This is a genomic window from Caballeronia sp. LZ028 (assembly GCF_031451415.1).
Classification (GTDB): domain Bacteria; phylum Pseudomonadota; class Gammaproteobacteria; order Burkholderiales; family Burkholderiaceae; genus Caballeronia; species Caballeronia zhejiangensis.
In genome coordinates this window covers 1-57671 of the sequence record NZ_JARUXN010000006.1, presented here as the reverse complement: position 1 = coordinate 57671, position 57671 = coordinate 1, and the positions used below count along the sequence as shown (strand labels likewise).

Below are 57671 nucleotides of genomic sequence, written 5' to 3'. Positions count from 1 at the left end.
CGACAACGTGATCGGCTCCAACGCGGGCCTCAAGCGCGCGGTCGATGCAGCGAAAAAGGCGGCGCGCGGCGCGTCGAACGTGTTGTTGTCCGGCGAAAGCGGCGTCGGCAAGGAAGTGTTCGCGCAGGCGATCCACAATGCGAGCGCGCGCGCCGCGCTGCCGTTCATCGCGATCAATTGCGCGGCGCTGCCCCATGCGCTGATCGAAAGCGAGCTCTTCGGCCACGCGCCCGGCAGCTTTACCGGGGCGGCGCGGGAAGGCCGTCCGGGCAAGTTCGAATCGGCGGACGGCGGCACGGTGTTCCTCGACGAAATCTCGGAGTTGCCCATCGACGTGCAGGCGAAACTCTTGCGCGTGCTGCAGGAGCGCGAAGTCACGCGCATCGGCGACACGCGCGGCATTCCCGTCGACGTGCGCATCATCTGCGCGAGCAATCGCGATCTCGCTTCGATGGTGCTCGCGAAGACGTTTCGCGAGGATCTGTACTATCGCTGCAATGTCATCGAGATTATGATCGCGCCGCTGCGCGAGCGTCGCGAGGACATTCGCGCGATGGCCGCGTTCTTCCTCGATCGATATTGCGCGCGCATGCACAAGCCGAGGCCCGAAATCGCGGAGCGGGCACTGCGGCAACTCGAAGCGCATGACTGGCCGGGCAATGTGCGCGAAATCGAGAATCTCGTCGAGAAGATCGTCAACTTCAACGAAGGCGAGCCTGTCGCGGATGTATCGGCGTTTTTGGGCGGCGCATCGGTTTCGCCGGCGCGCGATGGGTCGGCCGAGCATCATGGCGAGCCGGTGTCGCTGAAGGAGGCGGAGCGCCTCGCCATCGAAAGTGCGTTGAAGGCGTGCCACCTCAATGTGACGCATTGCGCGAAGCTCCTGCAAGTGTCGAAGCCCGCGCTCTACGCAAAGATGAAGCGGCACGGCATTCGCGTCGAACGGTCGATTCGTCAACTGGGTTGAGCGAGCGGGCTTTTCACGGCAATCAAATGGTGCGCTGCGATTGCCCCTCTGCCAGATCGGCGGCGAAGTCGCGATAGGCGTGCAGGGGACGGCCCAAAATGCCGACAAGGCGCTCGGCATCGCCGAGTTCGGGCACCATCCCGTCGCTGACGTAACGCTCGGCCATCAGGCGCATCTCGTACGCCATCCACTTTGGCATGAAGCTCGCCAGATTCTGCTCGAAGCCAGTCGGGTCGTCGCCACCGTAGCCAACGGGACGACCGAGCACGTCGGTCCAGATGGCGGCGAGTTGGGGGCCGGTCAGCGTGTCAGGCCCGACAAGGTTGATGACCTCCAGTGGAAGGTGAGCGGCCGCCTCGTCCCGACGGATCAGTTCGAGGGCCGCGACCTCCGCAATGTCGCGGGTGTTCACCATTGCGACGCCCTTCGTTCCGATAGGCATCGGGTAGACGCCGTGCTCGATGACCACGTCCTTGATCATCAGTTCGTTATCCATGAAGTACGCGGGCCGCAGGATAGTGGCGCTGAAGCCCATCGCCTCGATCATATGCTCCGCACCGGACTTGACGGCGAAATGCGGCACATTGACGAAGCGCTCTGCGTGCATCACCGACAGATACACGACGCGTTCGACGCCGGACTTGCGGGCGATATTCAGCGCGATCAGCGCCTGCGTGAATTCATCGCCCGAGACCGCGTTGAGCAAGAACAATGTGCGCACGCCGGCGAACGCGCGGCGAAGTGAGTCGATGTCGAGCATTTCGCCCTGCACGACACTCACGGCGCTGGGAAAGTCGGCCTTCGACGGATCCCGCACGAGTACGCGCACGTCGGCATTGCGACGCACGAGCTGGTCGACGACCTGGCGGCCGACACGGCCGGTGGCGCCGGTAACGAGAATAGTCATGGTGTTGCTCCTTGGGCGTGGTTGGGATGGCTCAAAGGTACGTGATCCAAATCTGGTCCGGAAGATGCTATAAAGAGACGACGTGTCTCACCAATGGAACGCTGGAATAGCACGAATGGATCTTCTTGCACTTGCTGATTTCAACCTCGTCGCTCGTTACGGAAGCTTCGGCGAGGCGGCTCGCGCCGCGGGTCGTCCGAAGGCGACGCTTTCGCGAAGGGTGAGCGAACTCGAAAGCGACCTTCAAATCCGGCTTCTCGAACGGGGACCGCGAGGCGTAAAGCTCACGCAGGAAGGACTGGCACTCTATGAGCGCACCGGTGCGCTTCTCGCCGAGCTCAGCGCCAGTGCCGCAGCGATAGCATCGAGCAGCGAGCAGCCTCGCGGCCGCTTGCGAATCAGCGCACCCGCGCTTTTCTCGCAAATCGCCATGGGAAAACTGGTCGCCTCGTTCGCGCTGAAGTGGCCGGAGGTTCGATTGGAAGTCACGACGGAAGATCGCCCGGTCGACATGATCGAAGAAGGTTATGACCTGGTTATACGGGTCAACCCGGCTCCCGACGAGAATCTGGTTGGACGGATCATCCTGCACGACCGGCTCGTCGTCGTGGCGAAGCCCGGACTGGAGCCGCCCGAGGGAAAAGCGCGCGTGCCGGCAGTCATCCGTGGAGCGGCCGATCAAACGTCGTTCTGGGATGTCACCGGCGCCGAGGGGAGAAAGCGCATATTCGTCGAGCCATTCGCCACACTGTCATCGCTCGTCATGGTGCGCGACACGGTCCGGCTTGGCGTTGGGATCGCGTGCCTGCCGCTGTCGCTCGTCAGCCGCGATATCGCCGCCGGTCGACTTTCACAGTGGGGCGAGCTGGACGGGTCCGACATCGCGCTGTGGGCGCTTTACCCTTCAAGGCGCTTTCTGAGCGCGCGCGTGTCCGCTTTCCTGAACCACCTCAAAGCATCGTTTCCCTCCGGCGCTCCGGAGGAATTGGCGGCGTTGATCGACGGGTAGGAGCGTCAGCCGATGCGCTGATACGAGGGTCTCGCCGTTGCGTTCGTCTTCGAGCCGGCCGCAACAAGCTGCGCTGCGGTGAATCGCGCTCGGACGCTTCGCCCTCAAGCCTTTGCCCACGCTGCCGATAACAAACGCATGGTGGCGTCAGCGACGCAAGTGGATGATTATCGGTGCCGGACGACGGCGCGGCAGGATAGGAGTATGTCGGGGTTGCCCAACACATCGCGGGAGATTACGGAAGGCGCAACGATCGGCGTGGCTATCGTGGGCCGCGATGCGCGCGGCGGTCTGATCGTCAGGACCTGCAACGACGCGTTCATGCGCATGACGGACGCCTCGCGAGCGGACACGCCCGCGCTTCCCCTCGCGGTCGATGCCATGATGCCGGCCGAGGCGCATCCGATCCTCATCGAAAAGTTGAAGGCGTGCTTCGACGGCCAGACGCACACGCATCGATTCATCGACGGCGCGCGTTCGTGGCGTCTCACGCTCGAACCGCTCAGGGGGCCGGGCGCGCTCGAAGCCGTGCACGAAGTCATGATTTCGTGCATCGACGATACGTCGAAGAGGCCGCTCACGCGCGAAGTCGAATTCGACGCGTCGCGCTTTCGCGCGGTCGTGGACTCGGCGTACGACGCGATCGTGAGCATCGACGAGCGGCACGAGATCACGCTGTTCAATCGGGCCGCCGAGAATCTGTTCGGCTATACATCGGCAGAAGCGCTCGGGAGGCGCATCGAGATGTTGCTGCCGGAGCGCGCGCGTGCGCATCACGCGGACAACGTGCGGCAGTTCGCGAATTCGCCGATGACGAACCTGCGCGCGATGACCGCGCCGCGCATGGACGAAAGCAACAGCGTTTTCGGGCGGCATCGCGACGGCACCATCATTCCGGTGGAAATCGCCATCTCCAAGATCGACGTGGGCGGCATGGTCGAGTTCACCGCGGTCATTCGCGACATCACCGAGCGCGCGCGGCTCATGGAACTGCTGAAGCAACAGGCCGTCACCGATGCGCTCACCGGTCTGCCGAACCGACGCGAGTTCATCGACTTCGTCGAAAAGCTGCTCGCGACCGACGAGATCCTGTCCGTCTTCATTCTCGACATCGATTTCTTCAAGGCGATCAACGATAACTACGGCCACGATATCGGCGATGAAGTGCTGCGCGTGCTCGCGAATGTCGGAAAGTCGATCCCGCTCGAATCCATGCTGTTCGCGCGCTGGGGCGGCGAGGAGTTCGTCGCGGCGCTGCCGGGCGCGGACGCGAGTGCCGCGCCGCGGATCGCGGACGCCTTGCGCCAGCGTCTGGAGCGGCAGGATGTCGAGCATGTCTGGCGCGTCAAGGCGATTCCTTTCACCGTGAGCATCGGCGTGGTGACACGCGAGCCCGGCGAGCGCGACGTGGATGCGCTCATGCGCCGCGCGGACCGGGCGTTGTATCACGCGAAGGCGGCGGGGCGTAACCGTGTAGAGGTCAGATGAACGCGGGCAGAAGCCCGGCCTGCACGAAGCGCGGGACCGCGCTCAATCCGTGAACAACGCCTTGCGGATGATCGCGTGCACGCCCCAGTTGCCATCGACGACTTGCGTGACGCCGAAGTCCACAGCCACCGACATCAGCGAGATGGCTTCGTCTTCGGTGAGTCCCTTGGTGGACATCAGAAACCGCCGCGTCTTGATGAAGGCATCGCGCATGGCCTGATCCAGCGTGGACTTCTGATAGACCTCGCTTTGCGCGCTGGTGCCGAACTCGGCCAGATAGTCGGGATGGCTGAAGCCGTGCAGCACCCATTCATCGGCGGTTTCGACGAGCGGATACGTGAGGTCCGCGAACGACTGCGAGGCAAGCGTGTGCTTCTTGTGCAGGATCAGTTCGAAGTCGCCGGTGAGCGAGCATTCGATGGCCGTGCCGCACAACTCGGAATCGCCCTGCGACGCGTGCGGGTCGCCGATCGACAAGAGCGCCCCGGCCACGCCGACCGGCAGAAACACGCTCGCACCCGGACCGACGCGCCAGTTGTCGAGATTGCCGCCGAAGGCCGAAGGCGGAATCGAATCGATCAGACCGTTCTGCTGCGGCGCCACGCCGATCACGCCGAAGTGCGGTCGCACGGGAATGGTCACGTTCTTCAGCACGTCGTGATTCTCGACGACGCTCGCGTGATCCACCGGCACGCCCGGATAATCGATGATCGGATGCAGCACGCCGAAAGGATCGCGCTGCGGCGTCCAGCGGTAGTTGTAGACGGCGCGCGCATAGGCGCTGTCGTCGCGCGCTTCGTCCGTGTGGATCTCGTAGATGGTCACGACTTCGCGCGGCTTCGGTTCGGTGAGCAGTTCGCGATAATGAAAGCCCCACCACGCCGCGACGTTGCTGCCGAACGCGCGGCCGTGGAACTTCGGGTTCCTGCAGCGGCGAGGATGAATATCGACGATGCGCACTTCCAGGACATCGCCCGGTTCCGCGCCTGTCACCGCAATCGGCCCGGTGCAGATATGCACGCCGAAGCCTTCGCCCGCGCCGCGTCCATAGATGGAGGCGTTCATCGGGCCCGCGCCGCGACGGTCCACGTTCTTGCGTTCGGCTGTCCAGTGGAACACGCTCTCCGCGCCGGGATCGCCCGCGATCATGCGGTCCCAGTCATCCGACGCATGCTGCGTGAGCGCTTCGACCGTCACCGTATCGCCGCTCGCGACTTCGAGCACGGGCTTGAGATCGTGGCTGAAATAGCCCCAGTGCACCGTGTTCGCCGTTGCGCGCAGCAAATGATGCCGCGGCCTGCCGCCCGTCCGCGCGGGCCGCGCTTGCACGGCATCGCTTTCGTCGCGCGCGGCGACGAGCGTGTCGCCCGTCTCTTCACTGCGCGCCTGCGCGATCAGACTCGCGGCGTTCACCGGCAGCCCGCGCGATAGCGAATGCACGAGATGGCGCGCGAGTTCCAGGTTCGCTTCGTGCCGGAACGTGCGCGGCGATGCGCCATAACGCTCGCGGAACACGCGGCTGAAGTGCGCCGGATCGTTGAAGCCCCAGCGAAAGCAGATGTCGGATATGGAGACTTTCTCCGAGAGCGGATCGGCCAGTTCCGCGCGGCAGCGTTCGAGGCGGCGCGAGCGCACATACGTCGAGAAACTCTGTCCGGCGAGTTCGAACAGCTTCTGCACGTAACGCGGCGACACGCGTTCGTCTTTGGCGAGCGAGGCCACGCTCAGGGTCGAATCGGCGAGATGCGTTTCGATGAAGCGGCACAGTCGCGCGAACAACGCCGACTGCGGCGGCGTCAGCCCGTTGAACGAACCTTTGCGTTCCTGTCCGGCGAGACAGGCCACGAGCATTTCGGCGAGCGCGAGTTCGGTGGGACGCAACTCCTCCGCGCTCAGCGTTTCGAGGCTTTCCACGACCGAACGCAGAAAGCCCGAGAAGATGTGGCCGATGCCCGTCGCGCCCGGCAACAAGGCCACGCGCAGCGAGAGCGGCGAAATGAGACGCGCGTTGATGGCGCTCCTGGGCGCCCGCACGATGAACGCGCGAAAGCGTCCCGCGAAAACCAGCGATGCGCTCTGGCCCGGCGCGGCATAGACCATGTCATGCGGGCTCACGCGCTCGCGCAGACCATCGGCGACGAGCGTGGCGTCGCCATCGATCAGCAGCACGAGCATGAGACTGTCCGCGTGATCCGCGCTCATCTGCAGCGTCTGCGCGGCCGAGGCGATGGTCGTGAACTCGATCCCGCCCGCCGATACGCGCGATGTCAGCGTGCCGTGCAAACCGCGTTCGCCGCCTTCGATCTTGCCGCGCCATCCGAGACGTGCGAGCGCCGCGTTCCATTCATGCCGGCGCTCGAACTCGGGATACGACTCGGTAGTGAAGCGCGACAGATTCAACGAAAACTCCACGATAGGCGAAGCAGCAAGCGCTTTTCAAAAGCAACCTTCGCGCCATCGCGATGCTTACGGCGGCGGGTGCATCGCGTATCGAAGACAGTGCATACATGCGCCATCGCGGCGCACGCCTGCACTTGCGCGCATCACGCGACGCGCGGCCTCATGCGTTCTTGGACGAGCGTGCACGCCAATACCAGCAGTTGTGCGCAGCCAGTCAAGTTCGCGGGATTTCGGTCGCCTACGCTCTGGGCATCGCAAGTCAATCGTCATCAGCCGTCAGGAGCGTATCGATGCAAAGGAATCTCATGGGCCGTTTATCTCGCGCAGGACTTGGCGCGCTGTGCGCGGTGTTGTTCGCCTTCGCGGGACAGGCGCACGCCGCCGCGCCCGCCGAATGCAGCGCGTTGCAGGCGAAGTACCCGCAGTTCAAGGGCAAGACACTCACCAATGCGATCAATCCGCATACGCCGGGCTATGAAGCGCTCGACCCGAACGATCCGAGCAAGTACATCGGCTTCGATATCGATCTGGGCGAGTTGATCGCGCAATGCCTCGGCTTCACGATGGCCTACAAGCCCGTGACCTTCGCCGCGCTGCTCACGACCTTGCAGAGCGGTCAGGCCGATATCGTCATCTCCGATATCTACGCGACCGAGGAGCGCGCCAAGGCCGCCGACTTCATCACGTACTCGAAGGTGTTCGACGGCGTACTCGTCGCCAAGGGCAATCCGAAGAAGATCACCGGCATCAACACGTCGATGTGCGGTACGACCGCCGCCGAAAACACGGGCTATGTGGAAGTGCCGCTGATTCAGGCACTGGCGCCGCAATGCAAGGCGGCCGGCAAGCCCGAAGCCACCGTGCAGCTCTACGACAACAACGCCAACTGCATCCAGGCCATTCTCGCGGGCCGCGCGGATACGTACATCAACGACGTGAACACGGTCGACCAGGCGGTGAAGGCGTATCCGGACAAGCTGGAGAAAGCGACCGCCGTGACCTTGCCGTACTTCGTGGGCATCGGCGTGCCGAAGGACAAGCCCGATTTCCGCGATGCCGTGATGGCCGCGCTCGTCGCCATTCAGAAGAGCGGCGCGCAGTCCGAACTGCTGAAGAAGTGGGGCCTCGGCGTCGAGAATCTCGCGACGCCGCAACTTGTCGTTGCCAAGTAAGCGCGGAAGCATCGGCATATGGACCTGTTCCTTCACTATCTCGGCCTGCCTTATCTGCTCGACGGCATCCGCTTCACGATCACCGTCACCTTGCTCGGACTCGCGGGCGGGCTCGTGCTGGGACTCGTCCTTGCCGCCATGCAACTGAGCCGAATCGGACCGCTCGCGGCCATCGCGCGCGGCTATACGGTGATTTTTCGCGGCACGCCGCTGATTCTGCAACTCGTGTTCGCCTACGACGCCCTGCCGCATATCGGCATCAAGCTGAGCGCCATCGGCGCGGCGGGCCTCGCGCTCGCCGCGAACGAAGCGCCGTTCATCGCGGAGATATTCCGCTCGGGCGTGCTCGGCGTGGATCGCGGACAGACGCTCGCGGGGCAGGCGCTCGGCATGACGCCTTCCGTGCTGATGCGCCGGATCATCGCGCCGCAGGCCCTTCGCTCGATGATTCCCGCGCTCGGCAACGAAACCGTCAGCGCGTTGAAGAACTCTTCGCTGGCTTCGGTCATCTCGGTGGGCGAGCTGACCTTGCGCAGCACGCAGCTTGCTTCGTCGACGTTCGACTTCTTTTCGATCTTCTTTGCGTCGGGTCTCTTGTATTTGTGTCTGACGGGCGCGATCGCCGCCATTCAGCTGATGATCGAACGCGCGCTCGATCTGGACCGCGCCAGCTCGCGCGGCGGCTTCTGGGGACGACGCCGGAGCACGCCCGTATCGACGAAGCCCGCAGGCCCGACCGATCTGCCGCCGGTCTTCGTCCCGGCTCGCGTGACACCCGGCGACCGCGCACGCCGCTACGACGCGCTGTCTCGCAACGGCACCGCCGTGCAGATCAATGGCGTACACAAGCGCTACGGCGAGCAGCCGGTGCTCAATGGCTTCGATCTCGACATCCGCTCGGGCGAAGTCGTCGCGTTGCTCGGACCGAGCGGCTCGGGCAAGAGCACGCTGCTTCGCTGCATCAATCATCTGGAACAGTGGGAACAAGGCGAGATACGCGTGGGCGGACGGCGCCTGGGCTTTCGCGATGACGGGCGGCGCATGAATCCGCGCGAGCTTGCGAAGGAGCGCGCGAGTCTCGGCGTCGCCATGGTGTTCCAGCAGTTCAATCTTTTCGGCCATCTGACGGCGCGCGAGAACATTGCATTGCCGCTCGTCTGGGTGCACGGCGCGACGCTCGCCGATGCCAACCGACGCGCGGATGCCCTGCTCGAACGCGTAGGCCTCGCGCATCGCGCCGATGCGTTGCCGCGTCATCTGTCGGGCGGCCAGCAACAACGCGTGGCGATTGCGCGTGCGCTCGCGCCGAATCCGCGCGTGCTGCTGCTCGACGAGCCGACTTCCGCGCTCGATCCGGAACTCGCGGGCGAAGTGCTCGAAGTGATCCGCCGCCTCGCGCTCGACGATGGCCTGACGATGATCATTTCGACGCATCAGTTGCGCTTCGCCGATGAAGTGGCCGACCGCGTCGTGTTCCTGAGCGGCGGCAGCGTCGTGGAGGACGGACCCGCGCATCAGGTCTTGACGCGGCCGCATCATCCGTTGACGGCGCGCTTTCTCAACGTGATGGGCGCGGGCAGCACGCTTGAAACCGTGCACTGAATCGCATCGATAACACAGCCACTCGCCGAGGACGAATCAATGAAGCATTACACGCTGCCCGTTTCATCATCCACCGTGCATTGGGGATACTTCAGCAAACGGGTAGAACCGCGCCTCACGCTCAAGTCGGGCGACCGCGCCACCATCGAAACGCTGACGCATCACGCGAACGACGACCACGAGCGCATGATCGCGGGCGATCCGGGCGCGCAGAGCGTGTTCGAATGGACGCGCGAGCACAAGGCCGTTTCGCGGCGCGGCGCGGGTCCGACCGAAGGACCGTTCCGCCTCGGCGCTGGCGAAGGCGTGGGCGTGCATCTGCTCACCGGTCCGGTGGCAATCGAAGGCGCCGAACCCGGGGACGTGCTCGAAGTGCGCATCCTCGACGTCAGGCCGCGGCCGAGTTGCAGCGCGTGTCATGCAGGCAAGTGCTTCGGCTCGAACGTGGCCGCGTCGTGGGGCTTTCAGTATCACGATCTGATCGAGGAGCCGAAGCCGCGCGAAGTGGTGACCATCTTCGAACTCGATACTTCCGGCGAGCCGTATGCGCGCGCGGTCTACAACTATGTGTGGACGCCGCAGACCGACCCGGATGGCATCGTGCACGCGACGATCGATTATCCCGGCGTGCAGGTGGATCACCGGCTCGTGACGAAGCGCGAAAACATCTTGCCGGATATCCGCGTGCCGGCGCGACTGCATTTCGGCACCATGGGCGTCGCGCCCGCCGAAGCGGACTATGTCAGTTCGATTCCGCCGAGCTACACGGGCGGCAACATCGACGACTGGCGCATCGGCCGGGGCGCGACCATGTATTACCCGGTCGCGGTCGAAGGCGCGCTTTTCTCGGTGGGCGACCCGCATGCCGCGCAGGGCGACAGCGAACTGGGCGGCACCGCTATCGAAACATCGTTGACGGGGGACTTCGAATTCATCCTGCACAAGAAAGCGGATCTCGAAGGCACGCTCCTCGAAGGGCTCACGCATCCGCTGCTCGAAACGGATCAGCAATGGTCGGTGTACGGCTTCACGTTCCCCAACTATCTGGCCGAACTCGGGACGAACGCGCAAGTGGAAGTGGCGCAGCATGCGAGCCTCGACAAAGCCATGCGCGATGCCTTTCGCAAGCTGCGCCGCTTGCTGATGACGGTGCACGGCTTGAGCGAAGACGAAGCCATTGCGCTGATGTCGGTAGCGGCGGACTTCGGCGTGACGCAGGTGGTCGACGCGAATTGGGGCGTACACGGTTCGATCCGCAAGGAAGTGTTCAAGAACTACAAGAAGCGTTGATCGACGCGATTCAAGACCTCGTTATCTCCCCTGTCAATCCGGCGCGCACGCGCGCATCGCTTGCATGACTGAAGCGAGCGGCCTGTCCATCCATCCATAACGTTCACGAAACCCTCGCCAAGGGAATGCCGGGTCGCGTCCGTTCGTATCGGCGGGCGAGAAGAGGGCATCGCCTGCACTTCGGCGATGCGCGTCGCGCACCAATGTGTTTCGTCGCCTTACGTGCGTTTTTGTCCGTCCGTGTCGCTTCGGAACAGAACGGACATGCGCTCATGCACGCCGCGCCAAGTATCGCCCGATGGCGGCCAAGCGCGGGAAATCGGAACGGAAGCCGCTAAAGGGTAGGCGTTCCTAATCGACGCACGCGAAGGATAACCCTCATGCGACCCGCCAAAGTGCCTGCCACTGTCATTACCGGTTTCCTTGGAGCCGGCAAGACCACGCTCGTGAATCACCTGCTCGAATCCACGCGGCCGATGCAGATCGGCATCGTCGTGAACGAATTCGGCGAAGTCGGTATCGACGGGCAGTTGATCGTCGCCGATGAACGCGCCGTGATCGAGATCAACAACGGCTGCGTCTGCTGCACGGTCCGCACCGATCTCGTCGCCAGCGTGCGCGACATGTTGATGCGCTTCGGCGATCGCCTCGCGCGTCTCATCATCGAAACGTCGGGCCTCGCCGATCCCGCGCCGGTGCTGCAGACCTTTCTCGCCGATCCCGACGTGCGCGAGCGCGTGGAACTGGAATCGGTCGTCGCCGTGGTCGATGCAATGCACGCGCAGTCCCAGCTACATGACGACATCGCGCGGGAGCAAGTGGTGTTCGCGGACCGCATCGTCATCAACAAGACCGATCTCGTTTCGACCGATGCCGTCGATGCGCTCGTCGCCGGGATTCGCCGGCTCAATCCCACTGCACGCATCGAGTACGCGCAGCGTTCGAGGATCGACGCCCATGCGCTTTTCGGCACGCGGAGCTTTTCGGTCGACAACCTGCTCGCCATCGAGCCGAATCTGCTCGACGAAGACGGCCACGATCACGAACACGACGACAGCATTGCATCATGCGCGATCGTGGTGCCCGGCGGCATCGATGCGACGCGTTTCAACCGCTGGATCAATCAGATCGTGCAAACGCAAGGCACACAACTTCTGCGCATGAAAGGCGTGCTCAACATGCACGACGAACCGCGACGCCTGCATTTCCATAGCGTGCATATGTTGCTCGACACCACGTTCGGCCGTGCGTGGATGCGCGACGAAACACGAGAGAGCCGTTTCGTGATGATCGGCCGCAACATCGACGCCGCGCGAATGCGCGACGGCCTTCTGAGTTGCATGAACTGAAGCCTTCATTCATTTCTTCTTCAAGGAGCTACGCATGAAAAAGCCAGAGGCATACACGGTGAGCATCGGCGTATTGGCGGTCGTCGATACATGGCTCACCGGCACGATCTTTCCGGTTCCCGTCTGGGTGACGTTCATCGCGTGGGCGTCGTTCTTCGTGCTCGGCGGCGGGCGCGCGGGCTTCGTCAAGAGCGTGGCGTCGAATCTCACGGGACTCGTCATCGCTTCGCTTACCTTGCTCTGCATTGCGACGACGAGCGGCGGCGCGATCGCGGTGGCCGTGCTGGTTGGCATCGGCAGCGCGGCGATGGTTCAGGCGTCGAAGATCAAATTGCTCGATGTGTTGCCCGCGATCGTCTGGGGCTTCGCCTCGACGGTCGGCACGATGGTCGCAACGGGCAAGGCGATCACCACGGCGGGCATCGGCAATCCTGCGCTGGTCGCGGCCGCCGCGCTCGTTACCGGCGCAGTGTTCGGCTTCGTCTCGGAAGTGGTCGGCGAAGCCCTGCAATTCAGACGCGAGCATCGGCTCGGATAAGACCGTTTCCATTCAAGCGGAGCACAACATGAAGCTGCAACATCATCTCGGCGGCATCGAAAATTTGGGGCCGGTCAGCACTGAAAAGCGCGTATTCGTCGAGCCGTGGGAGAAGCGCATCTTCGGCATTCATACGGTGATGATGGCGGAGAGTGCGCATCTGTCGGACACGCCGCATCGCTATCCGGTCGATACGCTGCCCACCGCCTTCAAGAGCAACTGGACCTGGGCCTCGCTGCGCACCGGCGCCGAAGACATGCAGCCGTTCGAGTACTTCAAGTATCGCTACTACGAGAAATGGCTCGGCGGCATTGCGCAGTTTTTCGTCGATCAGGGGTATGTGTCGGCGGAGGAACTCGCTGAGAAAACCGCCCACTACAGCGCGCACCCGGACGCGCCTTTACCCGATCGCCCCAATGCCGAACTCGCGGCGCAGATCGACGCCTATTTGCAGCACGGCGACTCGGGCTATCACGCGCTCGACGGCGAGGCGCGCTTTCGAGCGGGCGATGCCGTGCGTATCGCCGATCCCGAAGCGGTGGACCACACGCGCTTGCCGGGGTATTTGCGCAACAAGACCGGCGTGGTGGATCTCGTCTATCCCGGCGCGTTCTCCTATTTCGTCTCGACGGGCGTGGACGGTATCGGCGCGCCGATGCCTGTGTATCGCGTTGCCTTCGACGCCGCGTCGATCTGGGGCGCCGGCAAAAGCGAGCCGAACACGACCATTTACGCCGACCTGTACGAAGCCTACGTGCAGGCCGCCGATTGAACTCGAACATAAGCCAACCCCGAGCGAACCCATGAGCCAACTCTTCGAATTTTCCGGCGACCGCGAAGCATCGAGCGCCGCCAAAGTGCGTGCGCTGGAAGCCTTGCTGATCGAAAAAGGCGTGATTGCCACCGACTCCGTCGATGTCGTGCTCAAGCACTTCGAGACGATGGCCGGCCCGTTCAACGGCGCGAAGATCGTCGCGCGCGCATGGGTCGATCCGGACTACGCGAGACGTCTCGTCGAAGACACGCCGAAGGCGATCGCCGAACTCTCGCTTCCGCTCGGCATGGCGGGCGCGGAAGGCGAGCATATGGCGGCGGTCGCAAACGACGCGAACGTGCATAACCTCATCATCTGCACGCTGTGTTCGTGTTATCCGTGGCCGGTGCTCGGCCTGCCGCCGTATTGGTACAAGGACCCTGTATTTCGCGCGCGCGGCGTGCGCGAACCGCGCGCCGTCCTGCAGGAATTCGGCGTACAGGTGCCTGCCACGAAGGAGGTGAAGGTGTGGGACAGCAGCGCGCAGATTCGCTGGTTCGTGGTGCCCGAGCGCCCCGCGAACACGGAGCATCTGAGTGAGGAAGAACTCGCCGCGCTCGTTACGCCCGAGTCGATGATGGGCGTCGCACTCGTCGAAGCGCCCGCAGCCTGAGGAGCGTGCCATGTTCACGCGTTTCGAAGAATACGCTGCCGCGTCGATGCTCGGCGCACCAGATTCTCCGCCGCGTCTCGACGGCAAGCTGCTGTTCACCAATCGCTGGGAGCGCGATGTGTTCGGCCTCGCGCTCTCGCTATCGAAGGCGGGATGTTTCGAGTGGGAGGACTTTCGCCAGAGCCTGATCGCGTCCATCGCGAAGTGGGAAGCAATCGAATGCGCGAATCAGCCGCGCTGGGACTACTACGAGCGTTTTCTCGAAGCGCTGCTGAACGTGGTCGAGACGAGCGGCGTGCTGTCGCGCCGCGAGATCGAAGCGATCGTCGCGGCGCGCAGCCGTTAACATTTTTCCGACTCTTTTGGAGGTACTTCATGAATCAAGCTGTCCTGCATTCCACTGACACGTTCGAACCGATTCCACTGCGCGAACTGCTGCCGTGGACGATCTTCGGCGGATTGCTGATGCTGCTGGCGCTGTATTTCGTCGGCGCGGAGCAGGGTGCTACCGCGGTCTTTCAGGGCACCGCCATTCACGAGTTCGTGCATGACGGACGCCATCTGTTGGGCTTCCCCTGCCACTGACGAGGAGACGACGATGGTCGGCAAACTGTTGATGCGCGGCATGCTCGCGGGCCTCATCGCGGGACTGCTGGCGTTCTGCTTCGCGCGGGTGGCGGGCGAGCCGCAAGTCGAACGCGCGATCGCTTTCGAGGCCCATGAAGCGCACGAGCACGCTCACGCCGGCGATGCGCCCGAGCCTGAAATCGTCAGTCGTGAAACGCAAGCGGGCGTGGGCTTGCTGACGGGCGTACTCGCGTACGGCGCTGCATTCGGTGGGCTCTTCGCGTTGTGCTTCGCCTATGCGTGGGGACGCGCGGGAAGCATGGGCGCGCGGCCGCTTGCAGCATGGCTTGCGCTCGCGGCTTTCGCCGCCCTGGTGGTGCTGCCGGCGCTGAAATATCCGGCGAATCCGCCTTCGGTGGGCGCGGCGGAAACCATCGGCGTGCGCACCGCGCTTTATTTTTTATGCATGGGGATTTCCGTCGCCATTACACTGCTGTCGATAGCTTTGCGCCAAGCCCTGTCGCGCAAATGGGGCGATGCCAACGCGACGCTCGCCGGTCTGCTGGCTTTCGCGATCATGGCCGCCGCGATGCTCGCGCTGTTGCCGGCTATCGACGAAGTGCCCGCCGAGTTTCCCGCCACGTTGCTGTGGCAATTCCGGGTGGCGTCGATCGGCATGCAGGCGATCATCTGGACGGTCATCGGCGCTGCGTTCGGCGTGGCGGCGGAGCGCATGGCGTTGCCCGGCGCTGCGCGCGTGGGTCGAGGCATGACCATGAGCAAGTCTGTTCTCAGAGGATCCGGATATCCGCGATGAAACGCATCAAGGTCGGAATGCTCGTCTTTCCTGGATTTCAGCTGCTCGACATCGCCGGGCCGAAGGATGCGTTCGCCGAAGTCAAGGTGCTGAGTTCAGGCGAGTGCGAGTACGAAATGATGATGGTCGGCACGACGCGGGGCACGGTGCAATCGTCGAGCGGCCTGACTACCGTGCCGGATCGTACGATCTTCGATCCGTGCCCGGAGTTCGACACCATCATCGTGCCGGGCGGGCTCGGCATCTTCGACGCCTTCGACGATCCGGCGCTGAGCAACTGGCTGCGCGCGCAGCATCGGCAGTGCCGCCGCGTGTCCGCTATCTGCAACGGGTTGTTCGCCCTCGGCTCGGCGGGGCTGCTCGACAACAAACTGGTGACGACTCACTGGATGGACGTGCCCCGGCTCGCCAGCACTTTTCCGAAGGCGCGCATCGAGCCGGATCATATCTTCGTTCGCGACGGCAGCATCTACACGACGGCCGGTGTCACGGCGGGCATCGACCTCTCGCTCGCGATGATCGAAGACGACTTCGGCCGGCAAATGGCGCTCGATGTCGCCAAGTATCTGATCGTCTATCTGCGGCGCTCGGGCGGGCAGTCGCAGTTCAGCCCGCTGCTGGAAACGCAGGCTTCGCCGGGTTCGCAGACTATCGAAGTCCAGCAATTCATGCTGGATAACCTGCATGTGGATCATACGGTCGCGTCGCTCGCGGAACGCGTGCATATGAGCGCGCGCAATCTCTCGCGCATCTTCGCCAAGGATTGCGGCATCACGCCGATGACTTACCTCGCCAATGCGCGCATCGATGCCGCGCGGCGCTACCTGGAAGCCACGGACTTGCCGCTGAGAGTCATCGCACACCGATGCGGCTTCGAGGACACCGACAAATTCCGCCGCACCTTCCTGCGCCGTCTGCAGATCAGTCCGGTCGATTATCGCAACCGGTTCAGATCGATGAACAAGCAAGAGTCGCTCAGTGCGGTCTGAAGAGACTCGCCACGCGGGGATGATGCGCTGAGCGTGACTTTTCCGGCACTAAACGCGTGCATGGCCATGCACTTCTTCGGGGCTAAAGCGGCGCACTAAGACTTTAATTAAAGGTTAATTTTGGCGAGCCGTAAGAGGCGTAATAGATAGGTGGGCGAACACGATCGCCGGCGGCCATTCGCTGCCCTGTGAACGCCCGCCTGCATGACTCTTCTTGCACGTTTCCAAACGTCTCGCCCATGAAACGGAATCCTTTCTTCAAGCTGCTCGCGCGTTTGCGCGTGGGGCACAAGTTGCTGCTCATCTACCTGCTCGATCTCAGCGCGGTGATCTACATCAGCGGGATTCTGATTCACGAAAAGTATCTGGCGATCGATTTTTCGAACAAGGAGATTGTCGGCAACGCGTATGTTCACGAGGTCGAACATGGCATCACGTCCATCGCGATGGCGGGCGCGGGCAAACCGCCGACGGCGGCGCAGCTCGATGCCGAGATCGACAGGCTCGTTCGTGCCGAGCAGCAATACGGCGCGCAAATGGGAAGCGCGGAGCCGAGCAACGCGCTGCGGACCGCTCTGCAGACGATGGCGCACGAACGCGAGGTCGGGATCGCGTCGACGGACCAGGCGCTGACGGCCTCCCGCGATCTGATAACGCGCATCGGTAATCAGTCGAACCTGATTCTCGACCCGGATCTCGACAGCTACTACGCGATGTCGCTCTCGATCTTGCGCTATCCCGCGCTGCTGACCGCGGTGAACAGCATCGGGCGCCATCTGCACGACGGCGCTCACGCGCGCTCGCGAGAGGAAGTGCGTTCGCGTTATCTGGTCCTCGAAGGGCAACTCGACGGGGTCATGCAAGGTTTGCGGTCGGACTACGCCGAGGCGGGGGCGGCCAATCGTCAATTCGAGCGCACACTCAGCCCGTCGTTCGATCGAATGCGCATTGCCGTCGAGGCATTCAGGCATGCGGCGCGCGTGGTGGTGGACGACAACGTGGCGCCGGATGCAGCTGTGCTGATGATCGTCGACAGCGCGCAGCAAGCGCTCGTTCAAAGCGTAGACGGCCTCTGGCGCGATACCGGCGAGCAGCTAGACGGCCTGCTGCATGCACGCGTGCAAGCCCTGTTTTCGCGCATGTGGCTGCATTTGGGCACGGCGCTTTTCCTGCTCTGCGCCATCCTGACACTGGTTTATTGCGTCGCGCAGCAGATTTCGTCGCCGCTACGCAAACTCGCGCGCGTGATGGATGTGGTGCGCCGCACCGGCGATCACACGAAGCGCGCCGACTGGGACAGTCAGGACGAGATCGGCCAACTCGTGCGCGGCTTCAACGAAATGCTTGCGCAACTGGATCGCGAACGCGTCGTGCAGAAGGAATTGGCGGCGACCGCCCGCGCGTCGGCCGCGCAATCAGCGCTCGTGGAAGCCACGCCCGTGCCGATGGTCGTCACCGCCATTCCCGGCCACGAGGTATTGCACGCCAATGCGCCTGGACTCTTCTGGCTCAATGGGAGCAGCACCGACCCGTGGGCTCAGGGTCTCGACTCCGCGACCCGCGCGCGCTTCTTTCAGCAACTTTCCGACCGCGAAGCCATCGACGAATTCGAAGTTCACTGGAAAGCGACCTCGCAGCCGAGCTGGGCGATGCTGTCGGCGCGCCGTCTCGACTTCCAGGGACGCGACGCCATTCTCACCGCCTTCACGCCGATCAATCAGATCAAGCTCATGGAGCAGCGGCTGGAACTGTGGGGCAAGGTGTTCGAGGCATCGTCCGAGGCGATCGTCATCCTGAACGCCGAGGCGCGTCTGCTCACTGCGAATCCTTCGTTCTTTCGCGCAACCGGTTATCGGATGGACGACGTGGCGGGCAAGCCGCCGGCCTTCATCGACACGCAGGCGCAGGAAGACGAAAACGGTCCGCTGGGTAACCTCTTGCAACGCGTCGGGCGCAGCAGCACCTGGCACGGCGAAGCGCAAATAAGCCGCCGCGAGGGCGGTGATTATCCGGCGTGGCTCATGATCAGCGCGGTACACGACAAGCGCGGCACCGTATCGCATTACATCTGCACGCTGATCGACATCACGGACCGCAAGAAGAGCGAAGCGCGCATTCAGTTTCTCGCGCAGCATGACGTGCTCACCGAACTGCCCAACCGTGCACTCTTTGCCGCGAAACTCGGCGTTGCCATCGCAGCAGCGCAGCGAACGCGGCAGCGCGTCGCGGTGCTGTTCATCGATCTGGACCGCTTCAAGAACATCAACGATTCGCTCGGACATCACATCGGTGATGGCCTGTTGCGGTCCGTGTCGCGACGCCTGCTCAATGCGGTCGGCACCCACGACACCGTGAGCCGCCTGGGCGGAGACGAGTTCACGGTGCTGCTCAACGGAGTCGGTCACGCGAGCGAAGTGGCGCGCAGCATCGAACAGCGGCTGCTCCCGCTGCTTCGCGAAGCGCATGAAGTGAGCGGGCTGACACTGCAGGTTGCGAGCAGCATCGGCGTCGCACTGTACCCGGATGATGGCGAAGACATCGATACGTTGATGCAGAACGCCGACGCCGCGATGTATCAGGCCAAGTCTGCCGGACGAAATCAGGTCAAGTTTTTCTCGGCCGACATGGCCGAACAGGCGAGGCATCGGCTCACGCTGGAAACGTGTTTGCGCACGGCTATCGAGTTCGGCGAGTTGCGGCTCGAGTGGCAGCCGTGCCTCGAAGCGCGGTCCGGTGCGCTCGCGAGCGTCGAAGGACTGCTGCGCTGGAAAAGCGCGGTACTGGGTGAAATCGGTCCGGCTGTGTTTATCCCGGTGGCGGAGGACACGCGCCTCATCGTTTCCATTGGCGCGTGGGTGATCGAGGAAGCGTGCCGGCAGCTTGCCGCCTGGCGCGACGAAGAGGGCCTCGAAATACGCGCGTCCGTCAACATTTCGGCGCTCCAGCTACGCGAGCCGGAGCTCGTTGCGGCGCTTGGCACGAGTCTGCTCGCGCATGGCGTGCCGCCGCATTGCCTGGAACTCGAAATCACCGAGACGGTTCTCATGGATGGCGCCGAACACTACGCGCAAGCCATTCACGCCATTCGCGGGCTAGGCGTCAAGCTCTCGCTCGACGACTTCGGCACCGGCTACTCGAGTCTCAGCTATCTGAACCGGTTTCCGCTCGACCGTCTGAAGATCGACCGCGCGTTCGTGCGAGACATGCTCGACGCATCTGCCGATCTTGCCATCGTCAAGGCGATCGTCGATCTCGGGCATGAGCTTGGTTTGCGCGTGGTGGCCGAAGGGGTGGAAACCGGCCATCAAGCGCAAGTGTTGCGCAAGATCGGCTGCGATGAGTTGCAGGGTTTCCTGTTCGCACCGGCGATCCCAGCCGAGGAATTGGTGCTGTGGAACAGGGCGCGGCAGGACGAGGCGCTCGATGCTTCGCCGGCTTGAGGCGAAGCATCGAGGCCGGCGCCCGTGCAGCCGTCGAACTCTGCTGGAATGACGAGCGGGATTGAGCAAACGGCCGAATTTGGCCGATCCCGCTCGAGACAGCGCGCCCCCTTTACTTGCCTAATTTCTCAGCCTCGCTCGGCTCCTCTCTGGGGTTGTAGCGCGGCGTGGGCTGTGGCAGCAGAAAGAAGGCGATGGACAGCAGTGCAATGGCCACGCCGATGCGGCACGCCGCGACCGCGACGGGAACTGCAGCGATCTGAACCAGCGTCGCAGCGCCGTAGCGGCGCGTCATCTGCTGGAGGAAATCCGGCGCGAGCCGTTCGTCCATCAGCCGGCGGCCTCGCATTGCATAGAACCACTTCGCCATCCAGGTGCAGGCGGTCAGGGCAAGACCGGCAACGAGGGTTACTGATGCGACGGGCTCGAAGCCCGTGCCCAAGTGAAAGCACCACACGCGGATCGGATAAGGAATGACGACGATCGCCAGCAGGAACAGGAGGTTGATCACGCCGAACCAGTGATCGCTCTTTGCATAAATGCGACCCGAATAATGGTGTTGCAGCCAGTAGGCTCCGATCACGACATAGCAGAGAACGAGCGCGAGATATTCGCGCCACTGCTCCGCCATGGCGCTTGCCAGGTCGCTGTAGTCATGCGTGCCCTCGGGGGATCCGGGAACCTTGATCTCGACGATCAGCAGGGTCAGCGCGATCGCGAACACCGCGTCGCTGAATCCCTCGAAGCGGTCGAGTCCGCGCTCGGCACCATGCGTTTCCGTGTCGGCAGATTTACGCCTGTTACATAGCATCATCTGAGTCCTTTCGCGCTCGGCAAGATCAGAATCACCGGCCGAAAAACGGCAACGCTTTTCCTTTGCGTGCCGCCTTATTGGCAGCCGACGAAGCACGGCCCGGACGACTCGCGCGTTCGCAAGGCTGACTCGAGCGCCGAACCCGTCTGACGCGGCCCCGCTACGACGGCGTCGCGGCGGAAGACTCGAAGCATTCGGTGTGCCGCCCACGCGTTCGCAAGCGGGGGTTGGGCATCACGATACCGGCCGAGCAGACGAAGTTTGGCTTGAAAGGGGTCAAGTCGACCTTTGAACACGTCCGACGGGGGAACGCTCGCGTACCGCGGCAGCGTGTCCGCAGCGCGTCCCGCGGTCGGCCAGACGAAAACCGGATGTCCGCCGCGATCCTCGACTCAAGTGCTTGCGGTTAGTGCCGTTAGCAGGGAGGACGCCGCGAATTGCCGCGACCACAACCATGCACACGGAATCTGCAATGAAAGTTTCTACTCGGCTGACACTGTTAGCCGTCACAGCGCTTATCGCTTTGCTCGCAGTCGGAGGATACAGCGTCTATAGCGAGCGACGCGCAATGCTCGATGCGAAACAGGCGGAGATAGTCAACCTGTTGAAAATGGCCGAGCACCTCGCTGAGTATTATCACAATCAGGAAGTTGCCGGTGCGATGACTACGGAGCAAGCGCAGTCCGCAACGAAGACCGCTTTGAACAGGATGAATCATTCCGATCAGAGTTACTTCTGGGCCCGCCTTCCGGATGGGACCTCGCTCGTTCATCGCAAACAGGAGAACATCGGCAAAATCCTGCTGGGCAAGGCGCCGGACGGACGGCCAGACACAGAGTTCTATCGCGAGATGCTCGCCAAGGAGCACATCCCCGTGGTGATGGTGGTTACCGCCCACCCATCGACCGGCGTCATGACAGGCAAGATGAACGGCATTGTCGAGTTCAAGCCTTGGGGCTGGTGGATCGGCACCGGATTCTTCACCGACGATATCAGCGCCACCATCCTGCATACGACGCTTCAGACTGCCGGCTTGATAGGCGTAGCGCTCTTGGTCATTGCTGCGTTGGCGTGGAAAATCATACGCAGCGTCACCGGAGCCCTCGGCGGAGAACCAGAGTTTGCCGCGCGCGTTGTTCGGGAGATTGCAGGCGGAGACCTCGGTTCGCCAACGCCCTTGAAGGACGGTGATGACCGCAGCCTTCTCGCGGCAGTCGAAAGCATGCGCCGTGGTCTGCAAGACATGGTTATCACGATCCGCACGAGTTCGGAATCCGTATCATCTGGCGCCGTTCAGATTGCGGCTGGCAATACCGACCTCTCGAGTCGCACAGAGCAGCAAGCGGCATCGCTGCAAGAAACCGCCGCGAGCATGGAGGAACTGACGGCGACGGTTAAGCAAAACTCGGAGAACGCCCAGCAAGCGAGCGGACTGGCGGACAACGCGAATGCGGTCGCCAACGAGGGAAGCGCCATCATCGGTCAGGTGATTCAGACGATGGATGGCATCGAGCAGAGCTCCGAAAAGATCGCCGAAATCATCGGGATTATCGAAGGCATCGCATTCCAGACCAACATCCTGGCGCTCAACGCTGCAGTCGAAGCAGCACGCGCAGGCGAGCAGGGCCGCGGCTTTGCCGTCGTTGCGAGCGAAGTGCGCAACCTTGCGCAGCGGTCATCGACGGCCGCCAGGGAGATCAGGGATCTCATCGAAACGTCAGGCGGAAGAGTCCAAGAAGGGACCGTACTCGTCGCACAGGCAGGCGAGACGATGAAGCGCGTGGGCACGGCGATCCAGCGAGTCACCGACATCATGGGCGAGATCGCGTCCGCATCCAACGAGCAAAGCCGTGGCATCGAGCAAGTGAATCAAGCTATCTCGCAGATGGACGAGGTGACGCAGCAGAACGCCGCGCTCGTTGAAGAGGCAGCGGCCGCGGCAGGTTCGATGGAGGATCAGGCGAAGCAACTGACCGCCGCCGTAGGCGTGTTCCGCACCGGTCAGACGCTCGCCGTCAAGCCAATCAGTCATCGCGCTCCTCAAACGCCGCGACCCGCACTCGCCGAAAAGAGCGGGACGACGCCGCGCGTGCCGAAGCCTTCGAGCGGGCAGAAGCCGGTTGCAGTCGCGGCGGCGGCTGACGGCGACTGGTCGACGTTCTGAGCGTGGCGGGCGGCCGATGCCTTGGCCTGAGTCGGCGGCGAAGGCTTGCGTCGAATTCGACGCGTTGTCTCGATCGGACGTCCTTGGGCTCGCTCAACACCGTCGTCTCGAAAGGCGGCCGTTGTAGTGAATCAATAGTGCGAAGCATCTTGCAGGGGCGATAGCCAATACTTGCGAGCGCTTCTTTAAATGAAGGAGAAGGAAAGGGTGGTAAATGCTCACACGCGTTTGTTGGTGGTCGATGACATGGCCACCATGCGCAATCTGATCCGGAAAATGCTGAGAGCGATCGGTTATACGACCATCGACGAAGCAGAGGACGGAGTGTCAGCGCTCGAAAAGTTGCGCACGCAACAGTTCGATCTCGTCATAACTGATTGGAACATGCCCAATATGGACGGGCTGACTCTCCTGCAGGAGATCCGCAAGTCCGATCTGGCCGAACTGCCGGTATTGATGGTGACCGCCGAAAAGCGGCGCGAGAACGTGCTCGCCGCGATCAACGCCGGTGCGAGCGGCTATATCGTGAAGCCGTTTTCAGAAGCCGCGCTCGCAGACAAGCTGGCTCAAATTGCGCCGCCTTTAGCCAGCGCCGCGCCGACAGGTAAGGACACATCCGGATTCGGCGCGATCTTCGAGAGAACCCTATGATGGCGCGAGCGCTCTGCTTGGTCGCTCGCAAGCGACACAAGAGGATTTTTTCGGCGTCTGCGAGAAGCGCTCGAGCGTGTTTTCTACATGAACGGCGGCGTAGACGGCAGGGCGCTGAGCATGGAGCGCGGCTGGTGGCCGGATGCTGACTCGCGTTTAATCGACTACGCGATGCGTCTGGCTGGCCGTCGCTGGGACTCACCATCCGCCTCGGTGCGCGCGTGAGGGCCGTGCCGATGCTGCGGATGTCGCGCTGAACCTGCATCGAGTGCGCCCACCCGAGCAGGTGCGCCCGCCGTTTGCATTCGACGATGGACCATGACCAGTCTCCGTGAGCCGGCCGTCAACGTTGTCCTTCATTCGCGCCAGTGGACGGCACGCCGGCCGGACTTGGAGGATCGCGTAATTCAGCGTCTTCGTTAGCGCGGTGGGGCGGGTTCTTGGGCTGTGCCGGACCGAGATCGGTGAGCCCGTCGAAATCGATCGGATTCTGAGGCGGCTTGCTGTTTTCCGTTCGTGCGGCGCACATGATCGGCTCCATCGTTGTCTTGATTCTCAAGAACAGCAAACGGTGTTCCGGCCGTTTGGGCATTCTTCGTGCTGCAGTCGATGTTGCGCGCCTCGAGGCGCTCACATTCACGTACCGATTGGAGCCGATCATGACCATTCCGCAGAACGAACCCGGCACTGACGTTGTCGATACCGACAAGACGAAGCAACCCGATACGAAGCCCGCCGAACCGAAACGGGATTTGCCGTTGACGGAGGCTGATGACGGCAACACTCGGACGCCGCCGAATCCATCGTGACCGGCAAGGAACCGGCCATTAGCAAGCGCCCGAAACGCCCTTTGCACGTCATTCCCGCACCAGGCGCGCTTCTCGATCAGCACCCAAAAACTCGATGCGGAAATCGTGATGGATGACCGCCCAATCGATCCGTTCGAGGTCGCATGACGCGATCGGCGCGGAGGCGCTACGGCGCATCACGCGTCTTCAAAACTCTCGCCGCGCTCGGCGATCAGCTTGCCCAGTTCGCGCGTCGATAAGACGCGTCGCATGGGATTGGTCGAGCCCGACTCATCATCCGCGAGATTCTCGATGATCGTGAGCAGCACCTTGCGCGCTGTCTTGATTTCGCGGTCAGTCAAACCCGTCACGCTGATCTCGTTAACTTCCTCGGCAAGCGGAACCAGTTGGTCTTTCAATGCGCGCCCTTCGGCGGTGAGGAACACATGCGTGTTCTTCTTGTTGTCCGGCCGCTGCTGACGCTCGACGAGTCCCAGCTTCTCCATCGCAGTGACGGCGGCGAAGGTCGTCGGCGCCATCACGCCGGCCTGTTCGCTCAATTCGCGCTGCGTCAGGCCGTCTTTCTCCCACAGAATGCGCAGGAAAGTCCAGTGCCCGAACGACACCGAGTGCTCGGCGAGCCGCATCTGCAGTGCGCGCACCATCGAGCGCGTGGCGTCCTTTACAAGGTGCGCGAGGCGATCGTTGGGCACCGATTCGTGCCAATGGCGCAGCATCTCCGCGGTCTCGCGGGGCGCGCCCTCCACAGCCTTCTTTCGTGTCATGGCGGTTCGTTCCCGAATGCAGTTGGTCTTCCCGACATCATAGCCGCGCAGCCGTCGCGCCCGCATCCGTTGCAAAGCGCGCAGAACTCCGTGCAAACCCGAACTTGTCCGCGCGCGCCGGTCTCCTTACCATAATGATTAGATATCGAATAAAAATAAGGTATGTCCGGGTCGCGGGAGGCATCTTTCTGCGCCAGGGCATCGTCCTCATGAGCATGGGAATCGGAGACGCTTTGTGGCCAAATCCACAGTCACGCAATTCATATCGGAATCGGACGCGGCGGCAGCGCGTGTAGAGGCCACGTATCACAAGGTCACCTGGCGGCTGATGTCGTTCATCTTCGTCTGCTGGGTGCTCAATTATCTGGATCGCGTGAACGTCAGCTTCGCGCAACTGCATCTGAAGCAGGATCTCGGTCTGTCCGACGCCGCTTACGGTCTCGGCGTGAGTCTGTTCTTCATCGGCTATATCCTGTTGGAAGTGCCGAGCACGCTGTGGCTCAAGAAGATCGGCGCACGCCTCACGATTTCCCGCATCATGATCCTGTGGGGCGGCATCTCGACCGCGATGGCCTTCATGACCACGCCGGCGCAGTTTTATATCGCGCGCATCCTGCTCGGCGCGGCGGAGGCCGGGTTCTGGCCCGGCATCATTCTCTATCTGACGTACTGGTACCCGGGCGCGCGGCGCGCGCGGATCACATCGCGCTTCCTGCTGGCGATTGCCGCGGCGGGCATCATCGGCGGGCCGCTCTCGGGCTGGATCCTGCATAACTTCGTCGACGTGCTCGGCTACAAGAACTGGCAGTGGCTCTTCTTTCTCGAAGGCCTGCCTGCGCTGCTGATGGGCATCGTCGCGTTCTTCTATCTCGTCGATCGCCCGCAAGACGCGCGCTGGCTCGACGAGGAACAGAAGAAGATCATCCTCGATGCGCTCGCCGCCGACCGCGCCGAGAAAAAGCCCGCCAAACATACGCGTCATCAGTTGCTGGCCGCGCTCAAGGATCCGCGCGTGTATATCCTCGCGGCGGGCTGGGGCACGGTGCCTTTGTGCGGCACGATCCTCAACTACTGGACGCCGACCATCATCCGTCAGGCGGGCGTGTCGGACGTGCTGAACGTCGGTTTGCTGTCCGCGCTGCCGTACATCATCGGCGCGCTCGGCATGTTCGCGGTCGCGCGCAGTTCCGACGTGACGCTGGAACGCCGCTGGCATTTCTTCCTGTGTACGGCGGTGGGCGCGCTGGGCGGCTTCCTGCTGCCCGTGCTGGCCGGCAATACGACAGCGGCCATCGTCTGTCTGGGCATGATCTCCATTTCGTACTTCGGCGCGGCCGCGATCATCTGGTCGATTCCGCCGGCCTATCTCTCCGATGACGCCGCCGCCGCGGGCATCGGCGCGATCAGTTGCCTGGGGCAAGTCGGCGCGTTCTGCGGACCCATCGCGCTCGGCTGGATCAAGACGATGACGGGCAGTCTGGCCATCGGGCTATCGGCGATCGCGGCCATCGTCATGCTGGGCGGACTCGCCGTGCTGATCGGCGTGCCGGCCAACACGCTGCGCGAGCACGCGGAAAAGCATTCGTAAGCATCGATTCTCGCAGCAGCGGCGGCGCCTTCGTCATGAAGGCGCCGTTTTTTCTTGTAACGAGGTGACGCGCTTCAGGGAAAACCCGCTTGCCGATAAATGATTAGATATCTAATATAAACGTCATGGTGATCGACGCTGGGAAGGCTCGATCGAATGAGGCGACAAGCAGGGGAGCCGGTGCAATGAACGACGAACTGTCATTCAGGACGCTCGTGGTGACGAAGAAGGATCAGGTGGCGGAAGGCATCTTCCGTTTCGAGTTGCGTGACGGCGCAGGCGGCAAGCTGCCTGCGTTCACGGCCGGCGCGCATCTGACGGTGCGCGTGCCGAACGGCGCGAATCGCAGCTATTCGCTCTGCAACGATCCGGCCGAGACGGACCGCTATGTGATCGCCGTGAAGCGCGACGCGGCGGGTCGCGGCGGCTCGGTCAGCATGGCGGACGACCTCGCGCAAGGCGATCGCATCGACGTCTCGGAGCCGCGCAACGAATTCGTGCTCAACGAGCGCGCGCGCAGTTTCGTATTCGTTGCGGGCGGCATCGGCATCACGCCGATTCTCTCGATGATGCGTTATCTGAAGGCCATCGACGGCCCGCGTTTCAAGCTCATCTACGTCTCGCGCAGCCCTGAGACCACCGCTTTCATCGACGAACTGTCGGGCCCGGAATGGAAGCCGCATGTGGTCATTCATCACGACCACGGCGACCTCGCGCAAGCGTTCGATTTCTGGCCCGTGTTCGAGAAGCCCGCGAGCGGCGCTCATGTGTATTGCTGCGGCCCGCGCGCGTTGATGGACGGCGTGCGCGACATGACCGGGCACTGGCCGACCGGCAGCGTGCACTTCGAGAGCTTCGGCGTGGATCAGTCGCGCGCAGCCGACAACGCGCCTTTCAGCGTGAAGCTGGAACGCTCGGGCCGCTCTTTCGAGATTCCGAAGGACCGCTCGATTCTCGAAATCTTGCGGGACAACGGCATCCGCGCGCCGAGCTCGTGCGAAAGCGGCACTTGCGGATCGTGCCGCACGACGCTGTGCGCGGGCGAAGCGGATCATCGCGACATGGTGCTCGGCGAGGACGAGAAGCGCGATCAGATCATGATCTGCGTATCGCGTGCGAAGAGCGAAGAACTGGTGCTGGATCTCTGAAGAACATTCCCCACTGCATAGGTTGGTCAGGAGAAGCGTAAATGCTCACGCATGAAGAAAATGAATTGCTGTGCCGCGTCGAAGGCGATGCGCCGATGGGTCAGTTGATGCGCCGTCACTGGACGCCGGTGTGTCTCATCGAAGAAGTCAGCGAACCTGACGGGGCGCCGGTGAAGGCGCGTCTGTTCGGCGAGGATCTGGTCGTCTTCCGCGATACCGACGGCAATGTCGGCGTGATGGACGAGTACTGTCCGCATCGCCGGGTGTCGCTCGTCTATGGACGCAACGAAGATTGCGGTCTGCGCTGTCTCTATCACGGCTGGAAGATGGACGTGAAGGGCAATGTGATCGAGATGGTCTCGGAGCCTTCGTGCAGCGACATGACGAAGAAGGTCAAGCACAAGGCCTATGAAACGAAAGAGTGGGGCGGCTTCGTATGGGCTTACATGGGCCCGCAGGACGCCATTCCCGAGTTCGTGCCGCCGGCATGGGCGCCGACCGAAGACACGCGCGTGAGCATCGCCAAGGCGATCCTGCCGTGCAACTGGGCGCAGATTCTCGAAGGCGCGATCGATTCGGCGCACAGCTCCAGTCTGCACTCGTCGGACTTCGTGCCGGCGCGTGTGGGCGGCGCGGAAGCGACCTCGAAGAACTGGCTGCGTCCATCGACGGACAAGGCGCCGCGCCTCCAGGTGCATCGCACCGAATACGGCTTTCGCTATGCCGCGCTGCGCCGCCCGATACAGAACGCGGCTACGCATGACTACGTGCGCTCGACCGTGTTCGTCGCGCCGGCAACCGCGCTGATCCCGCCGAACAACCTCTACAACGTCGCGAACATCAACGTGCCCTGCGACGACCACAGCACGGCGTTCTATTTCATGGCGTGGGGCCATCCGGACAAGACGCCGGAAACCGAGACGTGGCGCAAGTTCCTGGGGCAGCAGGTCGGCATCGATCTCGACGAGTACTATCGGCCGCTGCGCAATCACGACAACCGTTTCTGGCAGGATCGCGAAGCCATGAAGGCCGGCAACTTCACCGGCATCAAGGGCTTCCCGAATCAGGACATCGCCATGTGGGTGACGATGGGCGCGATCGCGGATCGCACCGAAGAGCGCCTCGGCGCGAGCGATGTCGCCGTGGTCGAGTTCCGCCGCCGCATGCTCGATGCGCTCGAGGCGTTCAAGTCCGGCGAGGCGGCCATCGGGACCGGCGAGAAGGCCATTCCACGCAGCGTGTGCTCGTTCCAGGCGATGGTGCCGAAGGACACCGACTGGAAGCAATACGCGGCGCATCCGGTCTGGATGGAGTCCGTCGACAAGGAAGCGCCGGAACTCGAATCGAACTATCAGGTTCAGGTCTGATGACCACGATCAGACTCGGCATCGTCGGCCTCGGCCGCGCCTTTTCGCTGATGCTGCCGACGTTTCTCGCCGACGCGCGCGTGCGACTCGCCGGGGCGTGCGATCCGCGCGAGACGGCGCGCGCGCAGTTCGAAGCGGATTTCGACGCGCCCGCTTTCGACGACATCGAAGCGCTCGCGCGCCGCGCCGATATCGATGCGCTTTACATCGCGAGTCCGCATCAGTTTCATGCGGCGCATACGCGAATCGCGGCGGCGCACGGCAAGCATGTGCTCGTCGAGAAGCCGATGGCGCTGTCGCTCGCCGAGTGCGACGACATGATCGCCGCATGTCGCGAGGCGAAGGTGCATCTCATCGTCGGTCACTGCCATAGCTTCGACACGCCGTATCTGCGAACGCGCGAGTTGATCGCATCGGGCGCATTCGGCGACGTGAAGATGATCCAGGCGCTCAACTACACCGACTATCTCTACCGGCCGCGCCGTCCGGAGGAACTGAAAACGGAAGAGGGCGGCGGCGCGGTTTTCAGCCAGGCGGCGCATCAGGTGGATATCGTGCGAATGCTTGCCGGAAGCCGTGCTACGCGCATCCGGGCTGCCGTCGGCAACTGGGATACGGCGCGTCCGACCGAAGGCGCGTACACCGCGACGCTCTGGTTCGAGAACGGCGCATTCGCGACGCTTGCCTACAACGGCTATGGACATTTCGATTCCGACGAGTGGACCGGCTGGATCGGCGAAATGGGTCAGACGCGCAACGCCGACGAGTATGGCGCCGCGCGGCGCAAGCTCGCGAAAGTGGCGTCGCGCGAAGAAGAGGCGCGTCTCAAGGCTGCGGGCACGTACGGCGGCAACGCCTATGCGCCCGCCGCCAAGACAGCCCATACCCGCAGGCATCAGCACTTCGGGCCGCTGATCGTGTCGTGCGAGCGCGGCGATCTCCGGCCGATGCCCGATAGCATCGTCGTGTATGGAGACGAACGGCGCGAGCGCATCGAGCTCGATGCGCCCGAGGTGCCGCGCGCGGAAGTCATCGACGAACTCATGGCCGCCGTGCACGGCGAGACCGCTCCGCTGCACGACGGCGTCTGGGCGCGCGGCACGCTGGAGATCTGCCTCGCGATGCTGCGTTCGAGCGCCGAACAGCGCGACGTGCTCATCGGCGGCGAAACGTCAATCACAAAGGAAAGTTGAATATGGGCAAGCTCAATCTGTCGGTCGCGGTGGGGAACTACGATCGCATGCGGCCGCTGGTCGATGGCGAAGTGCAGATCGACGGCGTCGATCCGACCTTCATGCTGCAGGATCCGGAAGAGATCTTCTTTCGCGCGTTTCGCCACGCCGACTACGATATCTGCGAACTGTCGCTGTCGAGCTATAGCGTGATGACGGCGGCGGGCACGAGCCCGTATATCGGCGTGCCGATTTTTCCGTCGCGCGCGTTCCGGCATACGTCGATCTATGTGCGCAACGATCGCGGCATCGAATCGCCTGCCGACTTGAAGGGCAAGCGCATCGGCGTGCCGGAATATCAGCTGACGGCGAACGTGTGGGCGCGGCTCTTTCTCGAGGAAGATCACGGTCTGAAGCCGTCGGACGTCACGTGGGTTCGCGGCGGCTATGAGGAAGCCGGCCGGCTCGAAAAGATCAGTCTCAAGCTGCCCGGCGACGTGAGGCTCGAAAACGCACCGGAGAACCAGACGATCTCGGGCATGCTCGCATCCGGCGAGATCGATGCGCTCATCGGCCCGCGCGCGCCGTCGTGCTTCGCGAACGGGCATCCGAACGTCAAATACCTTTTCGACGATCCGCAAAAGGCCGCCGCCGACTGGTACACGCGCACGAAACTGTTCCCGATCATGCATCTGCTGGGCGTGCGGCGCACGCTCGCCGAGCAGCATCCGTGGCTGCCCGGCGCGGTGGCGAAGGCGTTCGAGAAGAGCAAGGCGCTGGCGCTCGCCAGACTCAGCGATACGTCCGCGACCAAGGTGACGCTGCCGTTCGTCGAAGAACAGCTGCGCAATGCGCGGCGTCTCATGGGCCACGATTTCTGGTCGTATGGCTTCGAGCCGAACCGGCACGTGTTGTCGCGGTTCCTTGAGCGGCATCATCAGGAAGGCTTGTCCAGCCGGCTGCTGCAGCCCGAGGAACTCTTTCATCCCGCGACGCTGGAAAACTTCAAGATCTGAGCGTGACATGGCCGCGGCAACGCGGCCTCACATCTTCGATAGCGCCTCACATGCCGGTTCCGGCATCTTCCGTTCAGTCTGGACTCACCGGATGACGGCCGTCGCGGCCGTCCATTGTCGCCACTCAGGCAACACGGTGTACGCACTCGCGACCCTACTGGCCTTCGCTACCGCTTCCTACAATCCGTCACACGCTCGGTCGAACGCGAGCGAAAGGAAGCGCAACGCGCGCTCACGCCATCAAATTTCCAGGACTATCGAAGATGAGCCAGACAACCCGCAATGTGCAGCCCGTTATCGCCAAGCTCGGCAAAGAAGGATCGGGCGAGCTCGTGTCTTCCCGATACGCAGTTCGCATAGGCGATATCGATGTCGTGCTGATCAGCGACGGCGTGCTGCCGCTGCCGACCTCCACCATGTCCACGAACGTGAGCGAAGCCGATCGCAACGAATGGTTCGATGGCCGTTTCCTGCAACGGGACACGTTCGACTGGGCGTTGAATATCGCGCTCGTGCGCAGCGGCGAACGCCTGATCCTGATCGACTCGGGCGTAGGCGATGGGTTCGAATACTTCTCGCGCGCCGGTCAGTCGGTAATGCGCCTGGAATCGGCCGGTATCGACCTGGCTGCCATCACCGATATCGTGATTACGCACATGCACATGGATCACGTCGGCGGGCTGAATGTCGATGGCGTCAAGGCGAAGCTGCGTCCCGACGTGCGCATTCATGTGTCCGCCGCTGAAATCGCGTTCTGGAAGAATCCGGACTTCAGCAAGACGGTGATGCCCGAAGCGGTTCCTCCGGCGCTCCGCGAGGCTGCTGCGAAGTTCGCCAAACGCTACAGCGAGAACATCGTGCAGTTCGATCAGACAGTTGAAGTCGCACGGGGCGTGTCGGCGCGGGTGACGGGTGGCCACACGCCGGGGCACTGCGTCGTGGATGTCGCATCGAACGGGGAGAAGCTGACGTTCGTCGGCGACGCCATTTTCGAAGTCAACTTCGACAACCCCGATTGGCAGAATGGCTTCGAACATGATCCCGAAGCCTGTGTGGACGTGCGTATTGCGCTGCTCGACGACGCCGCTGACACCGGCACGCTGCTCGCTGCTGCGCACGTCGCGTTTCCGTCGATCGGTCATGTTGCAAAGAGCGGTGAGCGTTACCGCTTCGTGCCGGTGCAGTGGGACTATTGATCGATACTTCGCGGCGCATTGCGAGTTGGATTCGAGGACATCCGCGTCACTGGCAATGATAGTCAGTGAGCGGCCTTCTTCTACTGGTTCTATACAACGGACTCGATATGGAACTCAACGGTCTCCTGCCAGCCGTGTGCTGCACGGCTTTGCTTGCAACAGTACCCGCCATTGCGGTTGCAGACTCCTTCACTGTCAAGGTCGATGGGCTGAATCGCGGTCGGTTCGAAAATGAACAGGTGTACGGTCAATTCGGCTGTCATGGCGAAAACGTCTCTCCGCGCATTTCGTGGTCGCATGTTCCGGCCGGCACGAAGAGCATCGTCATCACCATCTACGACCCGGATGCACCCACCGGCGGTTTGGGCTGGACGCACTGGCAAGTGGCAAACATTCCGCCGTCGCAAACATCGATTGAAAAAGGCGCGTCGGGCAATGCCCGAGTGCTGCCGATAGGTGCAATCGAGACGCTGACCGATTTCGGTGCTTCGGCGTATGGCGGACGGTGCCCGCCGCCGGGCAAAGCGCATCGATACATCGTGACGGCTTCGGCTTTGACCGTTTCGAGCCTCGATGTCAAAGCGGATTCAAGTCCCGCGCTTGTCGCCTATCAGATGCATGGGAAAGTCATCGGCCAGGCGCGCTACGTGGCGCGCTATCACCGTTCGGCGGACTGAGCAGACCTGCAAGGCGATAGTGATCACCGGTCCGGCTGTACACGCTTGGTCCATCCGGCGGCTCTCCGATGCGAACCGGCACGCGGGTTGCGGAAGATACGCGATCAACCCACGGAGAGCACCATGAGCCAACTGACTTTGCACGATCTCGCAACCAAGATGGCGGAGATCGACTTCGCGATGCTTTCGACGCGCTCGCTGAACGGCAAGATCGCCGCGCGGCCGATGAGCAATAACCGCGATGTCGAATACGACGGCGACAGCTACTTCTTCACGCTCGAAGAAACGCATACGGTGCAGGAGATCAAGGCCGATGCGACCGTGGCGCTGACTTTCACGAGCAGCGCGAACCCGGACGGCGCGCCGCCGCTTTTCGTGGCCGTCGAGGGCCGCGCGGAGCTCATTCGCGAGAAACCGGCGATGAAGGATCACTGGAACGAAGACATCGAGAAATGGTTCTCGAAAGGCTTCGAAACGCCGGGGATCGTACTCATCAAGGTTCGCGCCGAGCGCATTCACTACTGGATGGGCGAGGAGGATGGCGAGATCACGCCTGACTGATTGCCGTAGCCGCTGACAGAATGATCTTGCCGACATTCGTCGACGATTCCATCCGCCGATGCGGGTCGGTTGCACGCGCGAGCGGATACGTCGAGTCCACGACGCGGATTGCAGCGAGCGAGGCTGCGCATTCAGCGGCGCTTCGACAGAAAGGGCACAACCAGTCCCGCGCCGAACGCCAAATAGACAGCGGCGATGTGCGCCGCGGGCAGGTGATATTCGAAGCCGGGCGTGAAGCGTTTGGGGACGACGATATAATCGCCGGCCGCTGCGGCAAGCGTCGTCGCTGCGGCGAGTGCGACGCGTTGTCCGTGAGTCGGCGCGGCACCGCCGCGCAGTCTCGGCGATGTGCGCGCGGCCGCGACAGCCAGCGCATTGCAGGCGGCCCAGCCGATCGACATCGACTGGTGAATGGCGAGACCGGCAAGCAGATGGCGCCATTCCGGCCGCGCGGTCTGGTTTGCTTCTTGCGGCCATAACCAGTGGCTGACGGCGCTGATCGGCGCGCTTGCGCGTTTGCCGTGCAGACGCCCACAGATCGCAAGGGCCGCCGTCGATAACAGTCCGGCAACGGAGCCGGGAATCAGAATATCCGTCACAGGGTCGATGTCTTCAGTCATGGTCATTTTTCTGACAGGCGCCACGGGGCTCCTCGGCTCGCGCATCGCGGCGGCGCTGGTTGCGCAAGGACACGCGGTGAGGTGCGCCGCGCGCCATGCGCCTGGCGGCGAAGGCGCCGTGAGAGGCTGCCGTTTCGTGGCGCTCGATTTGAGCGATGAACTCGACCCAGCAAGCGTGATGCCGCTGCTCGAAGGCGTCGATGTGGTCATCAATGCCGCCGGCATCTTCGAGGACCGGACCGGACACGACTTCTCGCGCATCCATACGCGTTCGCCGATCGCGCTGTTCCAGGCGGCCGTGATGGCGGGAGTCGGCCGCATCGTGCAGATATCGGCGCTTGGCGCGGATGGGGGCGCACAGACGCCTTATCACCGCTCCAAGAAAGCCGCCGACGACGCGTTGCGCGCGTTGCCCATCTCGTCGTTGATCGTGCAGCCTTCGCTCGTGTTCGCCGAAGACGGACGCAGCACGCAGTTCTTCGCCGCGTGGTCGACGTTGCCGGTCGTGCCGCTGCCGGGGTCGGGCGCGCAGGTCGTGCAGCCGGTTCATGTGGACGATGTGGTCGAACTCGTGACGCGCGGCGCGTTGACGCGCGCAAGCGCAGCCCCCGCGAGCGAGACGGTGGCGGCTGTCGGTCCGAGACCCGTGACGATGAAGGAATACTTGCGTCTGCTGAATCGGCTTTGCTCCGCCGGTGCGCCCTTGTTCATGCCGGTGCCGATGCCGCTCGTCAAGACGGCCGCCGCGTTATGCGCGCGCTTGCCCGGCGCGCTGATGAGCCCCGATGCACTCGCGATGCTGGAACGGGGCAACGCGGCATCGGCGGATGGCATGCAGCGATGGCTCGGCAGGCCGCCCCGATCGCTCGGCGACGAGCCGTCGAAACGCGCCACGCTTGGCCTGCGTGCGAAGCTCGCGTGGCTCGCGCCGCTGCTGGCGGGCGCGATCGGTGCGGTGTGGATATGGACCGCGATCGTGTCCGCCTGGCTTTATCCGCGAGCGGCGAGCCTCGACTTGCTGGCGCGAGTCGGCGCGCCCGAAGGCACGCGCCTCTTCCTGCTGTATTCGGCCGCGCTGCTGGACCTGCTATTGGGCGTGCTGTGCTTCGCGTGGCCCGCGCGGCTCGGACCGCGACGCCGTCTCTGGTGGGCGCAGATCGGGCTGATCGTCGTCTATTCGGTGCTGATTACCTGGCGCTTGCCGGAGTTCTGGCTGCATCCGTATGGCCCGCTGTCGAAGAATCTGCCGATGATCGCCGCACTCTTACTGCTGATGAACATTGATGGAAAGGGCTCGACGTGACTTATCTGACGATCAAGTGGATCCATGTGATCTCGTCGACGATCCTGTTCGGCACCGGAATCGGCTCCGCGTTCTATCTGCTCGCCGCGAGCATCGGACGCGATGCACGGACCGTCGCGCGCGTGTCGCGGCTCGTTGTGCTGGCCGACTGGCTTTTCACGACGCCGACCGCCATCGTTCAACCGCTCACCGGCTATCTGATGATGCGGCTCACGGGCTTTCCCGTTTCGAGTCCCTGGCTCGCCTGGTCGATCGGCCTCTACGTTTTCGCGATCGCGTGCTGGCTGCCCGTCGTGTGGCTGCAGATGCGCCTCGCCGCCGAGGCGCAAGCCTGCGCCGTATCCGACGCCGGGCTGTCGAGGCGCTACTGGCGCCTCATGTCCGCATGGATCGCGCTCGGCGTGATGGCGTTCGTCGCGTTCGTCGGCATCTTCTGGCTGATGGTCACGAAGACGCTCTAGGCACGCGGTTCAATCCGTCCGGCTGTAATAAACATACGAAGGTTGTCTCAGCTCGCCTTCCTTCCCGGCGACATCGCCGGAGTTCGGAAACTGTGGAAGCTTGTCCCACAGCAGCGCGCGTCCGAGCATCTGTTCGCGATCCAGTTCGGGATGATCGTGCTTGAGCCGATTCAGAAACTGCTCGAAGTCCGACACATAGAGATCGGTTTTAACGGCGTGCTCGCGCCGATGAAAGAGACGCTGCAAGAAACTCATCGCTTGCTCCTCGGGGTGCGGCCCGGGCTATTCGCGCTCCAGCCTGAACACGTGCGATGCGCGTGAACCGTTGCGCTCTTCGGCGTACACCGTTTCCGTAACGACGACCCGATAGCCCGGCTTCGGCAAGATGGAAGGGAGATTGCCCGTCACGCGGCTATCGATGCCGCCCAGTCCTGCGGCCGGCGCCGGCACGTTGTTTTCGAGCGTCGCGTTCGATGTGATGACGTTGTCGTGCCAGCCCGACAGATCGCGGCGCGCCTCGATCGACTTCGCGTCCGCGTCCACGGTATCGTCCGTCGAGCCCATGCCTTGCGAATCCACGCCGACGATGCGGCTGTTCGCCCGCTGCACCGGATCGCCGGAATCCCGCGCGATCGAAGCATGGTCGATGTCGGGCAGCGGCGACGGGTCATTGCGCTGCCCGGGCTCGGCCGAGCCAGCATTGCGGTCGCGGCCGAACTCCGCTGCCTGCGTGGCGGCATCGGGCGATGCGGTGCCTGTCGCTGGTGTCTTGGCGGGGCTTTTTGCCGCCATCTCGTTCTGCTGGGCCTGGGTCGGGTTGCCTTCGGCGTTCTGCATGCTTGCTCCAAGTCGTCGTTTCTCGCTGCACGACTCGGTCTGCGCATGGCGCGTGCCTAGCGCATGACGGACTCGCTGGCGGCATCCGTCTGCCGCCGTTGCCGCTTGCGCGAAGCGCGGATAGACGCTGCGAGTTCCATCGCGTACGGCACGACGCCGAATATCGCGCAGAGCATCAGCACGGCTGTGACGGTCGTCGAGGACAACGGAGGATCGCGCCATGCGGGCGTGTAACTAGCGGCGTTATCGAACAGTCTGGCGAAGACATCGGGATGGGCGAGACAAATGATGGCTAGCCCGACGATCGGTGCCATCTCAAGAACGCTATGTACCATTTGCTCGACGGGTGTAATGACGCGCGTCGCCGATGCGTAGCGCAGATCCGCATACACGGTGAGATGGTGGACGACGATGAGCGCGGCCATCGCAACGATCGCGAACGCGTTGATTTGCAGGAACAACGCGCACAGCACGACACCGGCGCCTTCGGTTAGCTGGGCGATATGCATCAGCGATTCGCGCACGCCGGCAGTCTCGGGAAGATTCGCCCAGCGGTGACAAAGCGCGTCCGCGGTGCCGGCGGCGAGCCACAACGGAAGCACGCCGTAGAGCAGGAAGTGCTGCGCGAGCGCCGGATTCATGTTCCGCTGCCGCCGGGCGATGCCGCGGCCTGACACAGTTGAAGCGAGACGCCGCCGACTAAGTAAAGCGACGCGTGTTGCTCGGCGCTGCGCCTGAGCGCGCCGACGTCGGCCTCGCAAACGAAGTTGATGCCATCGGGTGCGACGCGGGCATCGAGAACGGCGACGTGGCGCTGCATCAGTGCGGTTATCAGGTCGTGCTCGGGAAGCGGCTCCGCTGTCATGGTTCGAATAGTGATGTTGGCTTTCGGCATGTTCGACTGGTTTCACCACAGGTACGTGCTCATTGTCACGGGCACTGCCGCGCGTCACGACTCAGCGCGCATGTACGAAATGCGAGGAAGCGGAACGTCAACGCGGAAGTACAAACGCGGGCGTCCACAAACCGCGCGATCCGAACACCGAGGGTCTGCCGGGCAGCAGAGCGCTCGCGGATGACAAGGCGACCGGCGTCAGCCTGCCGCTGTTTCAAGAAGTGAACCCGGCCTCTTATATTCAAGACGCGTGCTGAAAGTTGCACGGCCACCGATCCACAGACGGTTGGCCGACCGGCTCGCGACACAATGTCCGAACATCGGTGCACCGTTCAGTGTGAAACACAGTCGGTCGGAACGCTGTGACAGGCGGACGGCGGGTTGCCTTTGGCCACCGAACCGCGCACCCGTTCTGATTGCTGGTTGATCTGGCGTCGCGATCATCCCACCCACAAGCGGGCGGCGGCGCTGCCCGCGCGAACGTCGGTGTCCTTCCCACGAAGCGCTCTTTCGGTGCCTCGACCTGAGACTGAGACGAAAGACGAGATTCGCTTTTCGACGAAGTCGACGGCTGCCTGGGCTGCCACGCACGAGACCCGCTTGCTAACTCCGGGCATGTCGTATCGGCAGCGTGGCTCGACGGGTCGGGTGCTTGCGACCCGCACGCACTGTCGCGATCACTTTGATTGTCGGGTTTCAACATGGGATTTTTGGGAATCGGAATTGCTCAACCCTGCCACGAAGGCTTGTTAATGAACCGCGCACCGTGTTGATTCGGCTATGTCGGTTGTGCAAGAAGGAATCGATGATGGATCAGGCTTTTGACTGTGTTGTTATCGGCGGCGGTCCGGCTGGGTTGACCGCTGCACTCTATCTTGCCCGGTTCAGGCGCTCGACCCTGGTTATCGATGCCGGTCAGAGCAGAGCGTCGCGGATCCCGATCGTGCGTAACCTTGCTGGTTTTGAAGGCGGCATCAGCGGCAAGGAACTCATCGTCAAGATGCGTCGACAGGTCGATTGCTACCCGGTGCCGATAATCGCCGGCCGAGTCGTCGCGATACGACAGGTGTCCGCCGGCTTCGTCGTGGACTACAGGAGCAGCGGCGATGCTGACAGGCAGAGCGCTCTGGCACATCGTGTCCTGCTCGCGTTCGGGATCCGCGATAGGCTACCGCCGATCGTCGGAGCCGAACGGCTTACCGAAAAAGGATTGCTCAGGCTGTGCGCGATATGCGATGGCTTCGAGGCGCAAGGCAAACGGGCGGCGATGCTAGGTTCCGCGTCACGAGCGCTGTCGCACGCTTTGTTCTTCCGAACGTTTTGCAGGCAGGTAGCTGTCGTCGCGCCCGACCTTTCGGCGCTGACGCAAGAGGAGCGCGCGTCGGCCGTAGAGAACGCCATAGAATTGGTGCCGTTGGGTGCGCTCGAAGCTTCGGCTAACGCTGACGGGCGCTTGAGCGTTGTCTGCCCGGATGGGCGGCGACAGAGGTTCGATATTGTCTATCCTGTGCTTGGCTCTCGCGAAGAAACTGAGCTATTGAGTGGCTTGAACGTCGAACGGGATGAGGACGGCATGATCGTGGCGGATAAGCGGCAGCGCACTAGCGTGGCCGGCATATTTGCCGCGGGCGATGCAGTCAATTCGTTGAATCAGATCTGCGTGGCAGTCGGCGAAGCCGCGATCGCGGCGACGGCTATCCATTGCAGCTTGCCAGGCAATCCGCTTTGAAGCGGCGGCAGGCCGCTGCGACATCAGCATCGGCGTGAGTAGGCTAGCTGCGCCGTATCTTGCTTCGCACTGTCGCGGCTCAGAGCGAGGGAATCTGTGAAAAGATGGTCTGGCCGGGCCGGGCCGGGACGCTCACGGCGCGGCTCACCCAGCTTCATGGTAGCCTGATCACTTGTCACGCAACGCGTTACGCTTGCCACCATGGCTTCCACGTCGATTCCCGGCACCACCCGCTATCAGGACGAGGCACACCATCCAGGGGATCTTCTCAAGATCTTTGTGCTGCCCCATTTGGGCCTCTCGGTGAGCCAGGCGGCCCGAGATCTGGGCGTGGCTCGTCAAACGCTTCACCGGATCTTCGACGGCAGCGCGAGCATCACGCCCGAAATGGCGGTGCGTCTCGAGGCCTTTTGTGGCGTGCCGGCGATGCACTGGTTGGAACTGCAATCCGCGCATGATGTCTGCGACGCTCGTACTTCGCTCGAGCAGGCGCTGACGAAAATTCCGAAACACAGGCTCTCCCGTCTTGCAATGAAGCAGCTTGGAGCAACAGATGAACGATAGTACCGTAATGCCCCAATACGCTCGCACGGGCGTCCCGGGGCTCGACGACATTCTCGTTGGCGGACTGAGCCGGGGCAACTTGTTCCTTCTCGAGGGAAGTCCGGGCACGGGCAAGACAACCATCGCGCTGAGTTTCCTGCAGGCTGGCGCCGAACTGGGGGAGCCATGCCTTTACATCACGCTCTCCGAGACGATGGAGGAACTGCGCAACGGCGCCTTGTCGCACGGATGGCGGCTCGGTCCACAGATCAGCATCTTCGAAGTCAGCCCGTCCGAAAATCTGCTTGACGCCGATCAGCAGCAGACGCTGCTCTATTCCTCCGACCTCGAGCTGGGCGAGACGACGCGGCTCATCCTCGGCGAGTTCGAGCGCGTGAAACCGAAGCGCGTGGTCATCGATAGTCTTTCGGAGATTCGCTTGCTTGCGCAAAGCTCGCTGCGCTACCGCCGGCAGATCCTGGCATTCAAGCATTACTTCGCGGGCCGCGACGCCACGGTGCTCATGCTGGACGATCTCACCTCCGATGCGGCGGACAAGACTGTGCATAGCGTGGCGCACGGCGTCATCAAACTGGAGGAGTTATCGCCGCAATATGGCGCCGAGCGCCGGCGCCTAAGGGTGCTCAAATACCGCGGTCAGCATTTTCGTGGCGGCTATCACGATTTTGCTATCCGACACGGCGGGGTGGCGGTGTTCCCGCGACTTGTCGCCGGTGAGCACCGAACCAGTTACGCGCGCACGCAAATGACAAGCGACGTTGCGGAACTCGACGCTTTGCTCGGCGGGGGTGTCGAGCAAGGATCCAGCACGCTTATCCTTGGTCCCGCCGGGACCGGCAAGAGCCTCTTCGCGATCCAATTCGTCACGGCGGCCGTGCGGCGGGGCGAAAAGGCTGCGCTCTTCGTCTTCGATGAAGAGCTCGGCCTTCTGTTCGACCGTGTGCGCCCAATGGGCATCGACCTCGAAGCCATGAGAGATGCCGGTGACCTGCACGTCGAACAACTGGACGCGGCAGAGCTGTCGCCGGGCGAGTTCGCGCATCGCGTGCGTGCGAGTGTCGACCGCGCGCGTGTAAAGACGGTTGTCATCGATAGTCTGAACGGGTATCAGGCCGCCATGCCTGAGGAAAACGCGCTCGTACTGCACGTGCACGAGTTGTTGCAGTATCTGAATCGGCAGGGCGCGAACACCTTTTTGACTGTCGCCCAGCACGGCCTCGTCGGCGACATGAAGGCGCCGGTCGACGTGACCTATCTTGCTGACACGGTCATCCTGCTTCGTTACTTCGAAGCGATCGGGCGCGTTCGACGTGCGGTGTCGGTCATCAAGAAGCGCACCGGGGCTCATGAGGAATCGATCCGCGAGTTCCGTATCGGTTCGGAGGGGCTCACGCTCGGAGAGCCGCTGGAAGATTTCCAGGGGGTGCTTCGAGGCGTGCCGACGTTCGTCGGAAAGTCGGCGCCTCTGCTGACGCCGAAGACTGCAACCAAGGACTGACGATCGCATGGCCGAAACCGAGCGATGTCCCGTGCTGCTCCTTACCCCGTCGGGACGCGACTGCGTCGTTGCGCAGGCGCTGTTGGGGGCGGCCGGGATCGACGCAGAGCCGTGCAAGAACGTAGCGCAACTCGGCGAGACGTTGAGAGACGACGTCTGCTGCGTTATCGTCGCCGACGAAGCGTTGAACGGCGCCGACCTCGCCACGCTGGCGGGATGGGTGTCGTCGCAGCCGCCGTGGTCGGACCTTCCATTTGTCGTACTCACACAGCGCAGCGGTCCCGTTCGCAGACCGATGGCCGAGCGGTTGATTACGGCACTCGGCAACGTCACGTTCATCGAGCGTCCGTTTCACCCGACGACGTTCGTAAGCGTCGTCGAAACAGCGGTGCGGGGCCGGAATCGCCAGTTCGAGGCTCGGGCTCGAATCCGAGAACTCGATGAGGGCGAAGCGCATCTTCGCATAGCACTCACGGCCGGACACCTCGGCTCCTGGAGCCTCGATCTTTCCAGCAACACGCTGACAGCATCGACGACTTGCAAAGCGATATTCGGCCGCTTGGAGACCGACAACTTTACTTATGAAGAACTGATTGCAAGCACTCATCCCGAGGATCGCGAGCGGGTGCAGGCAGCCATCGCGGTCAGCGCGGAAACCGGCTGCGACTATGCGATCGAGTATCGCAACGTCTGGCGCAACGGGACCGTGCACTGGGTTGAAGTCAGGGCGCGTGTCGTGCGCGACGACCGGATCGTTCGGCTCGTCGGCGTTTGCTCCGACGTGACGCTGCGCAAAACGTCGGAAGATCAGCTGCGCCGGGTGAACGAATCGCTCGAAGTCAAGGTGCTGGAGCGCACCGCGCAACTGGAAGACGCGCATCGAACGGTGCTCGAGGAAATACGGCAGCGCGAGCACACAGAGAAGCTGCTGCGGCAGGTCCAGAAGCTCGAGATGATCGGCCAGTTGACGGGCGGCATCGCGCACGACTTCAACAATTTGCTGATGGCGATCATGGCGAATCTCGAACTCGTGCGAAAGGAAGTGCCGCCGGAAGAGCGAGTGGGTCGGTTGGTCGATGGCGCGCTGAAAGGCGCTCAACGCGGCGCCGCGCTCACTCAACGGCTGCTCGCGTTCGCGCGACAGCAGGTCCTTAAGGTCGAGCCTGTCCAGATGTCTGCGCTGGTTCACGGCATGGCCGACCTTCTGGACCGGTCGATTGGCTCTATGATCGAACTGGTCATCGATACGCCCGAAGAAGTGCCGTTCACTCGCGTCGACACAAATCAGATTGAACTGGCGATACTGAACCTGGTAGTCAATGCGCGCGATGCGATGCCCGACGGCGGCGCAATCCAAATCAGCGTCGATACCGCGCATTCTGCGGGCGATGGCGACCTGCGAGCCGGCGACTACGTGCGGGTGACAGTGAGGGACACAGGCACTGGCATGGACGCCGCGACACTCGCCAAAGCGACGGAACCCTTCTTCACGACCAAGGAAGTGGGGAAGGGCACGGGGCTTGGCCTTTCGATGATTCACGGTCTCGCGCGTCAGCTACAAGGCGCGCTTCGTCTAGAAAGCACGTATGGAAAGGGCACGCGTGCATCGCTCTGGCTTCCTGTCACGGGTCGCCCGGCTGCCGAGGAGCGTATCGCCGATGACCCGAAGGACGACGGTCCGGCCGACGCCAGCGAGCTGCGCGCCACCGTACTAGTCGTCGATGATGACCCACTTATTTTGTCAAGCACATCTTATCTCCTGCAGGACCTTGGACATGAGGTGATCGAGGCCGCATCAGGGGACGCCGCGCTCCAAGTCCTTCGCGCAGGCCAGAAAGTTGACGTTCTGCTGACTGATTTCTCAATGCCCAAGATGACCGGCGTTGAATTAGCCAATGCGGCGCGGGCACTCAGGCCCGTCCTGCCTGTCATACTCGCAACCGGCTACGCGGAACTGCCGGAGGGCACCGGAGCGGATCTACCGAGACTACGCAAGCCGTATCAACAGAGCCGGCTTCTGCAAGAGATCAGGAACGCCGTGAAAAGCTTGGAATCGCCGCAATCCGGGGCGCAGTAAGCTGTCCATCGCACGAGCCAGCGAACGGGCCGCCTTCCGGACACGTAACAGCCTTGACGGACGAACGACGTCTGCAGAGATGGTTGCCGCTTAACGCATATGGCTGCACGGATTTACTTCCTCACCCTTTCGTTAGCTGGTTGGCCGTTGTGCTAAATTCCGCAACCGGCCGGTTTCTGCCGTTCGACCAAGTCGCAGTGTGACCGCTCCAGCGGCCGGTTCAGGTCGAGACCGGACCGACGCCGGACCGGTGTACATTGGGTTGCATCAACCGGTTGAAACGGCCCCGAACGCGTTCGTTGACAGACGACTGCCAGCTAATCAGCGGATCGGCACGCCAAGATCCTCCTCCAGGAAGCGCAGAATCGCCTCTGCCAGCGCCTCACGAGGATACGCATTCTGTGTAACGAAGAGCGCCCCGATCGTAGGGTGGGTCCGCGCAACAGGCACCGCGAGCGCCCAGTGATCCGCATTGACGTAGGCGAGCAGCGTGCTTCCGGGGACAACCTGATCGTAAAAGATGACCTGACTGTCGTTCCGCGAGTCGACGCGCGCGAGCTTGTCATAGCTCGACTTCAGGATCGAGGAGATTCGCTCGGGCTGCGGGAACGTCACGACCGAGTAGTAATGCAGATCAGCCGGAAGCGGATGCTGCGCGAGCCACGCTTTGCGAGTCGCAGGTCTCAAACTCTCTACGGCACCACCATCGCCCGATGTGCAGGTTGCGCCCGGAACATATCGCAACAAGTCGGCCTGATATTGGTCGGCGTCGTTGGCGAGCGGGGAGCCGCCGATTGCACCGGCGGCACTCACCACCGCCGCCACGCGGCTTCGTATCTCAGGATAGGCGACCAGTGCTTCCAAAATGTCGGGCGCCCCCTTCGAATAACCAATCAACACGAGCCGCGGCGCGTCCTCCGATGCCGGCATAGCCATGATCGCGTCGCGAATTTGCCGTGCATTGTTAGTGGAACTCGACAGCGCGTCGACGTTGATGAGCGCTGCATCGAAGCCATACTCGCGAAGATGCGTCACGACGGTATCCGGCGTATCCAGCCAGGGATCGAAGCAATCGTAGCCGACGCCATGCACCACCGCCCCAATCAGGTGCCGCCTGGACTGGCCAAGTTCGACGGGCTCGCCGGTGCCAGGGGACTCTGCGCCGACCCGCGTCAGCGCTTGCTCGCACGGGCGGTAGTCGGGTAGCGCTGCACCGCGTGCTTCGAGGACCGCGCAATATATTTCCCGAAAGCGCCCTCGCTTATCCATGACGCCAGCCTGAGACGCGGGCATGAGAACCATCGGGGGTGTATCGGCCGAGTACGGGATAAGCGGCTTCGCCGCGCATGCGCCGAAGAGAACGCACGACGTGATCGTCGCTAACCAAGCGCTGATCTGGCGGCACGCATCGAAGGCAGCGGCAACCTGACGCTTGAATTGAATGAGCGCCCATCTCGATCTCGAGTCACTGACTCGCATTGCCGGTTGCTCCAGTTTGACGAGTATCTGGCTCTTCCAGATAGGGGACCCACTCAAGAAAATCGACATCCGACAGACTCCGCGGCCGGGTGGCGAAGAACACGACCGCGCGCAATCCGTCCGTATAGTAAGTCGCACCGTCAAGGGTTATACGAGGACGAGTCGGCGGTGCGGGGCCAACACCGTTCACAAATCCGAGCTTTTCGAGGCCGCTCGAATACATCAGGTCCTGCATCAGAAAGTTGCGTGCCTCGTCGACGTTCTCGTGGAGAGTGAGGCGTTTTTTATCGCGGGGCGCAAAGCGCCCGCCGACAGGGCGGCCGACCTGCGCGACGTAGACCAGTTGTCCCTGAAAGCGGATCGGAGCGAGCCATCCCCGGATCCAGTTTGCGGGCGCCCCGGCCTGCGCCTGCTTGCGCATGACAAAGTCCGGTTCCCGACCGAAGACGCGCTGCGCGAGGTCAAACTCCCGCGCATCGCGCCGATAGTCGCGCCGCACCAGCGCTGCCCCGATGTCGGTGAGCTGGCCAATGCCAATGGCATTTAGCGGATCGGCCTGAATAGTCCCGCTCGGGTCGGTGGCACAGCATGGTAGGCGCTCGAGCGCCGCGCGCAGCGACGCCAGGTCCTGGTAGTCCGTGATTCCAGTGGCAGAGGGTGGCAGAGGGATCTGCGACAGCCGTGGATCCATCGTGCCGCCTGGCACACGCAGAAAGATCGAGAAGGGCATCAGCGTCTGGTTTCCCAGCAGATCGACATTGACGAGCTTGATGCCTTGATCGGGGTTGGTGAACAAAATGCCCGATCGTGTCTCCCCCGCCGGGATGGGGTTGTTGAACCTGAGATCACGGAAATAGTCGTCCATGCGCTTGTTGCTTGCGCCGCCAAACAGCGTATGCATTGACCATGCGACTTCATGAGGTGAAAAGTAGTCCGGGTCCGTGCCCGAGCGTAAAAGCCACAGCGCCTGCGACGTCCCATTCTGCACTTCGAGCCAAAGCGGCTGCACTCCCGTTCTGTTGACGTCGGCACCATACATCCGCTTGCTGTCTTCTTCGCTAAGCACCGTTGCGCTCACGCGTACGCCGCGACTGGAGGCGCTGACCTCGCGCTGACGCAACGGCTCAGCGTCCGCCTCGGGCGGAACTTGCCATGTCGAGCAGCCGGCCAGCGCGAGCGCCAGGCATAGCGCGAGTTCTGCATTAGACCGTCGCCTGCGCAAGGTCTGCTGGATGGTCATGGCCTCGCTCCTGGCGTCACCCGCAGTACCTTGTACGGAGTGATCCACGGGAAGATTTCGATCTGCGATAACGGCCTCGGCGTGCGATCGAACACCAGCACGACGCGGAAGCCGTCGGTGTAATACGGGTCGGTCGTCAAATTCCTTCGCGGCGCAGCTTCCAACACGGCACCCACTCCCGTCACTAGTCCCATCTTGAACAGGTTCTGGGAATACGCCATGTCTTCGGTCAGCGCAGTGCGTGCCTCATCCACCTCCGGGTCGATCTTGTGTGTCGTGAACGTTGACGAGTGCCACGTCAGGCGAATCCCGATATCGCGGCTGATCTGTCCAACCCACACAGGCTTGTCGTGATAGCGCATCGTGCTGAGCCAGAGCCGCATATGGTTGCGCTGGTGAATGTCGCCCCGCGCCTTTTGAAGCGCGAGGTCTTGGGCGCGTCCGAACAGGTAAAGGTCGCTCACCGGCGCGTTGACGTACGCTTGGCCCGACAACGCGGCGCTGATCATCCGCTCGATTGCCCCCGACCACTTTCGTTCCGTGAGGCTCCAGCCCCGCCGCACGAGTGCGGGAAAGGCGTCGTCGAGGCTGCCGACGATCACCAGGTTGAGCGGGTCGCCCTTCTTTGAGCCGTCCTCGTCAGTTGCGCAACAGGGCAGTGCTTCGAGCGCTTCTCGAAAGCTCGCGTCGTCCGTGTAATTTACAGTGGGCTCCTGCGGATCGGTCGCCCGTCTGAAGACCTGACTACGCTTGTAGTCGGCTTCAAACCCAGGTACGGATACGAAAACGGAGAACGTCCGAGCGTGTCCGCTCGCGACGAGATCCAGTTGGACCAGCTTCGCGCCCGCGTTGAAATTCGTCAGCACAAACCCCGCGACCGTCTCTCCGGGACGCACGGGGTTATGAAAAGCGAGACTACGGAAGCGGCGCGCGAGCTCGGAACGCTGGTCGGGCGAAGCATCGCTGCTGAAAGCCTCTGCCGCCTCCGATGCGGGAAAGAAGTTTGGATCCAGGCCGGGTGACAGGAGAAAGTAGTTGTGGTCCTCGCGATTGCGGACCTCGATCCAGACGGGCTGAATTCTTCTTTCGGCAAGCGGGACACCGTACACCGCCGCGCTTTCCTCTGAGGACAGCACGGCTGTTGAAACCTCGATGCCGGCCTCGTCGCGTGTCACGGCCCGGTTTTGGTAAGCCGGTATTGCGGCTTCTGGCGGAACCGCAGCGCAACCGACCACTAGATAGCCGACGGAAATCGCAATCAGCATCCTGGTAACGACGCTGTTCATCAAGTCAACTCCGGGGTTGACACCGTGGCGTTCGGTCGCGCGGATCAGCTAGCTAACTGCGCGCCGCCCTCACTGAGCTTGCAGGAGTACGCTACCCAGTTTAGTAGAGGTTGAGGCGCCGATGGGGTAGCGACCGCGGATCGCATCCGTGCAGCACGGAGTTGATGATCGCAATGTCTTGATTGCTTTCCGGCCGCGTCCCTAAGCGGCTTGCACGGATCGGCGCCGGCCAAATCAAAGCAGATGGCCCGCCGCGATTTCCGGGGGCGGAAGCACCGCAAAAAGATCGATCTGACAAATTCACTCACTAAGCACTGGCAAAACGCCGCCGACGCGACAGGCGTCGGTTGTCGTGGCTATGCGACAGACCGTCTGCGGATAGCAAAGCGTTGAGAGGGCGAGTGCAGGACGGCGAGTTCGCCGGCTTCCCGTCCCGACTCTGCTACAAGCATTCCTGCGCTTGCTCAGGTAACGCGCACGAACTACCCTTCGGCGAAGAACCACTCCGACATCGTCCGCGCTAGTTCGCGCACGACCTCCGCGTCGGTCCGGCCGGAGGATGCGCGCACGTGAAACGAATGATCTGCGTCGTCCACCACATGCAGCGTGGCGCGCGGCCCCAGCGTCTCGACGACCGACCTCAGCAGGTGAAGCTCGGCCAGCTTGTCGCGCGTGCCCTGCAGGAAGAGAATCGGCACCGTGACGTCCGCCAAGTGCCGCGCCCGCCCGACGCCGGGCGCCCCAGCCGGGTGCAGCGGGAACGCGACGAAAGCGAGGCCACGCACGCCATCGAGCGCGGAGATGGCTTGGGCCTGGGACGTCATGCGGCCGCCGAACGACCTGCCGCCCGCGAAGAGCGGCAGGGCTGGCAGCCGCCGGCGGGCCTCTGCGACGGCTGCCTGCACGGCAGCATGTGCCACGGCCGGCGAGTCCACCCGCCTGGAGCCCCGCTCCATGTACGGAAACTGGTAGCGCAATGTGGCGACGTTCGCCGCGGCAAGCGCGTCGGCCAAAGACGACATGCCGGCGTGCTGCATGCCCGCCCCAGCGCCGTGCGCGAAGACATATAGCGCTCGCGCGTGCTCTGGCACTTGAAGGAGCGCAGAGACCTTAGAGCCGTCGGGTAGTGCGAGCGAAAGCGATTCTGCGTCGTCCATGGTATTCAGGTCGTGTCGGTGTGGTCTTTGCGCCGATTCTGCATCAATGAGGCATCGGGAGACGCTTGTGGCAGCTTCCGGCAAGGCATTGCTCGGGCGGACTTTGCCGGCCGATCCATGGAGCGCGCCCATTGCGAAGGGCGCCGCAGTCGCGATGTGTCGGTTGACGACCGAAAGCCCGACAGCAATGTGATCTGCGCTTCGAGACGTTCGCGTAATAGCACGCCTGCATCATTGTTAGCGAGCTGTTACGACACTGCAAGCAGCGTCAAAGGAAGTTCCCGGAGAGCGGTTCATTTATCGGGCTCCCTGAAAGAGCAGGTCCGGCAGCAAGAAGCTCTTAGTCGACGCATGGTTGGCCGCGTATGGCCGCGACGCGGGTACGTCGCTCGCTAACGCCGGGACCATCGAGCGGCAGCGCGTTCGACGCTGCGCTAGCGTCGGCTCGATCCCGCCTGACGTGCCGCGAACAGACACAGCATCTCGTACATCATCGTTGCGGCGACGAGCGCGGTGTTGCCGCTCGGATCATACGGCGGCGACACTTCAACCACATCGCCGCCGACCCAGTTCAACCCGTCGAGTCCGCGCAGCAACGCAAGCGTTTCGCGCGTCGTCAATCCGCCGATTTCCGGCGTGCCGGTGCCAGGTGTGAACACCGGATCGAGCCCATCGACATCGAGCGAAAGATACACGGGCGCATCGCCGACCACGCGCCGCGCTTCTTCGACGATCGCCGCCGGGCCGCGTTCCTCGAACTCTTCGATGAACACCACGCGCATGCCGTGATCCAACGAATAACGCCAGCCTTCGTCGGTATTCTGCGCGCCGCGTATGCCGATCTGAATCGTGCGCGTGGGCTCGAGAAGACCCGCTTCGACCGCGCGTCGGAACGGCGCGCCGTGCGTGAATTTCGAGCCCTTGAACGCGTCCCACGTGTCCGTGTGCGCGTCGATATGCACGAGCGCGAGCGGCTGCTTCGGCGCGATCGCCTGAAAGACCGGATAGGTGATCGAGTGATCGCCGCCCGCGATCAGCGCTATCTTCCCCGCGCGGAATACTGGCTCGAAAAAGCGGCGGATATCGGCGTGCGCGGCTTCTAGATCGTAGAGATGCTCAAAGGGCACATCGCCGATATCGGCCACGCGGCACGCTTCGAACGGATTGAATCGCGTGACGTGATGAATCGCGCGCATCATCGTCGACATGTTGCGGATCTCGCGCGGCCCGAAGCGTGCGCCAGGACGCGCGGTGACACCGCCATCGAAGGGCACGCCCGCCAGCGCGATATCGAGCGCCGCGAGGTCGCGCTCGAACGGCACGCGCATGAAAGTGGGAATGCCGGCGAAGCGCGGCAACTGCATCTGCGAAACATCGGTGCTGGCCATGATGAGTTCCCGCTGATCAAAACGTGGGCGGCGTGTTGACCCAGAGTATGCGCGTGACCGCATCGCCCGGATTGCGATAGCTGTGCGGCTCGGTGCTCGGAAAATAGAACGAATCGCCCGCCTTGAGCGAATAGCTCTGATCGCCGAGCGTGAGTTCCAGTTCGCCTTCGAGCACATAACCCAACTCTTCGCCGACGTGATGAATCTGCTCGTCGCTGCGGGCAAGCGGCTCCAGTACGTGGATGTCGCCCTGAAGCAACTGGCCCGGACTCGGCACGACAAGGCGTTCGAGCATGATGGAGCCCTCGGCACGTCTGCGTTTGCCGGCCGCCGGAGCGGCCCGCGCGCCCGGAAAGCGCACCGAGGGCCGCTCGCTCGCACGCTGAACGGGCGAAGCCGTGAGGGTCGGCGCGGACAGCAGCGCCGCGATGTTGGTGTCGAGCGCAATGGCGAGCTTGTGCAGCATGGCGAGCGAAGGCGTCGCGTGGCCGCCTTCGACCTTCGACAGAAGACTTTCCGAGCAACCCGCCGCTCCCGCGAGCACCTTGAGCGTCATCTGTCGCACCATGCGCGCATGACGCAGACGCGTGCCGAGGCCATCGGCGGCGGACGCCGGCGCGGCGTTGGCTTTAGGTGAAGTACGCGCTGCAGTTGAGGAAGGTCGTTTGCTGGCCACGAATGAACACCATCGAAAAGAAGAAGGGCGCGCTTATGCGAGCACCGTGAACTCGACTTCGAGCGGGTTGAGCGCGTTGATCGGAATGATATCCTGCGGGCACGCCGACATGACCACGACGCAGTCCATCGCGGCCCTGATATCCACGTAATCGCCGGACTTCGACACGGGCGGCAGCCAGTCAATCGAATAATCCGGCTTGACGGGAATGTTCATCCAAAGATTGAACGGCTGGGGCACTTCCTTCGTGCGCAGGCCAATAGCCTTCAGCGCAAGCCGCAGGTTGTCCGCGCAGTTGTCGTGATAGTGCTCGACGCCGAGATTGCGATAGCGGTACAGGTCGCACGCGGCGATGAGCGTATCGTGCACGCCCGGCGACGTATCCGTGACGAGTTCGGCAATCGGGCGGCGCTGGTTGGTCACGAGCGGATCGCCCGGCTGCGGAATGATCTTGTCGATGAACGCGCGCGTATGTTCGAACGACAGAAACTCGTTCAGATGCTGCGCGTTGAAGATCCACGTATCGCACACTTGCGTGCCGTGCGGATTGGCGATGCGGATGGTCTGCCCGGCCTTCACGCGCACCGCGCGGCCGCAGCGCGCGGGCACCGTATACGTCATGCCGATTTCAGGCGTGCCGTCCGGCGAGATGGGTTCGTTGAGCGTGGCGTTGACGCCGGTTTCCTGGCCGTTGTCTTCGGTGCTTGCAAAAGTCGTTGCGGATGCGTTCATGTGGGCTCCTTCAGTCGTTGCAGAGTGTGGTGAGGCAATGAGCGAGCGCGCGTGCGCCGAGCACGAGATGTCCGGCGTCCGTCGCTTCGGCGGGGTTGTGGCTGATGCCGTCTATGCTGGGCACAAAGATCATTCCGCTCGGGCAATGTTTCGCGAGATACATGGCGTCGTGGAATGCGCCCGAGGTCAGATGCAGCGCGCGGGTATCGAGCGCGCGGCAGGCTTCGTCGATGCGCGACAACACGGACGGATTGAACGCGACGGGCGCATGGGCGAATAGCGCTTCGATGCGCGCGCCATGAGATTGCGCGATGGCCTGCGCGTGTTCATCGAACGCGCCGAGCACGCGCGCGTCCGGATGGCGGAAGTCGACGGTGAAACTCACCGCCGACGGAATCGTGTTGATCGAATTCGGCGCGATGTTCCAGCGGCCGAACGTGACGCGCGTATCGGCGCGGCCGAGTTCATGGGCGATGACATCGAGTTCCCGATGCAGCGCGATGGCGAGCGTCATCGCGTCGCGGCGCAGTGGCATCGGCGTGGTGCCCGCGTGGGCGGCGATGCCCTGCACATGGAACGCGTACCAGCGCACGCCCTGAATGCCGCTGACGACAGCGAGCGGCACCTCGGCCTTTTCGAGTTGCGGACCTTGTTCGATATGCAGTTCGACGAAGGCATGCGCGGCGTCTTGCTGCGCGCGCGGCGGCAGTTCGGGGAACGCGCTGACGTGGCGTTGCAGCGCCGCGCTCAGGGTTGTGCCTTCGGCGTCCTGCACGTGCGCATAACGCGCCATCCGCGACGGCTCCACGAAGGCGCTCGATCCCATCGCGCCCGGCGAGAAGCGCGTGCCTTCCTCGTTGGTCCAGATCGCGACTTCGAGCGGGCGGCGCGTGGGCACGTTCGCATCGTTCAACGCGGCGAGCACTTCGAAGCCCGCAAGCACGCCGTAACATCCGTCGAGCTTGCCGCCGGCAGGTTGCGTGTCGATGTGGCTGCCGGTCATCACCGGCGCAAGTGCTGCGTCGCCCTCGCGGCGGAAAAACAGATTCGCGCACGCATCCACATGCACGCTGCAGCCGAGCGCACGCGCGCGGTCGATCAGAAAGCGCCGCGCTTCGATATCGCGTTCGCCGAGCGCGGGGCGGTCCACGCCGCCGTCATCGCGCGCGCCGAATGCAGCGAGGGCTTCGATCGATTCGAGCAGGCGCGCCGCGTTCACGGCATCCGCCACTTGTCTTGCGCTCACGATGTCACTCCTTCGCTCACGAAATCGAGGCTGCGTTCCAGCCACGGTTTGAGAAACTGCTGCAAGCGCGGTGTGCGCGTATTGCCGAACAGTTGCGCGGGCGGTCCGGCTTCGACGATTTTCCCGGCTTCCATGAACACGACCTTGTCGGAGATCTTCGCGGCGAAGCTCATCTCGTGCGTGACCATCACCATCGTCATGCCTTCCTGCGCGAGCGAACGGATCACGTTGAGTACTTCCTCGACGAGTTCGGGATCGAGCGCGGATGTGGGTTCGTCGAGCAGAATCACTTCCGGTTCGATGGCCAGCGCCCGCGCGATGCCCACGCGCTGCTGCTGCCCGCCGCTCAGCCGCGCGGGATACGCGTCCGCCTTGTGCTCGAGACCGACACGCGTGAGCGCGGCCAACGCTTTCGTGCGCGCGTCGCGCCTGCTCATCTTCTTGGCGAGCACGAGCGGCGTCGCGACGTTGTCCAGCGCGTTCATGTGCGGCCAGAGATTGAATTGCTGGAAGACCATCGAAATAGGACGGCGCACGTCAGCGATGCTGGCTTCGCTGTCACGATCTTTCGCCGTGCGTCCTGTCGATCGATAGCCCAGCAACTGGCCTTTGATCCACACTTCGCCTTCGTCATAGGCTTCGAGAAAATTCATGCAGCGCAGCGCGGTGGTCTTGCCCGAACCGGACGGCCCGATCAGCGTGACGATCTCGCCGCGCATCACATCCAGGTCGATGCCCTTGAGCACGCGGTTCTCGCCGTAGGACTTGCCGACGGCGCGCAGCTTGAGTATCGGAAGGTCGCTCATGATGTCTTCTTCAGAAACGGAATGCGGGAAGTCGCGGCCTGCGCGATCAGCGACACGGCTTGCGTCAGCAGCCAGTAACATGCGATCAGCAGCGCATACGGACCGATATACGTGTAGCTCGATGCGACGATATCGCTGGCCGTCATCGTCAATTCGGGCACCGTGATGATCGACGCGACCGCACTCTCCTTGATGACGAGAATCGTCTGGTTCGCGATCAGCGGCGCCGCGAACGCGAGCGCCTGCGGCAGTTCGATGGAGCGGAACGCGTCTCGCCGGCTCACGCCGAAAGCGGCGGCGGCTTCGAGCTGACCGCGCGGAACGCTCGCCCATGCCGCGCGAAAAAGCTCCGCGAAATAAGCGCTCGAATAGAACGCGAGCGAAAGGATCGTGGCCTGCACGGCCGACAACGTCACGCCTAAAACCGGCAGCCCGAAGTACACGATCACGAGTTGCGACAGATAAGGCGTGCCGCGCACCAGCCACACGAACGCGCCATAGACGAGCGCGAACGGACGGCCGAACGCGAGCCGCATCGCATTGATCGCGAAGCCCGCGACGATGCCGATGAAGGCCGCCAGCACGCTCACTTCGAGCGTGATGCCCATCGCTTCGATGAAGCGCGGAACGAGTGCGATGAAGTTGTTCATGCCGATGCCTCACGGACGCCGTGCCACACGCAGCGCGTACACATGACCCGCGCCCGCGAGCAGCGACGTGATTGCCAGATAGAACATCGCCGCCAGCGCGTACACTTCGAGCGGCCGATACGTCGATGACGAAAGCTGCTGTCCTACGCGCATCAGATCCGTTACGGATATCACCGACACCACCGCCGACGCCTTGACGATATCGATCATTTCGGAGACGAGCGCGGGCAGCGTCGCGCGCACGACTTGCGGCACTTCGATATGCCACAAGGTCTGACGCCGCGTGAGATTGAAGGTCGATGCCGCCTCGATCTGCCCCGGCGCGATGGAGCGAAAACCCGCGCCCAGAATCTGCGACTGATACGCGCCCGTGTTGAGCGACAGCCCGATCACGGCGGCAGCGAGCCCCGGTAACTCCAGCCCGAGCGCGGACGGCACGTAGTAGAACACCAGCAGTTGCGCGAGTACGGGCGTGCCGCGCAGCAGGCTCACATACACGCGCGCCGTGCCGCGCATCAGCCGGCTGTCGCTGACCGACATCGTGTGGACGAACACGCCGACGAAGAAGCCGCAGCAGACAGCAACCGCCGACAGCACGAGTGTCGTCAGCGCGCCGTCGAGCAGTTGCGGCAAGTAGCCGATGCAGCGCGTAAGCAGATCGGGACCGTTCATCGCGATGTCAGATAGACGGTGCGGGAAGCGTGGCCGGAACGTCCATCGTCGAGCCGAACCATTTCTCCTGAAGCTTCTTCATGGTGCCGTCGCTGTTCGCTCTCGCGATGCCATCGCTGAAGAGCTTGAGCAGGGCAGCGCTGTCGGCGTCCTTGCGTGCGACCCAGGCGAAGTAGCTCTTCGGACCGATGGTCTGCGGCAGCACCGCGAAAACGCCTGGACGCGACTTCAGCAATGGCCCGAGATTGGCGACGGACTGCGCGACGGCATCGAGCCGGCCGACGGCGAGGTCGGCATAGGCTTCGTCGAACGCGACGTATTGCTTGATCTGCTTGATGCCGGGACCGCCTGCTTCCTTCAGCTTCTTGTCGAGCGCCATCAGCGCCTGCAATTGTGCAGAGCCGGTCTGCGAGCCGACCACCTTGCCGTTCAGATCGTTCGGCGCTTTGATGGAGGTATCGGCGGACCGGGTGAGTACGCCGGTGGTCGCGTCGGCGACGGGAACAGTGAAGGCGAAATGATCGGCGCGGTCCTTGTTGACGGTCACGGCCGTCACGACGACGTCGAAGCGCTTTGCATCGAGACCGGGCAGCAGACCCTGGAAGGGCAGGTCGAGCTGCTTGACCTTCACATCGGGCAGAGACTTGAGGACGTAGGCCATCAGATCGGCGTCATAGCCGACGATCTTGCCGTTATCGACGTATTCGAAGGGCGCGTAACGCGCTTCCGTCGCGATCGTGATTTCCTTGTTCGATTTGATGCGGGCGAGCAGATCTTCCGCGTGCGCAAGCGACGGCGCGGCGGCGTTGAGCGCGAGCGCGCCCGTCAGTGCGGCCAGCAAATGGCGAAGACGTTTGTTCATGACACTCCCCTTGCGTATGGGCTATGTTGAAGGCAATCGGAATTTCATTCAAGCAACTTGAATGAAATTCATTAGGCATGAAGTGTGCCAACGCGAAGCGCCCGGACCTGCGGGGCTTCGTCTTCCGACATGCACTGAAAGGGGGGTGTAGAAGCGGGCGAATGCACCGCCGCGCACGGCGATGCACCGGTTTGAAGTATGAAGGGAGTGATTGCGAGAGTCAGTGGGGTCCGCAATAGGGACGCAAGACGTCACACGAGCGACAGGGCGTCCGGCGGCCGCGGCTTAACCAGCAGCGGGGACATGGAGATGGATCCTCGATGCGTCGCGCGCAAGGGTTCGACTAGCAAGCTCGCAACGTTTCGTCAGTCTGGAGATTGCGAACTCGGGTACCCGGCGTACGATCGTACGTTCCGCGCGATCGACGCCCATCGTCCTGCTGCAAAATTGGCACTCGGCCTAAAGCTCGGCCGCCGCCAGGGCGGTCGCGACCAGCCGTGCTTGTTCCCGACGATGCGCCGCGACGGAAGAATGCGCGCCGGCTGGTGTCGCGGTGCGGCAGACATCGCGTAAGGCGCAATCGGCGGGAAGCACGGTCTCCAGTTCGTCGCGAACGAATCGCCATGCGCCCTGATTGCGGTCTTCCTCCTGCGCCCAAACGATGCTGCGCAAGCTGGTGAACCGGGCGAGCACGCGCCGGAGTGGGTCATGCGGAACGGATAGAGCTGCTCGATGCGGATGATCGCCGTCGATTCGTCGCCGGACCCGTCGCGAGCATCGCGCAATTCGTAGTAGAACTTTCCGCTGCATAGGACGACGCGTTCAACCGCACTTGCATCTGCGATGCGTTCGTCGCCCAGTACGCATTGAAATGCGCCATCGATCATCTCGCGCAGCGTCGAGTGCGACGCGACGTTGCCGTAAAGCTTCGACTTCGGAGACATGACGATGAGCGGCGTCCGACGTTTGGTCGTCGCCTGCTGGCGAAGCAGATGGAACCATTGCGCCGAGGTCGAAGGTACGACAATCCGCATGTTTTCGTCCGCGCAAAGCTGCAGGAAGCGGCCGAGATAGCCGCTCGAATGCTCCGGACCGACGCCCTCATGGCCATGCGGCAGCAATACGGCGAGCGCCGACTCATAACCCCACTTGAACTCACCGGCCGCGATGTACTGATCGATGAAAAGCTGCGCGCCGTTGACGAAGTCACCGTACTGCGCTTCCCAGACAGTCATCGTGGTCTTCGTTTGAACACTGTAGCCATACTCGAATCCAAGCACGGCCTCTTCGGTCAGCGGCGAGTTCACGATGTCGAACCGTCCCTGCCTTGCGGCGATGCCACTGAGCGGCACATGACGGTGGTGAGTGCACGTCAAGCACGAAGACGCGGCCGAAGCGCGCGCCCAAATCGCCATAGAGCTTCCCGGTGAGCAACAATTTCAAACAGGAAGCGCGGCTGATTTCCATTCTTGGATTTACATAATCAACATTATCGGCGTTTTTGATGTAGGAGCAACATGAGAATGTCGTGTTCTAGCAAGATACAAATGTCGTGTTTTTGCGACCACTGGCAAGCTGGCGACTGACTGCACCACTGCAGGAGC

53 protein-coding genes and 1 pseudogene (1 of these 54 running past the window's edge) are annotated in these 57671 nt (G+C 62.9%); 31 read left to right on the top strand and 23 right to left on the bottom strand.

The window, feature by feature from the left end:
- A protein-coding gene (locus QCE58_RS30235; protein WP_250522714.1) for a sigma-54-dependent Fis family transcriptional regulator crosses the window boundary here: on the top strand, positions 1-967 show its 3' portion. Its footprint begins 854 nt before the window's first position; only the last 967 of its 1821 coding nucleotides appear in the window; the start codon falls outside the window, past its left edge; its stop codon occupies positions 965-967.
- Between the two features lie 22 nt (positions 968-989).
- Here the strand turns inward: QCE58_RS30235 and QCE58_RS30230 are convergent, their stop codons facing one another.
- Positions 990-1874 (bottom strand): SDR family oxidoreductase, encoded by an 885-nt coding sequence (locus QCE58_RS30230; protein ID WP_250522715.1) that lies wholly within the window; start codon positions 1872-1874, stop codon positions 990-992.
- A gap of 115 nt (positions 1875-1989) precedes the next feature.
- Between QCE58_RS30230 and QCE58_RS30225 the strand changes: the two genes are divergently transcribed.
- A complete protein-coding gene (locus QCE58_RS30225) occupies positions 1990-2883 on the top strand; it encodes a LysR family transcriptional regulator (protein ID WP_175982140.1) in 894 nt (297 codons plus the stop codon).
- Between the two features lie 204 nt (positions 2884-3087).
- Complete coding sequence (locus tag QCE58_RS30220; protein WP_250522716.1) at positions 3088-4371, top strand: sensor domain-containing diguanylate cyclase; 1284 nt, start codon at positions 3088-3090, stop codon at positions 4369-4371.
- A gap of 42 nt (positions 4372-4413) precedes the next feature.
- Here QCE58_RS30220 and QCE58_RS30215 read toward each other — a convergent pair whose 3' ends face one another.
- Positions 4414-6771: an acetamidase/formamidase family protein gene (locus QCE58_RS30215; RefSeq protein ID WP_250522717.1), complete on the bottom strand. Its 2358-nt coding sequence runs from the start codon at positions 6769-6771 to the stop codon at positions 4414-4416.
- Positions 6772-7061: 290 nt separating this feature from the next.
- Between QCE58_RS30215 and QCE58_RS30210 the strand changes: the two genes are divergently transcribed.
- The 12 genes from QCE58_RS30210 to QCE58_RS30155 all read left to right on the top strand — a co-directional run bounded on the left by QCE58_RS30210 (position 7062) and on the right by QCE58_RS30155 (position 19962).
- Positions 7062-7943 carry an ABC transporter substrate-binding protein gene (locus QCE58_RS30210; protein WP_250504493.1) on the top strand — a complete coding sequence of 294 codons (882 nt, stop codon included), beginning with the start codon at positions 7062-7064 and terminating at the stop codon, positions 7941-7943.
- Between the two features lie 18 nt (positions 7944-7961).
- The gene (locus tag QCE58_RS30205; RefSeq protein ID WP_250522718.1) at positions 7962-9545 is read left to right on the top strand and encodes an amino acid ABC transporter permease/ATP-binding protein; all 1584 of its coding nucleotides are present in this window, start codon (positions 7962-7964) and stop codon (positions 9543-9545) included.
- 39 nt (positions 9546-9584) lie between these two features.
- A complete protein-coding gene (locus QCE58_RS30200) occupies positions 9585-10835 on the top strand; it encodes an acetamidase/formamidase family protein (RefSeq protein ID WP_008345615.1) in 1251 nt (416 codons plus the stop codon).
- A 380-nt stretch (positions 10836-11215) separates the two neighbouring features.
- Complete coding sequence (locus QCE58_RS30195; RefSeq protein ID WP_250522719.1) at positions 11216-12184, top strand: GTP-binding protein; 969 nt, start codon at positions 11216-11218, stop codon at positions 12182-12184.
- Between the two features lie 34 nt (positions 12185-12218).
- Positions 12219-12722 carry a DUF1097 domain-containing protein gene (locus QCE58_RS30190; RefSeq protein ID WP_008345611.1) on the top strand — a complete coding sequence of 168 codons (504 nt, stop codon included), beginning with the start codon at positions 12219-12221 and terminating at the stop codon, positions 12720-12722.
- Between the two features lie 28 nt (positions 12723-12750).
- Complete coding sequence (gene nthB / locus QCE58_RS30185) at positions 12751-13494, top strand: nitrile hydratase subunit beta (protein ID WP_250522720.1); 744 nt, start codon at positions 12751-12753, stop codon at positions 13492-13494.
- A gap of 31 nt (positions 13495-13525) precedes the next feature.
- Entirely contained in the window at positions 13526-14149 is a 624-nt protein-coding gene (gene nthA / locus QCE58_RS30180; protein WP_008345607.1) for a nitrile hydratase subunit alpha, read from the top strand.
- Between the two features lie 10 nt (positions 14150-14159).
- Entirely contained in the window at positions 14160-14495 is a 336-nt protein-coding gene (locus QCE58_RS30175; protein ID WP_061119069.1) for a nitrile hydratase accessory protein, read from the top strand.
- 29 nt (positions 14496-14524) lie between these two features.
- A complete protein-coding gene (locus tag QCE58_RS30170; RefSeq protein ID WP_008345603.1) occupies positions 14525-14734 on the top strand; it encodes a CbtB domain-containing protein in 210 nt (69 codons plus the stop codon).
- A gap of 13 nt (positions 14735-14747) precedes the next feature.
- A complete protein-coding gene (locus QCE58_RS30165; RefSeq protein WP_250458400.1) occupies positions 14748-15533 on the top strand; it encodes a CbtA family protein in 786 nt (261 codons plus the stop codon).
- Positions 15530-16522: a GlxA family transcriptional regulator gene (locus QCE58_RS30160; RefSeq protein WP_008345598.1), complete on the top strand. Its 993-nt coding sequence runs from the start codon at positions 15530-15532 to the stop codon at positions 16520-16522. Before QCE58_RS30165 ends, QCE58_RS30160 begins: the two co-directional genes overlap by 4 nt.
- Before the next feature lie 239 nt (positions 16523-16761).
- Positions 16762-19962, top strand: coding sequence for an EAL domain-containing protein (locus QCE58_RS30155; protein WP_008345596.1), 3201 nt, complete (start codon positions 16762-16764; stop codon positions 19960-19962).
- 112 nt (positions 19963-20074) lie between these two features.
- Here the strand turns inward: QCE58_RS30155 and QCE58_RS30150 are convergent, their stop codons facing one another.
- Positions 20075-20776, bottom strand: coding sequence for a TMEM175 family protein (locus QCE58_RS30150; protein WP_250522721.1), 702 nt, complete (start codon positions 20774-20776; stop codon positions 20075-20077).
- A gap of 472 nt (positions 20777-21248) precedes the next feature.
- Between QCE58_RS30150 and QCE58_RS30145 the strand changes: the two genes are divergently transcribed.
- Positions 21249-22940 (top strand): methyl-accepting chemotaxis protein, encoded by a 1692-nt coding sequence (locus tag QCE58_RS30145; protein ID WP_250522722.1) that lies wholly within the window; start codon positions 21249-21251, stop codon positions 22938-22940.
- A 207-nt stretch (positions 22941-23147) separates the two neighbouring features.
- Positions 23148-23591, top strand: a complete 444-nt coding sequence (locus QCE58_RS30140) for a response regulator (protein ID WP_144403563.1) — start codon at positions 23148-23150, stop codon at positions 23589-23591.
- Between the two features lie 343 nt (positions 23592-23934).
- Here the strand turns inward: QCE58_RS30140 and QCE58_RS30135 are convergent, their stop codons facing one another.
- Entirely contained in the window at positions 23935-24483 is a 549-nt protein-coding gene (locus tag QCE58_RS30135; protein WP_250522723.1) for a hypothetical protein, read from the bottom strand.
- Between the two features lie 93 nt (positions 24484-24576).
- Positions 24577-25164, bottom strand: coding sequence for a MarR family winged helix-turn-helix transcriptional regulator (locus QCE58_RS30130; RefSeq protein WP_033535651.1), 588 nt, complete (start codon positions 25162-25164; stop codon positions 24577-24579).
- 235 nt (positions 25165-25399) lie between these two features.
- On the opposite strand from QCE58_RS30130, the gene QCE58_RS30125 reads away from it, so the two are divergent.
- The 8 genes from QCE58_RS30125 to QCE58_RS30090 all read left to right on the top strand — a co-directional run bounded on the left by QCE58_RS30125 (position 25400) and on the right by QCE58_RS30090 (position 33889).
- Positions 25400-26752, top strand: coding sequence for an MFS transporter (locus tag QCE58_RS30125; protein ID WP_008345585.1), 1353 nt, complete (start codon positions 25400-25402; stop codon positions 26750-26752).
- Between the two features lie 185 nt (positions 26753-26937).
- The gene (locus tag QCE58_RS30120) at positions 26938-27900 is read left to right on the top strand and encodes a PDR/VanB family oxidoreductase (RefSeq protein ID WP_175982128.1); all 963 of its coding nucleotides are present in this window, start codon (positions 26938-26940) and stop codon (positions 27898-27900) included.
- Positions 27901-27941: 41 nt separating this feature from the next.
- Complete coding sequence (locus QCE58_RS30115) at positions 27942-29267, top strand: Rieske 2Fe-2S domain-containing protein (RefSeq protein ID WP_175982127.1); 1326 nt, start codon at positions 27942-27944, stop codon at positions 29265-29267.
- Entirely contained in the window at positions 29267-30460 is a 1194-nt protein-coding gene (locus QCE58_RS30110) for a Gfo/Idh/MocA family protein (protein ID WP_250522724.1), read from the top strand. The genes QCE58_RS30115 and QCE58_RS30110 overlap by 1 nt, the downstream gene beginning before the upstream one ends.
- A gap of 2 nt (positions 30461-30462) precedes the next feature.
- A complete protein-coding gene (locus QCE58_RS30105; RefSeq protein ID WP_250522725.1) occupies positions 30463-31455 on the top strand; it encodes an ABC transporter substrate-binding protein in 993 nt (330 codons plus the stop codon).
- Between the two features lie 263 nt (positions 31456-31718).
- Positions 31719-32651: an MBL fold metallo-hydrolase gene (locus QCE58_RS30100; protein WP_250522726.1), complete on the top strand. Its 933-nt coding sequence runs from the start codon at positions 31719-31721 to the stop codon at positions 32649-32651.
- Between the two features lie 107 nt (positions 32652-32758).
- Positions 32759-33328: a YbhB/YbcL family Raf kinase inhibitor-like protein gene (locus QCE58_RS30095; RefSeq protein WP_250522727.1), complete on the top strand. Its 570-nt coding sequence runs from the start codon at positions 32759-32761 to the stop codon at positions 33326-33328.
- A 123-nt stretch (positions 33329-33451) separates the two neighbouring features.
- Positions 33452-33889: a pyridoxamine 5'-phosphate oxidase family protein gene (locus tag QCE58_RS30090; protein ID WP_008345574.1), complete on the top strand. Its 438-nt coding sequence runs from the start codon at positions 33452-33454 to the stop codon at positions 33887-33889.
- 131 nt (positions 33890-34020) lie between these two features.
- On the opposite strand, the gene QCE58_RS30085 is transcribed toward QCE58_RS30090, so the two are convergent.
- Positions 34021-34509 carry a hypothetical protein gene (locus tag QCE58_RS30085; RefSeq protein WP_175982124.1) on the bottom strand — a complete coding sequence of 163 codons (489 nt, stop codon included), beginning with the start codon at positions 34507-34509 and terminating at the stop codon, positions 34021-34023.
- Here QCE58_RS30085 and QCE58_RS30080 point away from each other — a divergent pair.
- Both QCE58_RS30080 and QCE58_RS30075 read left to right on the top strand, forming a co-directional pair.
- Complete coding sequence (locus QCE58_RS30080) at positions 34508-35812, top strand: SDR family oxidoreductase (protein WP_250520561.1); 1305 nt, start codon at positions 34508-34510, stop codon at positions 35810-35812. The two genes, QCE58_RS30085 and QCE58_RS30080, sit on opposite strands and share 2 nt — an antisense overlap.
- Complete coding sequence (locus tag QCE58_RS30075) at positions 35809-36273, top strand: DUF2269 domain-containing protein (protein ID WP_175982122.1); 465 nt, start codon at positions 35809-35811, stop codon at positions 36271-36273. Before QCE58_RS30080 ends, QCE58_RS30075 begins: the two co-directional genes overlap by 4 nt.
- 9 nt (positions 36274-36282) lie before the next feature.
- Here the strand turns inward: QCE58_RS30075 and QCE58_RS30070 are convergent, their stop codons facing one another.
- From QCE58_RS30070 to QCE58_RS30055, 4 genes are read right to left on the bottom strand one after another with little or no spacing between them, the layout of a single operon-like run.
- Positions 36283-36528 (bottom strand): DUF3460 family protein, encoded by a 246-nt coding sequence (locus QCE58_RS30070; RefSeq protein WP_250437908.1) that lies wholly within the window; start codon positions 36526-36528, stop codon positions 36283-36285.
- Between the two features lie 27 nt (positions 36529-36555).
- Positions 36556-37110, bottom strand: coding sequence for a DUF3005 domain-containing protein (locus tag QCE58_RS30065; RefSeq protein WP_008345556.1), 555 nt, complete (start codon positions 37108-37110; stop codon positions 36556-36558).
- A 56-nt stretch (positions 37111-37166) separates the two neighbouring features.
- Positions 37167-37751: a diguanylate cyclase gene (locus tag QCE58_RS30060; protein WP_250522728.1), complete on the bottom strand. Its 585-nt coding sequence runs from the start codon at positions 37749-37751 to the stop codon at positions 37167-37169.
- Positions 37748-38005 (bottom strand): hypothetical protein, encoded by a 258-nt coding sequence (locus tag QCE58_RS30055; protein ID WP_309780575.1) that lies wholly within the window; start codon positions 38003-38005, stop codon positions 37748-37750. The genes QCE58_RS30060 and QCE58_RS30055 overlap by 4 nt, the downstream gene beginning before the upstream one ends.
- An 805-nt stretch (positions 38006-38810) precedes the next feature.
- Between QCE58_RS30055 and QCE58_RS30050 the strand changes: the two genes are divergently transcribed.
- From QCE58_RS30050 to QCE58_RS30035, 4 genes are all read left to right on the top strand, one after another.
- Positions 38811-39734: an NAD(P)/FAD-dependent oxidoreductase gene (locus tag QCE58_RS30050; RefSeq protein WP_034471109.1), complete on the top strand. Its 924-nt coding sequence runs from the start codon at positions 38811-38813 to the stop codon at positions 39732-39734.
- Positions 39735-39935: 201 nt separating this feature from the next.
- The gene (locus tag QCE58_RS30045; protein ID WP_250522729.1) at positions 39936-40298 is read left to right on the top strand and encodes a HigA family addiction module antitoxin; all 363 of its coding nucleotides are present in this window, start codon (positions 39936-39938) and stop codon (positions 40296-40298) included.
- Positions 40288-41796: an ATPase domain-containing protein gene (locus QCE58_RS30040; protein WP_033535654.1), complete on the top strand. Its 1509-nt coding sequence runs from the start codon at positions 40288-40290 to the stop codon at positions 41794-41796. The genes QCE58_RS30045 and QCE58_RS30040 overlap by 11 nt, the downstream gene beginning before the upstream one ends.
- A gap of 7 nt (positions 41797-41803) precedes the next feature.
- Positions 41804-43873, top strand: a complete 2070-nt coding sequence (locus QCE58_RS30035; protein WP_008345540.1) for a hybrid sensor histidine kinase/response regulator — start codon at positions 41804-41806, stop codon at positions 43871-43873.
- 321 nt (positions 43874-44194) lie between these two features.
- Here QCE58_RS30035 and QCE58_RS30030 read toward each other — a convergent pair whose 3' ends face one another.
- The 13 genes and pseudogenes from QCE58_RS30030 to QCE58_RS29970 form a co-directional block, all read right to left on the bottom strand.
- Complete coding sequence (locus tag QCE58_RS30030) at positions 44195-45352, bottom strand: hypothetical protein (RefSeq protein WP_008345539.1); 1158 nt, start codon at positions 45350-45352, stop codon at positions 44195-44197.
- Entirely contained in the window at positions 45339-46592 is a 1254-nt protein-coding gene (locus QCE58_RS30025) for an LssY C-terminal domain-containing protein (RefSeq protein WP_250522730.1), read from the bottom strand. Before QCE58_RS30025 ends, QCE58_RS30030 begins: the two co-directional genes overlap by 14 nt.
- Entirely contained in the window at positions 46589-47878 is a 1290-nt protein-coding gene (locus QCE58_RS30020) for an LssY C-terminal domain-containing protein (RefSeq protein WP_008345537.1), read from the bottom strand. The genes QCE58_RS30025 and QCE58_RS30020 overlap by 4 nt, the downstream gene beginning before the upstream one ends.
- A 482-nt stretch (positions 47879-48360) precedes the next feature.
- Positions 48361-49035, bottom strand: a complete 675-nt coding sequence (locus tag QCE58_RS30015) for an alpha/beta family hydrolase (protein ID WP_250522731.1) — start codon at positions 49033-49035, stop codon at positions 48361-48363.
- Positions 49036-49469: 434 nt separating this feature from the next.
- Positions 49470-50423 carry an agmatinase gene (gene speB, locus QCE58_RS30010; RefSeq protein ID WP_250504538.1) on the bottom strand — a complete coding sequence of 318 codons (954 nt, stop codon included), beginning with the start codon at positions 50421-50423 and terminating at the stop codon, positions 49470-49472.
- A 16-nt stretch (positions 50424-50439) separates the two neighbouring features.
- Positions 50440-50991 (bottom strand): cupin domain-containing protein, encoded by a 552-nt coding sequence (locus QCE58_RS30005; RefSeq protein ID WP_008345534.1) that lies wholly within the window; start codon positions 50989-50991, stop codon positions 50440-50442.
- Positions 50992-51132: 141 nt separating this feature from the next.
- Entirely contained in the window at positions 51133-51831 is a 699-nt protein-coding gene (locus tag QCE58_RS30000; protein ID WP_250442252.1) for a DUF1989 domain-containing protein, read from the bottom strand.
- A gap of 10 nt (positions 51832-51841) precedes the next feature.
- Positions 51842-53077, bottom strand: a complete 1236-nt coding sequence (locus tag QCE58_RS29995; RefSeq protein ID WP_250522732.1) for a M20 family metallo-hydrolase — start codon at positions 53075-53077, stop codon at positions 51842-51844.
- Positions 53074-53883, bottom strand: coding sequence for an amino acid ABC transporter ATP-binding protein (locus QCE58_RS29990; RefSeq protein WP_008345531.1), 810 nt, complete (start codon positions 53881-53883; stop codon positions 53074-53076). Before QCE58_RS29990 ends, QCE58_RS29995 begins: the two co-directional genes overlap by 4 nt.
- Positions 53880-54533: an amino acid ABC transporter permease gene (locus tag QCE58_RS29985; RefSeq protein WP_008345529.1), complete on the bottom strand. Its 654-nt coding sequence runs from the start codon at positions 54531-54533 to the stop codon at positions 53880-53882. Before QCE58_RS29985 ends, QCE58_RS29990 begins: the two co-directional genes overlap by 4 nt.
- Positions 54534-54542: 9 nt before the next feature.
- Entirely contained in the window at positions 54543-55205 is a 663-nt protein-coding gene (locus tag QCE58_RS29980) for an amino acid ABC transporter permease (protein ID WP_250522733.1), read from the bottom strand.
- A 7-nt stretch (positions 55206-55212) separates the two neighbouring features.
- Positions 55213-56067: a transporter substrate-binding domain-containing protein gene (locus QCE58_RS29975; protein WP_008345520.1), complete on the bottom strand. Its 855-nt coding sequence runs from the start codon at positions 56065-56067 to the stop codon at positions 55213-55215.
- Between the two features lie 459 nt (positions 56068-56526).
- Positions 56527-57425: pseudogene (locus QCE58_RS29970) on the bottom strand (2-oxoglutarate dehydrogenase E1 component); the annotation flags it as partial.
- Positions 57426-57671: the final 246 nt, after the last annotated feature.

Excerpts from the sequence above, each read along its gene's own strand:
- QCE58_RS30050 (WP_034471109.1), top strand. The coding sequence starts at position 38,811 with ATGATGGATCAGGCTTTTGACTGTGTTGTTATCGGCGGCGGTCCGGCT.
- QCE58_RS30220 (WP_250522716.1), top strand. The coding sequence starts at position 3,088 with ATGTCGGGGTTGCCCAACACATCGCGGGAGATTACGGAAGGCGCAACG.
- speB (WP_250504538.1), bottom strand. The coding sequence starts at position 50,423 with ATGGCCAGCACCGATGTTTCGCAGATGCAGTTGCCGCGCTTCGCCGGC.
- QCE58_RS30230 (WP_250522715.1), bottom strand. The coding sequence starts at position 1,874 with ATGACTATTCTCGTTACCGGCGCCACCGGCCGTGTCGGCCGCCAGGTC.
- QCE58_RS30090 (WP_008345574.1), top strand. The coding sequence starts at position 33,452 with ATGAGCCAACTGACTTTGCACGATCTCGCAACCAAGATGGCGGAGATC.
- QCE58_RS30225 (WP_175982140.1), top strand. The coding sequence starts at position 1,990 with ATGGATCTTCTTGCACTTGCTGATTTCAACCTCGTCGCTCGTTACGGA.
- QCE58_RS30105 (WP_250522725.1), top strand. The coding sequence starts at position 30,463 with ATGGGCAAGCTCAATCTGTCGGTCGCGGTGGGGAACTACGATCGCATG.
- QCE58_RS30060 (WP_250522728.1), bottom strand. The coding sequence starts at position 37,751 with ATGAATCCGGCGCTCGCGCAGCACTTCCTGCTCTACGGCGTGCTTCCG.
- QCE58_RS30170 (WP_008345603.1), top strand. The coding sequence starts at position 14,525 with ATGAATCAAGCTGTCCTGCATTCCACTGACACGTTCGAACCGATTCCA.
- QCE58_RS30065 (WP_008345556.1), bottom strand. The coding sequence starts at position 37,110 with ATGCAGAACGCCGAAGGCAACCCGACCCAGGCCCAGCAGAACGAGATG.
- QCE58_RS30040 (WP_033535654.1), top strand. The coding sequence starts at position 40,288 with ATGAACGATAGTACCGTAATGCCCCAATACGCTCGCACGGGCGTCCCG.
- QCE58_RS30175 (WP_061119069.1), top strand. The coding sequence starts at position 14,160 with ATGTTCACGCGTTTCGAAGAATACGCTGCCGCGTCGATGCTCGGCGCA.
- QCE58_RS30210 (WP_250504493.1), top strand. The coding sequence starts at position 7,062 with ATGCAAAGGAATCTCATGGGCCGTTTATCTCGCGCAGGACTTGGCGCG.
- QCE58_RS30150 (WP_250522721.1), bottom strand. The coding sequence starts at position 20,776 with ATGATGCTATGTAACAGGCGTAAATCTGCCGACACGGAAACGCATGGT.
- QCE58_RS30000 (WP_250442252.1), bottom strand. The coding sequence starts at position 51,831 with ATGAACGCATCCGCAACGACTTTTGCAAGCACCGAAGACAACGGCCAG.
- QCE58_RS30080 (WP_250520561.1), top strand. The coding sequence starts at position 34,508 with ATGGTCATTTTTCTGACAGGCGCCACGGGGCTCCTCGGCTCGCGCATC.
- QCE58_RS30195 (WP_250522719.1), top strand. The coding sequence starts at position 11,216 with ATGCGACCCGCCAAAGTGCCTGCCACTGTCATTACCGGTTTCCTTGGA.
- QCE58_RS30145 (WP_250522722.1), top strand. The coding sequence starts at position 21,249 with ATGAAAGTTTCTACTCGGCTGACACTGTTAGCCGTCACAGCGCTTATC.
- QCE58_RS30190 (WP_008345611.1), top strand. The coding sequence starts at position 12,219 with ATGAAAAAGCCAGAGGCATACACGGTGAGCATCGGCGTATTGGCGGTC.
- QCE58_RS30155 (WP_008345596.1), top strand. The coding sequence starts at position 16,762 with ATGAAACGGAATCCTTTCTTCAAGCTGCTCGCGCGTTTGCGCGTGGGG.
- QCE58_RS30030 (WP_008345539.1), bottom strand. The coding sequence starts at position 45,352 with ATGCGAGTCAGTGACTCGAGATCGAGATGGGCGCTCATTCAATTCAAG.
- QCE58_RS30110 (WP_250522724.1), top strand. The coding sequence starts at position 29,267 with ATGACCACGATCAGACTCGGCATCGTCGGCCTCGGCCGCGCCTTTTCG.
- QCE58_RS29985 (WP_008345529.1), bottom strand. The coding sequence starts at position 54,533 with ATGAACAACTTCATCGCACTCGTTCCGCGCTTCATCGAAGCGATGGGC.
- QCE58_RS30005 (WP_008345534.1), bottom strand. The coding sequence starts at position 50,991 with ATGGTGCGACAGATGACGCTCAAGGTGCTCGCGGGAGCGGCGGGTTGC.
- QCE58_RS30020 (WP_008345537.1), bottom strand. The coding sequence starts at position 47,878 with ATGAACAGCGTCGTTACCAGGATGCTGATTGCGATTTCCGTCGGCTAT.
- QCE58_RS29975 (WP_008345520.1), bottom strand. The coding sequence starts at position 56,067 with ATGAACAAACGTCTTCGCCATTTGCTGGCCGCACTGACGGGCGCGCTC.
- QCE58_RS30085 (WP_175982124.1), bottom strand. The coding sequence starts at position 34,509 with ATGACTGAAGACATCGACCCTGTGACGGATATTCTGATTCCCGGCTCC.
- nthA (WP_008345607.1), top strand. The coding sequence starts at position 13,526 with ATGAGCCAACTCTTCGAATTTTCCGGCGACCGCGAAGCATCGAGCGCC.
- QCE58_RS30160 (WP_008345598.1), top strand. The coding sequence starts at position 15,530 with ATGAAACGCATCAAGGTCGGAATGCTCGTCTTTCCTGGATTTCAGCTG.
- QCE58_RS30115 (WP_175982127.1), top strand. The coding sequence starts at position 27,942 with ATGCTCACGCATGAAGAAAATGAATTGCTGTGCCGCGTCGAAGGCGAT.
- QCE58_RS30200 (WP_008345615.1), top strand. The coding sequence starts at position 9,585 with ATGAAGCATTACACGCTGCCCGTTTCATCATCCACCGTGCATTGGGGA.
- QCE58_RS29980 (WP_250522733.1), bottom strand. The coding sequence starts at position 55,205 with ATGAACGGTCCCGATCTGCTTACGCGCTGCATCGGCTACTTGCCGCAA.
- QCE58_RS30035 (WP_008345540.1), top strand. The coding sequence starts at position 41,804 with ATGGCCGAAACCGAGCGATGTCCCGTGCTGCTCCTTACCCCGTCGGGA.
- QCE58_RS30130 (WP_033535651.1), bottom strand. The coding sequence starts at position 25,164 with ATGACACGAAAGAAGGCTGTGGAGGGCGCGCCCCGCGAGACCGCGGAG.
- QCE58_RS30120 (WP_175982128.1), top strand. The coding sequence starts at position 26,938 with ATGAACGACGAACTGTCATTCAGGACGCTCGTGGTGACGAAGAAGGAT.
- QCE58_RS30095 (WP_250522727.1), top strand. The coding sequence starts at position 32,759 with ATGGAACTCAACGGTCTCCTGCCAGCCGTGTGCTGCACGGCTTTGCTT.
- QCE58_RS29990 (WP_008345531.1), bottom strand. The coding sequence starts at position 53,883 with ATGAGCGACCTTCCGATACTCAAGCTGCGCGCCGTCGGCAAGTCCTAC.
- QCE58_RS30015 (WP_250522731.1), bottom strand. The coding sequence starts at position 49,035 with ATGGACGACGCAGAATCGCTTTCGCTCGCACTACCCGACGGCTCTAAG.
- QCE58_RS30025 (WP_250522730.1), bottom strand. The coding sequence starts at position 46,592 with ATGACCATCCAGCAGACCTTGCGCAGGCGACGGTCTAATGCAGAACTC.
- QCE58_RS30045 (WP_250522729.1), top strand. The coding sequence starts at position 39,936 with ATGGCTTCCACGTCGATTCCCGGCACCACCCGCTATCAGGACGAGGCA.
- QCE58_RS30055 (WP_309780575.1), bottom strand. The coding sequence starts at position 38,005 with ATGCCGAAAGCCAACATCACTATTCGAACCATGACAGCGGAGCCGCTT.
- nthB (WP_250522720.1), top strand. The coding sequence starts at position 12,751 with ATGAAGCTGCAACATCATCTCGGCGGCATCGAAAATTTGGGGCCGGTC.
- QCE58_RS30070 (WP_250437908.1), bottom strand. The coding sequence starts at position 36,528 with ATGAGTTTCTTGCAGCGTCTCTTTCATCGGCGCGAGCACGCCGTTAAA.
- QCE58_RS30205 (WP_250522718.1), top strand. The coding sequence starts at position 7,962 with ATGGACCTGTTCCTTCACTATCTCGGCCTGCCTTATCTGCTCGACGGC.
- QCE58_RS30100 (WP_250522726.1), top strand. The coding sequence starts at position 31,719 with ATGAGCCAGACAACCCGCAATGTGCAGCCCGTTATCGCCAAGCTCGGC.
- QCE58_RS30165 (WP_250458400.1), top strand. The coding sequence starts at position 14,748 with ATGGTCGGCAAACTGTTGATGCGCGGCATGCTCGCGGGCCTCATCGCG.